General features: G+C 66.7%; 55 protein-coding genes and 1 rRNA gene. 24 read left to right on the top strand and 32 right to left on the bottom strand.

What is annotated here, in order from left to right; genetic code table 11:
- Positions 1-120 precede the first annotated feature (120 nt).
- A complete protein-coding gene (gene rpmG, locus FHW81_RS08270) occupies positions 121-276 on the bottom strand; it encodes a 50S ribosomal protein L33 (protein WP_003096555.1) in 156 nt (51 codons plus the stop codon).
- A gap of 11 nt (positions 277-287) precedes the next feature.
- A complete protein-coding gene (gene rpmB / locus FHW81_RS08265; protein ID WP_003096556.1) occupies positions 288-524 on the bottom strand; it encodes a 50S ribosomal protein L28 in 237 nt (78 codons plus the stop codon).
- Positions 525-878: 354 nt separating this feature from the next.
- On the opposite strand from rpmB, the gene FHW81_RS08260 reads away from it, so the two are divergent.
- Positions 879-2,459, top strand: coding sequence for an ABC transporter substrate-binding protein (locus FHW81_RS08260; RefSeq protein ID WP_003098288.1), 1,581 nt, complete (start codon positions 879-881; stop codon positions 2,457-2,459).
- A gap of 25 nt (positions 2,460-2,484) precedes the next feature.
- Positions 2,485-3,033, top strand: coding sequence for a hypothetical protein (locus FHW81_RS08255; protein WP_003098290.1), 549 nt, complete (start codon positions 2,485-2,487; stop codon positions 3,031-3,033).
- A 16-nt stretch (positions 3,034-3,049) separates the two neighbouring features.
- Here the strand turns inward: FHW81_RS08255 and radC are convergent, their stop codons facing one another.
- Positions 3,050-3,724, bottom strand: a complete 675-nt coding sequence (radC, locus tag FHW81_RS08250; RefSeq protein ID WP_003096559.1) for a RadC family protein — start codon at positions 3,722-3,724, stop codon at positions 3,050-3,052.
- Positions 3,725-3,863: 139 nt separating this feature from the next.
- Here radC and coaBC point away from each other — a divergent pair, with 139 nt between their 5' ends.
- From coaBC to argB, 4 genes are read left to right on the top strand one after another with little or no spacing between them, the layout of a single operon-like run.
- A complete protein-coding gene (coaBC, locus tag FHW81_RS08245; RefSeq protein ID WP_003114358.1) occupies positions 3,864-5,072 on the top strand; it encodes a bifunctional phosphopantothenoylcysteine decarboxylase/phosphopantothenate--cysteine ligase CoaBC in 1,209 nt (402 codons plus the stop codon).
- 7 nt (positions 5,073-5,079) lie between these two features.
- A complete protein-coding gene (dut, locus tag FHW81_RS08240; RefSeq protein WP_003098293.1) occupies positions 5,080-5,535 on the top strand; it encodes a dUTP diphosphatase in 456 nt (151 codons plus the stop codon).
- A 36-nt stretch (positions 5,536-5,571) separates the two neighbouring features.
- Positions 5,572-8,178 (top strand): phosphomannomutase/phosphoglucomutase, encoded by a 2,607-nt coding sequence (locus FHW81_RS08235; RefSeq protein ID WP_023122882.1) that lies wholly within the window; start codon positions 5,572-5,574, stop codon positions 8,176-8,178.
- A gap of 16 nt (positions 8,179-8,194) precedes the next feature.
- Positions 8,195-9,100, top strand: a complete 906-nt coding sequence (argB, locus tag FHW81_RS08230) for an acetylglutamate kinase (protein ID WP_003096572.1) — start codon at positions 8,195-8,197, stop codon at positions 9,098-9,100.
- A gap of 43 nt (positions 9,101-9,143) precedes the next feature.
- On the opposite strand, the gene sphR is transcribed toward argB, so the two are convergent.
- Positions 9,144-10,214 carry an AraC family transcriptional regulator SphR gene (gene sphR / locus FHW81_RS08225; RefSeq protein WP_003114360.1) on the bottom strand — a complete coding sequence of 357 codons (1,071 nt, stop codon included), beginning with the start codon at positions 10,212-10,214 and terminating at the stop codon, positions 9,144-9,146.
- Between the two features lie 224 nt (positions 10,215-10,438).
- Between sphR and FHW81_RS08220 the strand changes: the two genes are divergently transcribed.
- Positions 10,439-11,389 (top strand): SphA family protein, encoded by a 951-nt coding sequence (locus FHW81_RS08220; RefSeq protein WP_003114361.1) that lies wholly within the window; start codon positions 10,439-10,441, stop codon positions 11,387-11,389.
- Between the two features lie 70 nt (positions 11,390-11,459).
- Here FHW81_RS08220 and FHW81_RS08215 read toward each other — a convergent pair whose 3' ends face one another.
- The 3 genes from FHW81_RS08215 to FHW81_RS08205 all read right to left on the bottom strand — a co-directional run bounded on the left by FHW81_RS08215 (position 11,460) and on the right by FHW81_RS08205 (position 14,546).
- A complete protein-coding gene (locus FHW81_RS08215; RefSeq protein ID WP_171893951.1) occupies positions 11,460-12,668 on the bottom strand; it encodes a DSD1 family PLP-dependent enzyme in 1,209 nt (402 codons plus the stop codon).
- An 82-nt stretch (positions 12,669-12,750) separates the two neighbouring features.
- On the bottom strand, positions 12,751-14,079 hold the full coding sequence (locus FHW81_RS08210; protein WP_003114363.1) for a D-arabinono-1,4-lactone oxidase: 1,329 nt from the start codon (positions 14,077-14,079) through the stop codon (positions 12,751-12,753).
- Positions 14,080-14,156: 77 nt separating this feature from the next.
- The gene (locus FHW81_RS08205) at positions 14,157-14,546 is read right to left on the bottom strand and encodes a c-type cytochrome (RefSeq protein ID WP_003098306.1); all 390 of its coding nucleotides are present in this window, start codon (positions 14,544-14,546) and stop codon (positions 14,157-14,159) included.
- A gap of 173 nt (positions 14,547-14,719) precedes the next feature.
- On the opposite strand from FHW81_RS08205, the gene FHW81_RS08200 reads away from it, so the two are divergent.
- Positions 14,720-15,184: an acyl-CoA thioesterase gene (locus tag FHW81_RS08200; protein WP_003098308.1), complete on the top strand. Its 465-nt coding sequence runs from the start codon at positions 14,720-14,722 to the stop codon at positions 15,182-15,184.
- Here FHW81_RS08200 and FHW81_RS08195 read toward each other — a convergent pair.
- On the bottom strand, positions 15,164-15,781 hold the full coding sequence (locus FHW81_RS08195; protein ID WP_003161150.1) for a hypothetical protein: 618 nt from the start codon (positions 15,779-15,781) through the stop codon (positions 15,164-15,166). The genes FHW81_RS08200 and FHW81_RS08195 overlap by 21 nt on opposite strands.
- Before the next feature lie 20 nt (positions 15,782-15,801).
- The gene (gene pyrE, locus FHW81_RS08190; RefSeq protein WP_003096586.1) at positions 15,802-16,443 is read right to left on the bottom strand and encodes an orotate phosphoribosyltransferase; all 642 of its coding nucleotides are present in this window, start codon (positions 16,441-16,443) and stop codon (positions 15,802-15,804) included.
- A gap of 80 nt (positions 16,444-16,523) precedes the next feature.
- Here pyrE and FHW81_RS08185 point away from each other — a divergent pair, with 80 nt between their 5' ends.
- Positions 16,524-17,303, top strand: coding sequence for an exodeoxyribonuclease III (locus FHW81_RS08185; protein ID WP_003098313.1), 780 nt, complete (start codon positions 16,524-16,526; stop codon positions 17,301-17,303).
- A 58-nt stretch (positions 17,304-17,361) separates the two neighbouring features.
- Here the strand turns inward: FHW81_RS08185 and FHW81_RS08180 are convergent, their stop codons facing one another.
- Positions 17,362-17,733, bottom strand: a complete 372-nt coding sequence (locus tag FHW81_RS08180) for a DUF4870 domain-containing protein (protein ID WP_003096590.1) — start codon at positions 17,731-17,733, stop codon at positions 17,362-17,364.
- A gap of 46 nt (positions 17,734-17,779) precedes the next feature.
- A complete protein-coding gene (gene rph, locus FHW81_RS08175; protein ID WP_003096595.1) occupies positions 17,780-18,499 on the bottom strand; it encodes a ribonuclease PH in 720 nt (239 codons plus the stop codon).
- 180 nt (positions 18,500-18,679) lie between these two features.
- Here rph and FHW81_RS08170 point away from each other — a divergent pair, with 180 nt between their 5' ends.
- The 6 genes from FHW81_RS08170 (at position 18,680) to FHW81_RS08145 (ending at position 23,967) form a co-directional block, all read left to right on the top strand.
- Positions 18,680-19,543, top strand: coding sequence for a YicC/YloC family endoribonuclease (locus tag FHW81_RS08170; protein WP_003096599.1), 864 nt, complete (start codon positions 18,680-18,682; stop codon positions 19,541-19,543).
- A 58-nt stretch (positions 19,544-19,601) separates the two neighbouring features.
- Positions 19,602-20,213 (top strand): guanylate kinase, encoded by a 612-nt coding sequence (gmk, locus tag FHW81_RS08165; RefSeq protein WP_003098317.1) that lies wholly within the window; start codon positions 19,602-19,604, stop codon positions 20,211-20,213.
- A gap of 88 nt (positions 20,214-20,301) precedes the next feature.
- The gene (gene rpoZ, locus FHW81_RS08160; RefSeq protein ID WP_003096602.1) at positions 20,302-20,568 is read left to right on the top strand and encodes a DNA-directed RNA polymerase subunit omega; all 267 of its coding nucleotides are present in this window, start codon (positions 20,302-20,304) and stop codon (positions 20,566-20,568) included.
- 65 nt (positions 20,569-20,633) lie between these two features.
- The gene (spoT, locus tag FHW81_RS08155) at positions 20,634-22,739 is read left to right on the top strand and encodes a bifunctional GTP diphosphokinase/guanosine-3',5'-bis pyrophosphate 3'-pyrophosphohydrolase (RefSeq protein ID WP_003096603.1); all 2,106 of its coding nucleotides are present in this window, start codon (positions 20,634-20,636) and stop codon (positions 22,737-22,739) included.
- A 61-nt stretch (positions 22,740-22,800) separates the two neighbouring features.
- Positions 22,801-23,181, top strand: coding sequence for a RidA family protein (locus tag FHW81_RS08150; protein WP_003096609.1), 381 nt, complete (start codon positions 22,801-22,803; stop codon positions 23,179-23,181).
- A gap of 54 nt (positions 23,182-23,235) precedes the next feature.
- Complete coding sequence (locus FHW81_RS08145; protein WP_016852265.1) at positions 23,236-23,967, top strand: hypothetical protein; 732 nt, start codon at positions 23,236-23,238, stop codon at positions 23,965-23,967.
- A 6-nt stretch (positions 23,968-23,973) separates the two neighbouring features.
- Here FHW81_RS08145 and FHW81_RS08140 read toward each other — a convergent pair whose 3' ends face one another.
- The 3 genes from FHW81_RS08140 to FHW81_RS08130 all read right to left on the bottom strand — a co-directional run bounded on the left by FHW81_RS08140 (position 23,974) and on the right by FHW81_RS08130 (position 26,312).
- On the bottom strand, positions 23,974-24,594 hold the full coding sequence (locus FHW81_RS08140; RefSeq protein WP_003096613.1) for a LysE family translocator: 621 nt from the start codon (positions 24,592-24,594) through the stop codon (positions 23,974-23,976).
- 66 nt (positions 24,595-24,660) lie between these two features.
- A complete protein-coding gene (locus tag FHW81_RS08135) occupies positions 24,661-25,461 on the bottom strand; it encodes an AraC family transcriptional regulator (protein WP_003114367.1) in 801 nt (266 codons plus the stop codon).
- Positions 25,461-26,312 carry an SDR family oxidoreductase gene (locus FHW81_RS08130; protein ID WP_003121310.1) on the bottom strand — a complete coding sequence of 284 codons (852 nt, stop codon included), beginning with the start codon at positions 26,310-26,312 and terminating at the stop codon, positions 25,461-25,463. Before FHW81_RS08130 ends, FHW81_RS08135 begins: the two co-directional genes overlap by 1 nt.
- A 137-nt stretch (positions 26,313-26,449) precedes the next feature.
- On the opposite strand from FHW81_RS08130, the gene oxyR reads away from it, so the two are divergent.
- The 3 genes from oxyR to FHW81_RS08115 all read left to right on the top strand — a co-directional run bounded on the left by oxyR (position 26,450) and on the right by FHW81_RS08115 (position 30,953).
- The gene (gene oxyR, locus FHW81_RS08125; protein WP_003096622.1) at positions 26,450-27,382 is read left to right on the top strand and encodes an oxidative stress transcriptional regulator OxyR; all 933 of its coding nucleotides are present in this window, start codon (positions 26,450-26,452) and stop codon (positions 27,380-27,382) included.
- Entirely contained in the window at positions 27,379-29,454 is a 2,076-nt protein-coding gene (gene recG, locus FHW81_RS08120; RefSeq protein WP_003096624.1) for an ATP-dependent DNA helicase RecG, read from the top strand. The genes oxyR and recG overlap by 4 nt, the downstream gene beginning before the upstream one ends.
- 89 nt (positions 29,455-29,543) lie before the next feature.
- Entirely contained in the window at positions 29,544-30,953 is a 1,410-nt protein-coding gene (locus FHW81_RS08115; protein ID WP_033980847.1) for an HDOD domain-containing protein, read from the top strand.
- A gap of 71 nt (positions 30,954-31,024) precedes the next feature.
- Here FHW81_RS08115 and FHW81_RS08110 read toward each other — a convergent pair whose 3' ends face one another.
- The 9 genes from FHW81_RS08110 to glcD all read right to left on the bottom strand — a co-directional run bounded on the left by FHW81_RS08110 (position 31,025) and on the right by glcD (position 38,105).
- A complete protein-coding gene (locus FHW81_RS08110; protein WP_003096629.1) occupies positions 31,025-31,417 on the bottom strand; it encodes a hypothetical protein in 393 nt (130 codons plus the stop codon).
- Positions 31,418-31,552: 135 nt separating this feature from the next.
- On the bottom strand, positions 31,553-31,825 hold the full coding sequence (locus FHW81_RS08105; protein ID WP_003096630.1) for an HU family DNA-binding protein: 273 nt from the start codon (positions 31,823-31,825) through the stop codon (positions 31,553-31,555).
- Positions 31,826-32,026: 201 nt separating this feature from the next.
- Complete coding sequence (alkT, locus tag FHW81_RS08100) at positions 32,027-33,181, bottom strand: rubredoxin-NAD(+) reductase AlkT (RefSeq protein WP_003098326.1); 1,155 nt, start codon at positions 33,179-33,181, stop codon at positions 32,027-32,029.
- A 51-nt stretch (positions 33,182-33,232) separates the two neighbouring features.
- Positions 33,233-33,400 carry a rubredoxin gene (locus FHW81_RS08095; protein WP_003098329.1) on the bottom strand — a complete coding sequence of 56 codons (168 nt, stop codon included), beginning with the start codon at positions 33,398-33,400 and terminating at the stop codon, positions 33,233-33,235.
- 183 nt (positions 33,401-33,583) lie between these two features.
- Positions 33,584-33,751 (bottom strand): rubredoxin, encoded by a 168-nt coding sequence (locus FHW81_RS08090; RefSeq protein ID WP_003098330.1) that lies wholly within the window; start codon positions 33,749-33,751, stop codon positions 33,584-33,586.
- 133 nt (positions 33,752-33,884) lie between these two features.
- Positions 33,885-34,286 (bottom strand): heme-binding protein, encoded by a 402-nt coding sequence (locus tag FHW81_RS08085; protein WP_003098332.1) that lies wholly within the window; start codon positions 34,284-34,286, stop codon positions 33,885-33,887.
- A 4-nt stretch (positions 34,287-34,290) separates the two neighbouring features.
- Positions 34,291-35,517, bottom strand: a complete 1,227-nt coding sequence (gene glcF / locus FHW81_RS08080) for a glycolate oxidase subunit GlcF (protein WP_003136271.1) — start codon at positions 35,515-35,517, stop codon at positions 34,291-34,293.
- A gap of 9 nt (positions 35,518-35,526) precedes the next feature.
- Positions 35,527-36,606 carry a glycolate oxidase subunit GlcE gene (gene glcE, locus FHW81_RS08075; protein WP_003136272.1) on the bottom strand — a complete coding sequence of 360 codons (1,080 nt, stop codon included), beginning with the start codon at positions 36,604-36,606 and terminating at the stop codon, positions 35,527-35,529.
- On the bottom strand, positions 36,606-38,105 hold the full coding sequence (glcD, locus tag FHW81_RS08070) for a glycolate oxidase subunit GlcD (protein WP_023090974.1): 1,500 nt from the start codon (positions 38,103-38,105) through the stop codon (positions 36,606-36,608). Before glcD ends, glcE begins: the two co-directional genes overlap by 1 nt.
- 204 nt (positions 38,106-38,309) lie before the next feature.
- Between glcD and glcC the strand changes: the two genes are divergently transcribed.
- From glcC to ubiA, 3 genes are all read left to right on the top strand, one after another.
- Positions 38,310-39,065, top strand: coding sequence for a transcriptional regulator GlcC (gene glcC, locus FHW81_RS08065; RefSeq protein ID WP_003115387.1), 756 nt, complete (start codon positions 38,310-38,312; stop codon positions 39,063-39,065).
- Between the two features lie 79 nt (positions 39,066-39,144).
- Positions 39,145-39,681, top strand: a complete 537-nt coding sequence (locus tag FHW81_RS08060) for a chorismate lyase (protein ID WP_003114374.1) — start codon at positions 39,145-39,147, stop codon at positions 39,679-39,681.
- Between the two features lie 26 nt (positions 39,682-39,707).
- The gene (ubiA, locus tag FHW81_RS08055) at positions 39,708-40,598 is read left to right on the top strand and encodes a 4-hydroxybenzoate octaprenyltransferase (protein WP_003104612.1); all 891 of its coding nucleotides are present in this window, start codon (positions 39,708-39,710) and stop codon (positions 40,596-40,598) included.
- 23 nt (positions 40,599-40,621) lie between these two features.
- Here ubiA and FHW81_RS08050 read toward each other — a convergent pair whose 3' ends face one another.
- Entirely contained in the window at positions 40,622-41,005 is a 384-nt protein-coding gene (locus FHW81_RS08050; RefSeq protein WP_003096652.1) for a COG4315 family predicted lipoprotein, read from the bottom strand.
- A 176-nt stretch (positions 41,006-41,181) separates the two neighbouring features.
- On the opposite strand from FHW81_RS08050, the gene phoB reads away from it, so the two are divergent.
- The 3 genes from phoB (at position 41,182) to FHW81_RS08035 (ending at position 44,718) form a co-directional block, all read left to right on the top strand.
- Positions 41,182-41,871 (top strand): phosphate regulon transcriptional regulator PhoB, encoded by a 690-nt coding sequence (phoB, locus tag FHW81_RS08045; RefSeq protein WP_003096653.1) that lies wholly within the window; start codon positions 41,182-41,184, stop codon positions 41,869-41,871.
- Between the two features lie 72 nt (positions 41,872-41,943).
- On the top strand, positions 41,944-43,275 hold the full coding sequence (gene phoR / locus FHW81_RS08040) for a phosphate regulon sensor histidine kinase PhoR (RefSeq protein WP_017148679.1): 1,332 nt from the start codon (positions 41,944-41,946) through the stop codon (positions 43,273-43,275).
- A gap of 102 nt (positions 43,276-43,377) precedes the next feature.
- Positions 43,378-44,718, top strand: coding sequence for a hemolysin family protein (locus FHW81_RS08035; protein ID WP_003096655.1), 1,341 nt, complete (start codon positions 43,378-43,380; stop codon positions 44,716-44,718).
- A 34-nt stretch (positions 44,719-44,752) separates the two neighbouring features.
- Here FHW81_RS08035 and FHW81_RS08030 read toward each other — a convergent pair whose 3' ends face one another.
- From FHW81_RS08030 to rrf, 8 genes are all read right to left on the bottom strand, one after another.
- Complete coding sequence (locus FHW81_RS08030; RefSeq protein WP_003096656.1) at positions 44,753-45,652, bottom strand: peptidoglycan DD-metalloendopeptidase family protein; 900 nt, start codon at positions 45,650-45,652, stop codon at positions 44,753-44,755.
- A gap of 115 nt (positions 45,653-45,767) precedes the next feature.
- Positions 45,768-46,670: a response regulator gene (locus FHW81_RS08025; RefSeq protein WP_003096657.1), complete on the bottom strand. Its 903-nt coding sequence runs from the start codon at positions 46,668-46,670 to the stop codon at positions 45,768-45,770.
- 118 nt (positions 46,671-46,788) lie between these two features.
- Positions 46,789-47,517: a phosphate signaling complex protein PhoU gene (phoU, locus tag FHW81_RS08020; RefSeq protein WP_003096661.1), complete on the bottom strand. Its 729-nt coding sequence runs from the start codon at positions 47,515-47,517 to the stop codon at positions 46,789-46,791.
- A 95-nt stretch (positions 47,518-47,612) separates the two neighbouring features.
- A complete protein-coding gene (gene pstB, locus FHW81_RS08015) occupies positions 47,613-48,446 on the bottom strand; it encodes a phosphate ABC transporter ATP-binding protein PstB (RefSeq protein ID WP_003096663.1) in 834 nt (277 codons plus the stop codon).
- A gap of 15 nt (positions 48,447-48,461) precedes the next feature.
- Positions 48,462-50,138, bottom strand: coding sequence for a phosphate ABC transporter permease PstA (gene pstA, locus FHW81_RS08010; protein ID WP_003096667.1), 1,677 nt, complete (start codon positions 50,136-50,138; stop codon positions 48,462-48,464).
- A 19-nt stretch (positions 50,139-50,157) separates the two neighbouring features.
- Positions 50,158-52,191 carry an ABC transporter permease subunit gene (locus FHW81_RS08005; RefSeq protein ID WP_003121319.1) on the bottom strand — a complete coding sequence of 678 codons (2,034 nt, stop codon included), beginning with the start codon at positions 52,189-52,191 and terminating at the stop codon, positions 50,158-50,160.
- Positions 52,192-52,613: 422 nt separating this feature from the next.
- Positions 52,614-53,585 (bottom strand): phosphate ABC transporter substrate-binding protein PstS, encoded by a 972-nt coding sequence (gene pstS, locus FHW81_RS08000; protein ID WP_003096673.1) that lies wholly within the window; start codon positions 53,583-53,585, stop codon positions 52,614-52,616.
- Between the two features lie 403 nt (positions 53,586-53,988).
- Positions 53,989-54,078, bottom strand: a 5S ribosomal RNA gene (gene rrf, locus FHW81_RS07995); the annotation flags it as partial.

Raw genomic sequence — 54,078 nt, 5'->3', positions numbered from 1 at the left:
CCAGAATGCTTGTTACCCTTGCCCGCCACCTGGCGGGCTTTTTTGTGCGCGGCCCGGGGTTCGTACGCCGGAAATGAAAAAGCCCGCCAGGGGCGGGCTTTTCGCAAGGTGCCGGATCAATTACTTGATCTTGGCTTCCTTGTAGATCACGTGCTGACGAACAACCGGATCGTACTTCTTGATCTCGATCTTCTCAGGCTTGGTACGCTTGTTCTTGTCGGTGGTGTAGAAGTGGCCGGTACCGGCGCTGGACACCAGACGAATCAATTCACGCATGATTCAGCTCCTTAGAATTTTTCGCCGCGGGCACGCAGGTCAGCCAGGACGGCCTCGATGCCACGCTTGTCGATGATACGCATGCCCTTGGCGGAAACGCGCAGACGTACGAAGCGCTTCTCGGACTCGACCCAGAAACGGTGGTGCTGCAGGTTCGGCAGGAAACGGCGGCGGGTTTTGTTGTGTGCGTGGGAAATGTTATTCCCGGTAACCGGACCCTTACCGGTTACTTGACAGACTCTAGACATGCCTCAGCCCTCTATAACCTCATGCCCAACCCGGCATGGGTTGGCTGCTTTAACTCAAGTTCGATACTCAGTTTCACCGGGGTCTTACCCGCTGCATCCCGACGAAGGAGAGCGTGGCCCCAGAAAAGAGCGCAGCTTTATATCAGAAAGGCGCCCCGCGCCGCAAGGGTGAAGACCATGGCGCAGCCGCGGCCCGCCTCACTGCGGGCTTCGCACCGCGGCCGTTCGTCGCCTTGCCTCGTTGTCGCTGCCCGCCGCATGGTCTAGGGTAGCGATTCAAGGTCGCCAACGGCCTTGCATGACTGCGCCCAACCGCTGCGGATGGGCATGTTAACCGTTCGAATGGAGCCCGTCATGCGCCTCGCCGCTTTCTCCCTGTTCCTCGCCCCCCTGCTGCTCGCCCAGCCCGCCGCCGCTGCCGCCTTGAGCGTGTGCACCGAAGCCAGCCCCGAGGGCTTCGACGTGGTCCAGTACAACTCGCTGACCACCACCAACGCCTCGGCCGATGTGCTGATGAATCGCCTGGTCGAGTTCGACGCCGGCAAGGGGACGGTGGTGCCCTCGCTGGCCGAGCGCTGGTCGGTGTCCGACGACGGCCTGAGCTATCGCTTCGACCTGCGCCAGGGTGTGCACTTCCACAGCACCGCCTACTTCAAGCCGAGCCGTACGCTCGACGCCGACGACGTGGTGTTCAGCTTCCAGCGCATGCTCGATCCGGCCAATCCCTGGCACAAGGTGGCGCAGAACGGCTTCCCGCACGCCCAGTCGATGCAACTGCCGGAGCTGATCAAGCGGGTGGAGAAAAGCGGCGACCACCAGGTGCTGTTCGTTCTCGACCACCCCGACGCGACCTTCCTGCCGATGCTGAGCATGGGCTTCGCCTCCATCTATTCGGCGGAATACGCCGACCAGTTGATGAAGGCCGGAACCCCGGAAAAGCTCAACGCCGAGCCGATCGGCAGCGGCCCGTTCGTGTTCAAGCGCTTCCAGAAGGACGCGGTGGTGCGCTACGCCGCCAACCCCGAGTACTTCGCCGGCAAGCCGGCGGTCGACGCGCTGATCTTCGCCATCACCCCGGACGCCAACGTGCGCCTGCAGAAGTTGCGCCGCGGCGAATGCCAGATCGCCCTGTCGCCGAAGCCGCTGGACGTGGAGAGCGCGCGCAAGGACGCCAGCCTGAAGGTCGAGCAGACGCCGGCCTTCATGACCGCCTTCGTCGCCCTCAATACCCAGCATCCGCCGCTGGACGATCCCAAGGTGCGCCAGGCGATCAACCTGGCCTTCGACCGCACCAGCTACCTGCAGGCGGTATTCGAAGGCAGCGCCAGTGCCGCCACCGGCATCTATCCGCCGAACACCTGGAGCTATGCCAGGGATATTCCCGCCTACCCGCACGCCCCCGAACAGGCGCGCAAGCTGCTGGCCGGCAAGCAGCTTCCCGAGCTGAACATCTGGACCCGCCCGTCCGGCAGCCTGCTCAACCCCAACCCGAGCCTCGGCGCCCAACTGCTCCAGGCCGACCTGGCGGAGGCCGGGATCAAGGCCAACATCCGCGTCATCGAATGGGGCGAGTTGATCCGTCGCGCCAAGAACGGCGAACACGACCTGCTGTTCATGGGTTGGGCAGGCGACAACGGCGATCCGGACAACTTCCTCACTCCGCAATTCAGCTGCGCCAGCGTCAAGTCGGGGCTCAACTTCGCGCGCTATTGCGACCCCGGCCTGGACAAGCTGATTGCCGACGGCAAGGCCGCCAGCAGCCAGGAACAACGCACCGGCCTGTACCACCAGGCGCAGAAACTGATCCACGAACAGGCGCTCTGGCTGCCCCTGGCCCACCCGACCGCCTTCGCCCTTACCCGCCAGGAGGTGCAGGGCTACCAGGTCAATCCGTTCGGTCGCCAGGATTTCTCTCGGGTCGCCGTGAAACGCTGAAGGCCACGCCCGGGAGAACCCAGCGATGGATCTCGACCGTCTCTACCTGCCGCATTGGCAGTTCAGCGAACACCACCAGCGGCTGATCGACGCGCCGGCCGCAGCGGTACTCGACGCGGTGGAAGACCTGCTGCGCTTCGACGACCCGCTGGTGCGCGCCTTCCTCGTCCTGCGCGAAGCGCCGGGAAGGCTGGCCGGCCTGCTGGGCCGGCGCAACGACCTGGCCGGCCGCCCACGCTTCGGCCTGCATGAGTTCACCCGCCTGGAGCGCCGCGCCGACCAGGCCATCGCCTACGGCCTGGTCGGCCGCTTCTGGCGCGCCGACTTCGCCCTGGAACGCATCGCGGACGGCGAGCATTTCCGCTGCTACGACCAGCCCGGAGTGGCCAAGCTCGTGCTGTGTTTCCGTTGCACGCCCAGCGCCAGCGGTACCCTGCTGCACACGGAAACCCGGGTGTTCTGCCCCGATCGCGCCAGCCGCCTGCGCTTCACCCCCTACTGGTTGGCGATCCGCCCGGTCAGCGGGCTGATCCGCCGGCGCCTGCTGGCGGGCATCGAGCGGCGCCTGGGCTGAGCCCTTCGTCGAACGCTCACAGCCAACCGTATTCGGCCAGCGACAGCGGCTCGCCGTCGCCGATGATGAAGTGGTCGAGCACCCGCACGTCGATGAGCGCCAAGGCTTCCTTGAGGCGCGCAGTGAGCTGGCGGTCGGCGAGACTCGGACGGGCGTCGCCGGAGGGGTGGTTATGGGTCAGGATCAGCGCCGCCGCGTTGTGCGCCAGGGTGCGCTTGACCACCTGGCGCGGGTAGACGCTGGCGCCATCGATGCTGCCCTGGAACAGCACCTCGAACGCCAGGACCCGGTGCCTCGTGTCGAGGAACAGGCAGGCGAACACCTCGTGCTGCTCGTGGCGCAGGCGCGCCTTGAGATAGTCGCGCACCGCCTGCGGGCTCTCCAGTATCGAATCGCGACGCAGGCGCTCGGCCAGGTGGCGCCGGCCCATCTCCAGCACGGCCTGCAATTGCGCATACTTGGCCACGCCGAGCCCGAGATGGCCGCAGAACGAGGCGAGGTCCGCCTCGAGCAGGGCACGCAGCCCGCCGAACTCGCTCAACAGCCGCCGCGACAGCTCGACCGCACTGCAACCGGTCACTCCCGTACGCAGGAAGATCGCCAACAGCTCGGCATCGGAAAGGGCCGCCGCGCCCTGCTCCAGAAGCTTCTCCCGAGGCCGTTCGGCTTCGGGCCAATCGCGGATGCTCATTCGCTTTCCCCATCGAGCCCGCCCGCTGTTCCCGTGCGGACGCTGTGCTATCTTAGCCCATCCTTTTTGCGCGGCAGACGACCTGGGGAGGCGCGTTTGCCGAAGCGCATGTCATCCATTTCCTTATTAAGGCAAGCCTATGCAGCGGCTCTATCGGAAACGCATCGTCCTCGGCGTGGGCGGCGGCATTGCCGCCTACAAGAGCGCCGAACTGGTCCGCCGCCTGCGCGACCAGGGCGCTGAAGTCCGAGTGGTGATGACCCAGGGCGGCCGCGAGTTCATCACGCCCCTGACCCTCCAGGCGTTGTCCGGCCATCCGGTGCATACCGATCTGCTGGACCCGGCGGCGGAAGCCGCGATGGGCCACATCGAACTGGCCCGCTGGGCCGATCTGGTGCTGATCGCACCGGCTACCGCCGACCTCATGGCGCGCCTGGTCCAGGGCGTGGCCAACGACCTGCTGACCACCCTGGTGCTGGCCACCGACGCGCAAATCGCCCTGGCACCGGCGATGAACCAGGCCATGTGGCGCGACACCGCGACCCAGGCCAACGCCGAGCTGCTGCGCCAGCGCGGCTTCCACCTGTTCGGTCCGGCAGCGGGCAGCCAGGCCTGCGGCGACGTCGGCCTCGGGCGCATGCTCGAAGCCGAGGAACTGGCGCAGCGCGCCGCCGACTGCTTCCAGCGCCAGGCGCTGACCGGCGTGCATGTGCTGATTACCGCCGGCCCGACCCAGGAAAACATCGACCCGGTGCGCTACATCACCAACCACAGTTCCGGAAAGATGGGCTTCGCCCTCGCCGAGGCGGCGGTGGAAGCCGGCGCACGAGTGACCCTGGTCACCGGCCCGGTGCACCTGCCGACGCCCGACCGGGTGCAGCGCGTCGACGTGGTCAGCGCCCGCGACATGCTGGCCGCCTGCGAGGCGGCGATGCCCTGCGACCTGCTGATCGCCTCCGCGGCGGTCGCCGACTACCGCCCGGAAGTGGTCGCCGCGCACAAACTGAAGAAAGACCCTACCAGCGGCGAGGGCTTGCTCTTGCAGCTGGTGCGCAATCCCGACATTCTCGCCACCCTCGCACAGCGCGAGGATCGTCCCTTCAGCGTGGGCTTCGCCGCAGAAACCGAAAACCTGCTGGACTATGCTGCACGCAAGCTGAAGGACAAGAACCTCGACCTGATCGTCGCCAACGACGTGGCCAACCCCTCGATCGGCTTCAACAGCGACGAGAACGCGATCACGGTGATCGACCGCGACCTGCATCCGAGCACCTTCGCCCAGACCAGCAAGGGCAAGATCGCTCGCCAGCTGGTCGCCTTCATCGCCGACCGCCTCAACCAGCAATGAGTTACTGATGCACTCTCTCCAAGCCAAGATCCTCGACCCCCGCCTGGGCTCCGACTTCCCGCTCCCGCAGTACGCCACGCCGGGCTCGGCCGGCCTGGACCTGCGCGCCATGCTCAAGGAGGACAGCGTCCTCGGCCCGGGCCAGACCCTGCTGATTCCCACCGGCCTGTCCATCTACATCGCCGATCCCGGCCTCGCCGCCCTGGTCCTGCCGCGCTCCGGCCTGGGCCACAAGCACGGCATCGTGCTGGGCAACCTGGTCGGCCTGATCGACTCGGACTACCAGGGCGAGCTGATGGTGTCGTGCTGGAACCGCGGCGAGTCGCCGTTCACCATCGCCGTCGGCGAGCGCATCGCGCAGTTGGTACTGGTGCCGGTGGTGCAGGCGCATTTCGAGCTGGTCGAAGCGTTCGACGAAAGCCAGCGCGGCGCCGGCGGCTTCGGCCATTCCGGCAGCCACTGACCCCGAACACAGGACGAGACGCCGAGGAGACGCGGCATGAAGCTTTTCCAGCGCACCGCCAAGGATGGGAACGAGTTGGGCGACCTGCTCGAACCGGAAAAGAAGCCGCGCAAGGCAGCGTCCGAACGCGCTGACGGCAAGGACCTGCTGCCCGGCATAGGCGCCAGCCTACTGGGCGTGGCGGCCGCCGGCGCCCTGCTCTGGTTCGGCGTCTTCGGCGGCGCCGGTGAGGCGCAGCAGCGCCAGTTGGACGCGGCCTGGGCCGAAGGCCAGGCCGGCGCCTTGCGCCAGGCCTTGCAGCAACTCGCCGCCGACACCCGCGCCGCCGCGGCCAGCCCCCTCGCCCTCGAAGCCCTGCAAAGCGGCGACGCCACCCGCATCGAGGCCGCCCAGCGCAGCCTGCTGGCCTGGGACGGCGTGGTCGATGCCCACCTGAACGCGCCCGGCCAGGCCGCCCAGGACAACGACAGCCCCGGCCCGGTCAGCTTCGCCGCCCTGGATATCCTGCACCGGGTGGAAAGTGGCCAGAACGTCGCCGCCGAAGCCTACAAGGTCGGCCAGCGCTGGTTGCTGTACAGCGCCGCGCCGGTGCGCGGCGCCGACCAGAGCCTGCAAGGCACGCTGCTGCTGGCGGTCGACCTGCAACGGCTGCTGCGCGCCCTGCCGCCCTTGCCGGGCGATGCCGGCCAGGTACAACTGGTCCAGCAGTTCTCCGGCGCACCGGCCCAGGTGCTGCTGCAACGCGGTACGCCGGCGCCGGGCAAGGGTGCGCAAGCGCTGGACAGCGGCAATCCGAACTGGAAACTGAACTACACGCCCGGCAGCGTCGCTTCGACCCAGGCCTCGCCGCTGCTGCTGGCACTCGCGGCGCTGCTGGCGCTGCTCGGCGGCATCCTCGGCACCTACCTCACCCGTTCGTCGCTGTTGCGCCGCCTGCATCAGGATGTCCTGACCCTCGGTCAGTATCTTCAGGAACTCGGCGGGCAACGCACTGCCAAACCCCCTGTGCCTAGCCTGCCGGGCTTCGCCCCGCTGATCCAGGCATTGGCCCGCCAGCCGCGGCGCAAGCCGGAGCCGACCAGCGTGCCCAGCCCTGCCAAGGCAGCGCCGGTGGCGCCGGTGGCGGTGGCGAAAGCGCCTCCTCGCGAGGAGCCGGCATTGGCAGATCCGTTGTTCCAGAACACCGACATTCTGGATATCGACATTCTCGATGAAGACCAGGACCTCCTGGGATTGGAGCAAACCCCCATCATGAGCACTGTAAAAGCACCGACGCTGCCCGCCAGCATCTTCCGCGCCTACGACATCCGTGGCGTGGTAGGCGATACCCTCACCGCCGAGACCGCCTACTGGATCGGTCGCGCCATCGGCTCGGAAAGCCTCGCCCGCGGCGAACCGTGCGTCGCTGTCGGCCGCGATGGCCGCCTGTCCGGTCCCGAGCTGGTCAAGCAGCTGATCCAGGGCCTGGTGGACTGCGGTTGCCAGGTCAGCGACGTGGGCATGGTGCCTACCCCGGTGCTGTACTACGCGGCCAACGTGCTCGAGGGCAAGTCCGGGGTGATGCTGACCGGCAGCCACAATCCGCCGGACTACAACGGCTTCAAGATCGTGGTCGCCGGCGAGACCCTGGCCAACGAGCAGATCCAGGCCCTGCGCGAGCGCATCGAGAAAAACGACCTGGCATCCGGCGTCGGCAGCGTAGAGCAGGTCGACATCCTGCCGCGCTACTTCAAGCAGATCCGCGACGACATCGCCATGGCCAAGCCGATGAAGGTGGTGGTCGACTGCGGCAACGGCGTGGCCGGGGTGATCGCCCCGCAGTTGATCGAGGCCCTGGGCTGCAGCGTGATCCCGCTGTACTGCGAGGTCGACGGCAACTTCCCGAACCACCATCCGGACCCGGGCAAGCCGGAGAACCTGAAGGACCTGATCGCCAAGGTCAAGGCCGAGAACGCCGACCTGGGCCTGGCCTTCGACGGCGACGGCGATCGCGTCGGCGTGGTCACCAATACCGGTACCATCATCTATCCGGACCGTCTGCTGATGCTGTTCGCCAAGGACGTGGTCTCGCGCAACCCGGGGGCCGACATCATCTTCGACGTCAAGTGCACCCGCCGTCTGATCGCCCTGATCAGCGGCTACGGCGGCCGTCCGGTGATGTGGAAGACCGGCCACTCGCTGATCAAGAAGAAGATGAAGGAAACCGGCGCCCTGCTGGCTGGCGAGATGAGCGGCCACGTGTTCTTCAAGGAGCGCTGGTTCGGCTTCGACGATGGCATCTACAGCGCCGCCCGCCTGCTGGAAATCCTCAGCCAGGATCAGCGTGACAGCGAGCACGTGTTCTCGGCCTTCCCGAGCGACATTTCCACCCCGGAAATCAACATCACCGTCACCGAGGACAGCAAGTTCGCCATCATCGAGGCGCTGCAACGCGACGCCCAATGGGGCGAAGGCAACATCACCACCCTCGACGGCGTGCGGGTCGACTACCCCAAAGGCTGGGGCCTGGTACGCGCCTCCAACACCACTCCCGTGCTGGTCCTGCGCTTCGAAGCGGACACCGAGGAAGAGCTGGAGCGCATCAAGACCGTCTTCCGTAACCAACTGAAGGCAGTGGATTCCTCGCTGCCCGTGCCCTTCTGACATGTCGGAGCTCCCCATGACCCTGAGTCGCGATGACGCCGCCCAGGTTGCCAAGGTCCTTTCCGAGGCCCTGCCCTACATCCGCCGCTTCGTCGGCAAGACGCTGGTGATCAAGTACGGCGGCAACGCCATGGAGAGCGAGGAGCTGAAGGCCGGCTTCGCCCGCGACGTGGTGCTGATGAAAGCGGTCGGCATCAACCCGGTGGTGGTGCATGGCGGCGGCCCGCAGATCGGCGACCTGCTCAAGCGCCTGTCGATCGAGAGCCACTTCATCGACGGCATGCGCGTCACCGACGCGGCGACCATGGACGTGGTGGAGATGGTCCTCGGCGGCCAGGTGAACAAGGACATCGTCAACCTGATCAACCGCCACGGCGGCAGCGCCATCGGCCTGACCGGCAAGGACGCCGAGCTGATCCGCGCGAAGAAGCTCACCGTGACCCGCCAGACCCCGGAGATGACCAAGCCGGAGATCATCGACATCGGCCACGTGGGCGAAGTCACCGGGGTCAACGTCGGGCTGCTGAACATGCTGGTCAAGGGCGACTTCATTCCGGTGATCGCGCCGATCGGCGTGGGCAGCAACGGCGAGTCCTACAACATCAATGCCGACCTGGTGGCCGGCAAGGTGGCGGAAGCGCTGAAGGCCGAGAAACTGATGCTGCTGACCAACATCGCCGGCCTGATGGACAAGCAGGGCCAGGTGCTGACCGGGCTGTCCACCGAACAGGTCAACGAGCTGATCGCCGACGGCACCATCTACGGCGGCATGCTGCCGAAGATCCGCTGCGCCCTGGAAGCGGTGCAGGGCGGCGTGACCAGCGCGCACATCATCGATGGCCGGGTGCCGAATGCCGTGCTGCTGGAAATCTTCACCGACAGCGGCGTCGGCACCCTGATCAGCAACCGCAAGCGTCACTGATCGCCCGCCACGGCGCGCTCCGGCGCGCCATGCGGTTCCTCCATTAGCGTCGCGCGGCCAGCGTGAAGACCTGGTCCAACGGGCTCGTGCCCTCGCTACGGAAGGTCGCCGGGCTCACTCCCGTCCAGCGCTTGAACGCGCGCCTGAAACTGCGGATGTCACGGTATCCCACTTCCTCGGTGATGCGTTCGATGGACATCCCGGGGTTGCCCAGCAGGCTCATCGCCCGCCCTCGTCGCACCTGTTCCAGCAACGCCTCGAAGGTCAGCCCGTGTTCGGCCAGCCGGCGCCGCAGGGTGCGGCTGCTCATGTTCAGTTCGGCGGAAATCCTTTCGATCTGGCTGCCCAGGCTGAGGTCGCGGGCGATGGCCCGTTCCACCGCCTGGACCAGGTCGAGTTTCCGGTGCACCTGGGTGCTTTCCTGCTCCAGCAGGGCCAGCGCCTGGCGCAACGCCGGCAGGTTGTGGTTGGGCAGGCGCATGTCCAGCCAGTGGCTGGCGATCGCCATGCGGTTGTGCAGGCAGCCGAAGCGTACCTGGGGGCCCAGCAGGCGCAGGTACTCGCCCGCGTAGGGCGGAGCGGCATGGATGAGTTCGATGCCCAGCGGTTCGAACGCCGGGCTGACCAGGGCACGCCCATACACCAGCAGGCTGGCGAAGAACTCCTCGATGGCGAACACCTGCACCTCGCTGCTGGGCAGGTGGCATTCGACCTCGACGAAGAAGGTGTCGCCCTGCTGGTAGACGCTGGAGGTGACGATACCGCCCGAGCTGTGCTGGTAGCGCACGCCGATGTCGAACGCGTCGCGCAGGGTCCGGCACAGCGACAGCACATGGCCCAGCAGGCCAAGGGTGCCGAGCACGTTCTGGTGTCCGACCCACAGCCCCAGTCCCCGCTCCGGCAGGGCCTGGAGGGCACGCTGGATCATGCTCACGGCCTGGCGGTAGGAGATGCGCTGGGTAGGGTCCTGCAGGTCTTCGACGGTGAAGCCCAGGCCCCGGCACAGCCGCGCGGGATCGACACCATGGCCTTCGACCACCTCGGCCAGCGTCTGCAGCAGGAAGGTGGATACCTGGGCGAGTTCGTAGCGCGCATCGGCGGCATTGTTGTGCATGGGCGAAATCCTGAGCCGGTCTCGGCTTCGTTCTTGTTCTGGCGGTGGATCGCGACATGGGATGAGCGTCCCATCATATAGCGTTCCGCACAGATGTAACAAAGCATTGCGCAGTGTCCGCAAATCCCCCCCTCGCTGACCGTCAATGCCCTGCCTCGGCCTGCCGTTAGGGCTTATTCCTATGCCGTGCCCCGAGCCACGCCAACAATAATAAGAGCCCGCCCATGAACCCGATCCGCCCCCACAGGCCCCTGCGCCTGGCCGCCTGCGTCACCCTCGCCGTCAGCTGCTGCACCCACGCCAGCGAAGGCGGCGTGGACAACATTGGTCCAGGAACCGACGGTTTCTTCACCCTGCCACTGGACGTCGACAACCTCCCCGACCACATGTTCGCCTTCAACGTCTACTACAACCACTACGAAGCCAGGAAGCTGAACATCAGCTCCTTCGGCGGCAAGGTGTCCGACGTGAAGATCAGCTCGGATGCGATCATCCCTCGCCTGGACTACCTGAGCCCGCTGCGGATCTTCGGCGGGCGCCTGGGCGGCTACATCGCCCAGCCCTATCTCCGCCAACGGGTGGCCGCGTTCGGCCTGAGCGACGAACGGGAAAGCATGGGCGACACCACCTTCGCGCCGATCATCCTCTGGGACATGGGCAAGGACCTGACCCTGGCCGCCGCCGTGGAGGTCACCGTGCCCACCGGCAAGTACGATGCCGAGCGGCTGGCCAACACCAGCAACAACTTCTACACCTACAAGCCGCTGTTCTCCTTCACCTGGCTGCCCACCGAACGCACCGAGCTGTCGCTGAAGGCCACCTACAGCTTCAACATGGAAAACCACGACACCGACTATCGCTCGGGGCAGATCTTCCATTTCGACTATTCCGCCAGCTACCGGGTGACCGACAACCTGCGCCTCGGCCTGAACGGCTACTACCTCAAGCAGACCACCGACGACAAACAGAACGGCGAGACCGTACGGGTGTTCGGTTTCGGCGAGGAAGTCGACGACGGCGTACGCGGCCAGGTCTTCGCCATCGGCCCGGCCGTGCACCTGACCTTCCTCAAGTACGCCAGCGCGGAGATCCGCTGGGCCAAGGAATTCGACGTGGAGAACCGCCCCGAGGGCGACATGCTCTGGGCCAAGCTGACCATTCCGTTCGAACTCTGAGGCATCGGAACGAAGCGGCAGCCCGGTATCCGCGGGCTGCCGCCATCGACGAGGAAAAGCGCCAGGCGTCCTAGGCGTAAACCGGCCAGCGCTCGACGATCCGCCCGCCGCGCAGCGCCAGCAGGTCGCCGAATTGCAGCAGCACCGACTCGCTCTGGGTCGGCCGCAGGAAGACCTGGTCGTCCACCTCCAGGCCCACCGAAGGCGAGCCGTTGACCATTTCCTGGTTCGAGCTGCGCCCGTAGATGCCGTTGCTGCGCAGTCCCTCGGGCGAGGCGAAGTCGGCCATCCAGTTGCCGCCGTAGATGAAGAAGGTGCCGCGCTGGTTGGGGTCCCACCAGGAAAACAGCCGGGACTTGCCGTCCAGCGCCGGGATCTGCACCGTGCCGGTGCTCTTGAGTACCGGCGTGGCGATGTAGACGGCCGGCACATGCTCGGCCAGGGACGCCAGGTCGTAGTGGCTCGGCTTGAGCATGGCGGTGCCCACCGAGACCTCGCTGCTCAGCGTTTCCTTCTCGTGCATGCGATAGCTGGGGCTGCCGGCGGTATTCAGGGTCAGCTGTGGTGTCCACAGCGCGGCGAAGCGCTGGCGGGCGAAGTCGACATGTCCCTGGTAGAGCGCCATGACCTTGGCGAACAGCTCCTCGGGCGAACCGAGGATGCCCGGCACCCCCATTCCGACGAAGGGGTCGTAGCCCATGAAGCCAGCGAACTCCAGGTACTGCGGATGCGCCGCGATCAGCGCCAGCAATTCGCCCAGCGCGGCCTGGTCGGCCACTCCGCCGCGATGCAGGCCGACGTCCAGTTCGATGTTGACGCGCATCCGGGTACCCAGCCCCTGGGCCAGCGCCAGGTACTGACGCAAGCGCTGCGGCGTATCGATCAGCCATTGCAGCTGCCGCGCCGGGTCGAACGCACCCTTGTGCTCGCGGTAGAACAGTTCCGCCGAACGCACCGGCAACGGCTTGCCGAGGAGGATGTCGGCATCCGCAAAAGCGACCGCGTCGTGGTTGAGGAACGGTTGGTGGAAGGACATCAGCCGCCGGGTGCCGGCGCGCCTGGCGATGTACGCCAGCAGGCCGGGCGAAGGCAGCGATTTCTCCACCAGCCGCAGATGCTTGCCGCCGCGGCGGACCGAACGCATCACCACATCGATGTTGTGGTCCAGGCGATCGAGGTCGATGAGCAGCACCGGGCACATCGGGCCATTGGCCTTGAGTTCGCGGTTCAGCGCGCGGAAATAGTCGTCGTACGGCCCGCCACGGTCGGCGGGACGCATCCAGGCGGCAGTTCCCGCCAGCAGCGCGCCGGCCCCGAGGCCGGCGAACATGAACTTGCGTCGATTCACGGCGTCGCTCCTTTCAGGTCACGCCCAGGATGGAAGAGAGGTGCGCATTGAGGAACCGCCCGCGGGGATCCAGCGCCTGGCGCACCTCGGCGAATGCCTTCCAGCGCGGATAGAGCCCCTGCAACTGGTGCGCGTTGAGGCCATGCAGCTTGCCCCAGTGCGGCCGCCCGGCGTATTTCCAGAAGATCGGTTCCACCGCGGCGAAGAAGTTGTGGTGGTCCATGCTGTAGTGCTGATGCACGGAAATGGAACAACTGTCGCGGCCCTCGAACATGCTCAGGGGAATGTCGTCGGCCTTCACGTAGCGGTACTCGATGGGAAACCAGGTGCGCAGGTCCTTGTCGCGGATCAGCGCGAGGATCTCCCGCAGGCAGGCGGGGCCATGCTCGGCGGGGACCGAGTACTCCATCTCGTTGAAGCGCACGTTGCGCACGTTGGCGTAGACCGCATAGGAATCGTCGACCCGCTCGTCGAAGCGGGCGAAGTGGCGCAGGCTGTTGAGCAAGGTGCGGCGGGTCTCCGGGAAGTCGCTGAGGTACTTGTCGAGACCTTCGATCAGGCCGACGAACTCGTTGCCGCCTTCCTTCGCCGGGTCCAGGGGCGGGGTCTTCGGCTCGTCGGTCTCGTTGAGGGCGATCGACAGGGCGTAGTCGGAATGGGTCACCACCAGCATCTCCCAGTGCTGGTTCTCGCGCGTATTCTTCTCCACGTCTTCCAGCAATTCCTCGGTCCGGGCGATCCACTGCCGTTCACGCAGGCGGTAGGCCGCGCGGTTCTGCAGGCGCACCCGGGTCACGACGCCCAGCGCCCCCAGCGAGACCCGCGCGGCATCGAACACCTCCACGTTGCGCTTGGCGTCGCACTCGAGCACCTCGCCGCTCGCGGTGACCAGTTGCAGACCGCGAACCTGGGCGGAATAGGAACCGAAGCCGACCCCGGTGCCATGGGTGGAAGTAGCGATGGCGCCGGCCAGGGTCTGGTAATCGATATCGGCCATGTTCACCAGCGCCTGGCCGATCTCCTTGAGCGGAGCGCCCATCTGCGACATCGGCGTACCGCCGCCGAACTCGGCCTGGAGGGTCACGCTGTCGTGGCTGAGCAAGCCGCTGAAGTAGGCGAGCGAGAGCAGGGTGCCGTCGGTCGGGACCAACGCGCTGAACGAATGCCCGGAGCCCACCGGGCGGATCCTGCCGGACGCCTGGCGGATGATCCGGACCAGTTCGTCGAGGTCTTTCGGTGCCTCCCGCGCCAGGGGCAGGCAGCTTTGCGCGCCGGACCAGTTGCGCCAGGGAATCAGGCGCGGTGCGCGGAGCAACTCCGCCAGCGCGGGGTTTCCCACCATGGCGGCGAACGCACCGAGCGCTCCCGCCCGTTGCAGGAGCTGGCGTCGCGACAGATGACTTGGCATGCCGGTATCCCCTATCGGTCCTGCGCTGCGGACATGAAATCGATCAAAGCCCGGAACTGTTCTTCCGAGCACTGCATGCACATGCCCATGGGTGGCATGCCCTTGTAGCCGTTGATGCTGTGGTCCAGCAGGGTGTCGATGCCCTGCGCCAGGCGTGGCGCCCAGGCAGCGGCATCGCCGGTCAGCGGCGCGCCGGAGGCGGGATTGGCGTGACAGAGCTTGCAACTGGCGGAATACACCTGCGCCAACGCAGGGTCCGCAGGGACACGCTGGGAATCGGCGGCCCGCGCCGGCGGCTCCGTGGATTCTCCGCAGGCCACCAGCATCAGGCCCAGGGCAAGCAGCAACCCCGGGCGGCAAAGGCGCGAGTTGCCCGGTCCGGGGCGGAGCGTGGACGACATGGTGTTCCTCTCTCGTTGCGCACGGCGTGCGTTCTCGTCGAACAACACTAAGGCCGCGACGCCCCGAGGATGAGGGCAATGCGGGCCAGCGACGGGGGGTTCTGCGGCCAGCCCTTTCGCACCGCGCGATGGCGGTCTAGAGTCGATGTCTGCAGCAGCGTCGAGGAGCCGGCATGAGCAGCGCAGCACAGCGCCAGAACTACACCTTCTTCCATTCCCTGCGGGTTCGCTGGGCGGAGGTCGATCCGCAGGGCATCGTCTTCAACGGCAACTACCTGACCTATCTCGACGTCGCCACCACCGAGTACTACCGCCAGCTCGGCATGTCCTACCCGGCCGACCTGCTGCGCGGCGGAGGCGACCTGTTCGCGGTGAAGAGCACCCTGGAATACCGCGCCCCGGCGCATTTCGACGACTGGCTGGACATCGGCACCCGCGTGGCGCGGCTGGGGCGCAGCAGCCTGGTTTTCGAGCTGGGCATCTGGCGCGACGAGCAGTTGCTCACCGTCGGCGAGCTGGTCTACGTCTATGCGGATGCGAACGAGCGACAGAGCCAGCCCCTGCCGGACTGGCTGCGCGAGAAGATCAGGGCGTTCGAGCGACAGTCGCCAGTGGAATCAGGGACTCACGCCGAGTAGCTGGGAGAGCCGCGCGCGGTCGGCGGCATAGGTTCTTTCCGCGTCTTCGCGGGCCTTCTGGAAACGCCCGATCTCGCCCTGCAGGCGCTTTTCCTCCTGCTTGAGATCGTCCAACTGGTCCACCAGCGCCTGCGCCACCGGACGTCCGGCACGCTCCTGGTTGGCCGCCTGGCCTTGCAGGTTGGCCTGTTGCAGCTTGAGCGACTGCAGGTTGCCGCGCGCCACGCTGCTCAGCCCGTCCAGTTCCGCCAGGCGCCGTTCGCGAGCGCGGTCGACGTCCTCGAGGCTGGAATACAGGCGCAGCAGCTGCGCATCGGAGCTGGCCTGGGCTTGGGCCGCCTTGCGCTGCCGCAGTTCCTCGGCGGTCGGCGCCGGCGGTACGGTGCGGATAACCCGGCCCTGGTCGTTGAGGACCTGGTAGCCCTTGCCGATGTACTGCGGCGGCACACCCTGGCGGTCGAGCACCACCACGCCCTTGTCGTTGACGTAGCGGTACAGCTCCACCGCTCCGCCCGGCGCCGCCTGGGCGCCGAAGGAAAGCCCCTGGAGCACCAGCCCCAGGGCCATCAGGCAACGCATTACATCCTGTCCGACCATGCCAGTCCCTTGTGAAAGGTTCAGATACCGTATTGGGCGCGATAGGCCTCTACCGCCGGCAGATGCTTCTTCAGTTCAGCATCTTCGGCAAGATATTCCAGCACCTGCTCCAGGGAAACGATGCTCACCACCGGCATGCCGAAGTCGCGCTCGACCTCCTGGATCGCCGACAGCTCGCCCTTGCCACGCTCCTGGCGGTTCAGCGCGATCAGCACGCCCGCGGCCCTGGCGCCCTGGGCGTCGATGATCTGCATCACTTCGCGGATCGCGGTGCCGGCGGTGATCACGTCGTCGATGATCAGCACCCGGCCGCTCAGCGGCGCGCCGACCAGCGTGCCGCCTTCGCCGTGGTCCTTGGCTTCCTTGCGGTTGAAGCACCAGGGCAGGTCGCGTTGGTGCTGCTCGGCGAGGGCCACCGCGGTGGTGGCGGCCAGGGGAATGCCCTTGTAGGCCGGGCCGAACAGGACGTCGAAGTCGATTCCGCTGTCGATCACCGCCTCGGCGTAGAAGCGTCCCAGGCGGGCCAGCGCCAGGCCGCTGTCGAACAGGCCGGCATTGAAGAAATAGGGGCTGGTGCGCCCGGACTTGAGGGTGAACTCACCGAAGCGCAGAACCCCGCGCTCGATGGCGAAACGAATGAAATCGCGCTGATACGCCTGCATGAATGACACCAAGCCGCATGAATTTAGCTAAACCGTTTGAGCTCGGGTATCATACACGCACGTGATTTTGGGGGCCATTTATGCGGATCATCAGTGTGAACGTGAATGGTATTCAGGCTGCGGCCGAGCGCGGTTTGCTCAGTTGGCTGCAAGCACAGAATGCCGACGTGATCTGCTTGCAGGACACCCGAGCCTCCGCCTTCGATCTGGATGACCCGTCCTTCCAACTGGACGGCTACTTCCTTTATGCCTGCGATGCCGAGCTACCCGAACAGGGCGGTGTCGCACTCTACAGCCGTTTGCAGCCCAAAGCTGTGATCAGCGGCTTAGGTTTCGAAACGGCCGATCGTTACGGGCGCTACCTGCAAGCCGACTTCGACAAGGTGAGTATCGCCACCCTGCTGCTGCCTTCCGGGCAGAGCGGAGACGAGAGCTTGAACCAGAAATTCAAGTTCATGGACGACTTCACCCATTACTTGAGCAAGCAGCGTCGCAAGCGCCGCGAATACATCTACTGCGGCTCGCTGTACGTCGCCCATCAGAAGATGGATGTGAAGAACTGGCGCGAATGTCAGCAGATGCCGGGCTTCCTCGCGCCCGAACGGGCCTGGCTGGACGAAGTGTTCGGCAACCTCGGCTATGCCGACGCCCTGCGCGAAGTCAGCCGCGAAGGCGACCAGTTCAGCTGGTGGCCGGACAGCGAACAGGCCGAGATGCTCAACCTCGGCTGGCGCTTCGACTACCAGGTGCTGACCCCCGGCCTACGCCGCTTCGTGCGCAACGCCAAGCTGCCGCGCCAGCCGCGCTTCTCCCAGCATGCGCCGCTGATCGTCGACTACGACTGGCAGTTGAGCATCTGAGCCCTGTCAGACACGAAAAAGCCGGCGCATGCGCCGGCTTTTCTATTTCCCGTGCGGCCTACTTGATCAGCCGCAGGCAGAACGGATAGCGATAGGCCTTGCCTTCGTTGGCCTTGATGCCGGCGATGATGGTCAACACCAGCGCCGCCAGGCAGACCAGGCCGAGCAGGAAGAAGCCGATCACCACCAGCATCAGCAGGAAGCTGACGAACATCGCCAGCGCCACGGTGATCTGGAAATTCAGCGCTTCCTTGCCCTGGGCGTCGACGAACGGATCGCTCTCGCGCTTGAGTTGCCAGACGATCAGCGGCCCGAGCAGGCTGCCGAAGGGAAACACCAGGCCGATGAACGCCGCGAAATGGCAGAACATCGCCCATTGCCGGGCTTCCTGGCCGGGGGTCGCGGCGACCTCTTCGGATACATCGTTCATGTAGCGCTCCTTCTCCGGGGCCCGGCAGGCAGTGCCGGGCGTCTGCTCATTCGGCCAGCGCGGCGCGCTGAAGTTCGAACAGCTCCTGCATGCCCTGCTGGGCCAGTTCGAGCATGGCGTTCAGCTCGGCGGGACGGAACGGCGCGCCTTCGGCGGTTCCCTGCACCTCGATGAAGCCGCCGGCATCGGTCATCACTACGTTCAGGTCGGTTTCCGCGGCGGAATCCTCCAGGTAGTCCAGGTCGAGGACCGGCACGCCCTGGTAGATGCCCACGGAAACGGCGGCGACCATCTGCTTCAGCGGATTGCCCTTGAGCGCGCCACGCTTCTTCAGCACCGCCAGGGCGTCGATCAGCGCCACGGTGGCGCCGGTGATCGAGGCGGTGCGGGTGCCGCCGTCGGCCTGGATCACGTCGCAGTCGATGTACAGGGTGTTCTCGCCGAGCTTGCTGAGGTCCAGCGCCGCTCGCAGGGAACGGCCGATCAGGCGCTGGATCTCCAGGGTACGACCGCCCTGCTTGCCGCGGCTGGCCTCGCGCTGGTTACGCTCGCCGGTGGAGCGCGGCAGCATGCCGTACTCGGCGGTCAGCCAACCCTGGCCCTGGCCCTTGAGGAAGCGCGGCACCCCGGACTCGGCGCTGACGGTGCAGATCACCTTGGTATCGCCGAACTCGACCAGCACCGAACCTTCTGCGTGCTTGGTGTAATGGCGGGTGATGCGGATCGGGCGCAGCTGGTCGGCGGCACGGCCACTGGGACGATTCATCGTGGATATCCTGTACTGAGAAAGCGGAATTGGCCGCCATTATAGAGGCCAGCCCGGGCTCTCAACCACCGTCGGCGTGCGGGCCCCGCCGGACGTGGGTTACAATGCCCGGCTCGAATCACGGCAGCCGCGCGCGTCCGGCGCCGAACGCACTCCCCACACGACTATCGAGGTAGACCCATGGTGCACAGCATGACCGCCTTCGCCCGCGTCGAGCAGGCCGGTACCCACGGCACCCTGAGCTGGGAGCTGCGCTCGGTCAACCACCGTTACCTGGAGCCCCACCTGCGCCTGCCCGACGCCTTCCGCGACCTCGAAGGCGCGGTGCGCGAGGCGCTGCGCCAGGGCCTGTCGCGTGGCAAGGTGGAATGCACCCTGCGCTTCGCCGAGGAAACCGCCGGCAAGAGCCTGCAGGTCGACCAGGAGCGCGCCCGCCAACTGGTCGCCGCCGCCGAAGGCGTAGCCGCCCTGATCCGCCAGCCGGCGCCGCTCGATCCGCTCGCCGTGCTGGCCTGGCCCGGCGTACTGGTGGCCGACTCGGCCGATCCGCAGGCACTCAACGCCGCCGCCCTGGAAGCCTTCGGCCAGGCCCTGGAGCAACTCAAGGCCGGCCGCTCGCGCGAAGGCCAGGAGCTGGCGAAGCTGCTCAACGATCGGCTCGACGCGATGCTGGTGGAAGTCGGCAACCTGCGCGAACTGGTGCCGACCATGCTGGCCAACCAGCGGCAGAAGATCCTCGACCGCTTCGCCGAACTCAAGGCCGAACTCGATCCGCAGCGCCTGGAGCAGGAACTGGTCCTGCTGGCGCAGAAGAGCGATGTCGCCGAGGAACTGGACCGCCTCGCCACCCACGTCGGCGAGGTCCGCCGGGTCCTCAAGGCCGGCGGCGCCGCCGGTCGGCGCCTGGACTTCCTGATGCAGGAACTCAACCGGGAAGCCAACACTCTAGGCTCCAAGGCGTTCGACCCGCGCTCGACCCAGGCGGCGGTCAACCTCAAGGTCCTGATCGAGCAGATGCGCGAGCAGGTCCAGAACATCGAATGACCGGCGGGCGCCTCCGCCCGATCTCTTTCCAACCCGTACGAAGCACCAGGAACACCTCATGTCCGGCACCCTGTACATCGTTTCCGCTCCCTCCGGCGCCGGCAAGACCAGCCTGGTGAAGGCCCTGCTCGACGCCGCCCCCGAGGTCCGCGTGTCCGTCTCCCATACCACCCGCGGCATGCGTCCGGGCGAGGTGGACGGGGTCAACTACCACTTCACCAGCCGCGAGGAATTCCTCGCCATGCTCGAACGCAACGAGTTCCTCGAGCACGCCGAAGTCTTCGGCAACCTCTACGGCACCTCGCAGCGCTGGGTCGAGAAAACCCTCGCCGAAGGCCTCGACCTGATCCTCGAGATCGACTGGCAGGGCGCCCAGCAGGTGCGCCGGCTGATGCCCGAGGCCCAATCGATCTTCATCCTCCCGCCGAGCCAGGAAGCCCTGCGCCAGCGCCTGACCAACCGCGGCCAGGACAGCGACGAGGTGATCGAGCGGCGCATGCGCGAAGCCGTCAGCGAAATGAGCCACTACGTGGAGTACGATCACCTGGTGATCAACGACGATTTCGCCCACGCCCTGGACGACCTCAAGGCGATCTTCCGCGCCCGCCAGTTGCGCCAGGACGCCCAGCAGCAACGCCACGCCGAACTGCTCGGTCGTCTGCTCGCCTAAATCGGCTCTTCCATAAAGATTGGCGATTTTTTAGACTATTCAGTCCGCCCGGCAAACGTCGGGCTCACTTTTCGTTACGAGGAACACCATGGCCCGCGTCACCGTTGAAGACTGCCTGGACAACGTCGATAACCGTTTCGAGCTGGTCATGCTCGCCACCAAGCGCGCCCGTCAGCTGGCTACCGGCGGCAAGGAGCCGAAAGTGGCCTGGGAAAACGACAAGCCGACCGTCGTCGCCCTGCGCGAGATCGCTTCCGGCCTGGTCGATGAGAACGTCGTCCAGCAGGAAGACATCGTCGAGGACGAACCGCTGTTCGCAGCGTTCGACGACGAGGCCAACACCGAGGCCCTGTAAGCCATGGCCTCGGCTCGACGTCGCCTGCGAGCGCCGCAACCCGCCTACGGGCAGGGGGTGAACCCTTGCCGGGCATAGACGCCTTCGCCGACAGACTGTCGAGCTACCTCGGGCCGGACCAGGTCAACCTGGTCCGCCGCGCCTACTACTACGCCGAGCAGGCCCACGACGGGCAACGCCGCCGCAGCGGCGAACCGTACGTGACCCACCCGCTGGCGGTCTCCAACATCCTCGCCGACATGCACATGGACCATCAGAGCCTGATGGCCGCGATGCTGCACGACGTGATCGAGGACACCGGCATCGCCAAGGAAGCGCTCACCGCGCAGTTCGGCGAGACGGTTTCGGAACTGGTCGACGGGGTCAGCAAGCTGACCCAGATGAACTTCGAGACCAAGGCCGAGGCCCAGGCCGAGAACTTCCAGAAGATGGCCATGGCCATGGCCCGCGACATCCGCGTGATCCTGGTCAAGCTGGCCGACCGCCTGCACAACATGCGCACCCTCGAGGTGCTGTCCGGCGAAAAGCGCCGGCGCATCGCCAAGGAAACCCTGGAAATCTACGCGCCCATCGCCAACCGCCTGGGCATGCACACCATGCGCGTGGAGTTCGAGGACCTAGGTTTCAAGGCCATGCACCCGATGCGCGCCGAGCGCATCCGCCAGGCGGTGAAGAAGGCCCGCGGCAACCGCCGCGAGATCGTCGGCAAGATCCAGGAGTCGCTGGTCAACTGCCTCGCCCGGGAAGGCATGGAAGGCCAGGTGATAGGCCGCGAGAAGCACCTCTACAGCATCTACCAGAAGATGCGCGGCAAGCGTAAGGCGTTCAACGAGATCATGGACGTCTACGCCTTCCGCATCATCGTCGACAAGGTCGATACCTGCTATCGCGTGCTGGGCGCCGTGCACAGCCTGTACAAGCCGTTCCCCGGACGCTTCAAGGACTACATCGCGATTCCCAAGGCCAACGGCTACCAGTCGCTGCATACCACCCTGTTCGGCATGCACGGGGTGCCCATCGAGATCCAGATCCGTACCCGCGAGATGGAAGAGATGGCCAACCACGGGATCGCCGCGCACTGGCTGTACAAGTCCAACGACGAGACACCCAAGGGCACCCATGCCCGCGCCCGGCAATGGGTGAAGGGCGTGCTGGAACTGCAGCAGCGCGCCGGCAACTCGCTGGAATTCATCGAGAACGTGAAGATCGACCTGTTCCCGGACGAGGTCTACGTGTTCACGCCCAAGGGCCGCATCATGGAACTGCCCAAGGGTTCCACCGCGGTCGACTTCGCCTACGCGGTGCACACCGACGTCGGCAACAGTTGCATCGCCTGCCGCATCAACCGTCGCCTGGCGCCGCTCTCCGAGCCGTTGCAGAGCGGCCAGACGGTGGAAATCGTCACCGCCCCGGGCGCCCGGCCGAACCCGGCCTGGCTGAGCTTCGTGGTCACCGGCAAGGCGCGCACCCATATCCGCCATGCGCTCAAGCTGCAACGCCGCTCCGAGTCGATCAACCTCGGCGAGCGCCTGCTGAACAAGACCCTTACCGGCTTCGACAGCCACCTCGAGAAGATTCCCCAGGAACGCATCCAGGCCGTGCTCGCCGAGTACCGCATGGAAGTCTTCGAGGACCTGCTGGAAGAGATCGGCCTGGGCAACCGCATGGCCTACGTGGTCGCCCGCCGCCTGCTGTCCAGCGAGGGCGAGGAAGCGCCAAGCGCCGAGGGTCCGCTGGCGATCCGCGGCACCGAAGGCCTGGTCCTGAGCTACGCCAAGTGCTGCACGCCGATTCCCGGCGACCCGATCGTTGGCCACCTGTCCGCCGGCAAGGGCATGGTGGTGCACCTGGAAAGCTGCAAGAACATCAGCGAAGTACGCCACAACCCGGAAAAATGCATCCAGCTCAGCTGGGCCAAGGATGTCACCGGCGAATTCAATGTCGAACTACGCGTCGAGCTGGAGCACCAGCGTGGCCTGATCGCCCTGCTCGCCACCAGCGTCAACGCGGCCGACGGCAACATCGAGAAGATCAGCATGGACGAGCGCGACGGTCGCATCAGCGTGGTCCAGCTGGTCGTCAGCGTGCACGATCGCGTCCACCTGGCCCGCGTCATCAAGAAGCTGCGCGCCCTCAAGGGAGTGATCCGGATCACCCGCCTGCGTAGCTGACCCGCTTTTTCCTGTGTCATCCGGCGCCCCCGCGCCCACTCGATTTCAGCAAGGAGTTCCCATGACCAAGACCGTTATCCACACCGACAACGCCCCGGCCGCCATCGGCACCTACTCCCAGGCCATCAAGGCCGGCAATACCGTCTACGTGTCCGGGCAGATCCCGCTGGACCCGAAGACCATGGAACTGGTGGAAGGCTTCGAGGAGCAGACCGTCCAGGTGTTCGAGAACCTCAAGGCGGTGATCGAGGCTTCCGGCGGCTACCTGCACGACGTCGCCAAGCTGAACATCTTCCTCACCGACCTGTCGCACTTCGCCAAGGTCAACGAGATCATGGGCCGCTACTTCACCCAGCCCTACCCGGCGCGCGCCGCTATCGGCGTAGCCGCCCTGCCGAAGGGCGCACAGGTGGAAATGGACGCCATCGTCGTCCTCGAATAAGCCGGATGTTCGCGACGGGGCCCAAGGCCCCGTCGCTCTGCATGGAGTAGCACGATGCGCCGCGTGATTTTCCTCGCCGCAGCCGCCACCCTGCTGGCCGGCTGCGCCGGCACGGCCGATCCGTCCGGCACCTGGATCAACCAGGCCGCGATCGACGCCGCGAGCAAGGACGGCAAGCTGCGCGAGGCCCTGCTCGCCTATGGCCCGAACCTGGAATGGAAGCTCGACAGCAAGGCAGGCGAAGCCACCTTCAGCAACGGCTTCGAACTGGGCGAAGGGACCCTGAGCAAGAGCGATGACGAGCACTGGAAGGTTGCCTTCTATGGCGACGACAACCAGGAGAGTCTCGAACTGGACGGCAAGGATCTGATCCAGCAGGCCAGCGCCAACGGCCCGGAACAGCGTTTCCGCCGTCTCGACCCGCAACCCGCGGCCAACAGCCCTGCCGGCAGCGGTTTCGAGCGGGCCTTGTATGGCAGCTATCTGAAGGGCAGCTGGAAGATCCGCGAAGGCCAGGGCCAGGGCGGCAAGGTCGAGTTCCAGGCCAATGGCCTGGTCAGCGGTCTGCCCGGCGCCGAACGCTACGCGCTGTGCCTGGCCGGCGATTGCGCAGCGATGAGCGGCGACAACGACAGCATCTGGCTGCAACAAGGCAACCGCGGCCGCGAATTGCTGTTCAGCCTCGACGACGACGAGCTGCAACTGTTCGAAGCGGTCAATACCGCCGGCGCCAACGAGATGCCCAGCTACGTGCCCGGCAAGCGCGTCTGGCTGCTGGAGCGCTGACGCCTCTCAGAGGGCGGCCAGCACCAGCCAGCCGCCCAGCGCCAGCAGCAGGACGCCGCACAGCCGGTCCAGCGCACCTACCCGCCGTTGCAACCAGCCGCGCCAGCGCGGCCTGTCCAGCAGGCGCACCAGCGCCATGTCCCAGCACAGCACCGCCAGGCTCATCCACGCCAGGCACAGGGCCAGCGCCCAGCCCGGCAGGCTGAAGCGCGCCAGCACGCCGAACAGCCCCGCATAGAAGATCGGCAGCTTGGGATTCAGGCTGCTCGCCAGCAGGCCGTCGCGCAGCCCGCGCAGATAGCCGCCGCGGGACGGGACGTCGCGCTGCGCCGGCATTTCCAGTCGCCTCTGCGCAAGCAGCGCCTGGCCCGCCAGCCAGAGGAAGTACAGTCCACCGAGCGCCTGCAGCCAGCGCAAGGCGCTGTGCGCCGAGTCCGGCACGCTGGCCAACAGGCCGAGCACCAGCAGCATGCTCAGGAGGTTGGCCAGGGCGATGCCGGCGGCCACCCCGTCGGCCTGGCGCCGGCCGCGCAGCAGGGCGGCGCGCACCAACAGGAAGAAGTCCGGCCCCGGCGACAGCAGGGCGGCGAAATGGGTACTGGCGACAAGGACGAACGCAGCGAACATGAAGGCCCCTCGAAACGCGAAGGCCTCCAGTCTGTGCAGCGCGGCGGGCGCCGTATTGGAAAAAACTCAGGTCTTGGCGCTGCGCCGGAACTGCCCCGGAGTGACCCCGGTGAAACGCCGGAAGGTCGTGGAGAAGTGCGCCTGGTCGTAGAAGCCGAGGTGTTGGGCGAGTTCCGCCAGCGGCCGTTCTTCCAGCAACAGGCGCTTGGCCTGGCGCACCCGGCATTGCAGTTGGTAGGTATGCGGCGGCACGCCGTAGGCACGCCGGAAAGCCTCGATCAGGTGGCGCGGGTGGCGCTGCAGCAACTGCGCCAGCTGGTCCAGACCGAGCGCCTCGGTAGCATGCGCTTCCAGGTAATCGCGCAGGCGTGCGGTGGTTCCGCCGTCGCGGGGCGCCGCGGCCGCCGGGCGCAAGCCGCCGTGACGCACGAAGACCTGTTCGAGCAAGGCCAGCAGGCGGCTTTCCAACCCCAATGCGTCGCTGCGCTGGAAATCCTCGGCCAGCCACGCCAGGCCAGCCGCCACGCTGCCGTCGTCGGCCGGGTTCAGTTCGCCGAAGCCGCGCGGCAACTGTTTGCGGCCGAGCAGGCCGAGCAGGCGCGTTTCCTCGACATAGAGCATCCGGTAGACCAGCCGCTCGGATTCGGCGTGCCCGGTATGCGGCTCTTCCGGGTTCATCAGCGACAGGGTGCCGGCCGGCAGCGCATGGCGCCGCCCGCGGCACTGGTAGCCGCCGACGCCGTGGAGGATCGAGCCGATGGCGAAGGCCGAATGGCTGTGGCGGCCGAACGCCTGGCCGGAGAAGTCCGCATGGAACAGCTCCACGCCAGGCAGCCAGGGACGCGCCAACAACCGGTTGGCAGCCATCAGGCGTCCCCGAGTACCGCCGCGTAGCCCTCGCGGTAGCTGGGATAGCGCGGCACCCAGCCGAGCGCCCGGGCGCGGCGATTGCTGCAACGCTTGCTGCCGGCGCGGCGTACCGAATGTTCGTCGGCCCATTGGCTGACGCCCAGGCGCTGGCGCAGGTAGTCGACCACCTCGTGCATCGCCACGGGCGCGTCGTCGACACCGATGTAGCAGTCCTCCAACGCCTGGCCGCCGGCATCGGCGCGCAACAGGAAGGCCAGCAGCCCGGCCGCATCGTCGGCGTGGATCCGGTTGGCATACAGGGGCGGCTCGCTGACCACCCGGTACCCCTGGCGCACCTGGTTGAGCAGCCACTCCCGCCCCGGACCGTAGATGCCGGCCAGGCGCACGCGGGTAGCCGGTATCCCGCTGTCCAGCGCGACCTGCTCGGCGTCGAGCATGATCCGTCCGGAATAGGCCTGGGAAAGCGCCGGCGACTCCTCGTCGATCCAGCCGCCATCGGTCTGCGCGTAGACCCCGGTGCTGGAGACGAACAGCAGGCGCCTGGGCCGCTGGCCGCGGGCCTGCAACCAGCCCAGCACATGGCGCAGGCCGTCGACGTAGGCGGCACGGTAGCCAGCCTCGTCGTGCTGACTGGCGGCGGCGCTGTACACCAGGTAGTCGAGCGGCTCGCTCGGCCACTGCGCGGGACACTCCGGAGCCTGCAGATCGCCAGCCACCGGCAGGATCCCCTGCGGCAAGGCGTCCACCGAGCGACGCAGGCCATGGACCCGCCAGCCATCGGCCAGCAGCGCCTCGCCGAGGCGCCCGCCGACATCGCCGCAGCCGGCGATCATCACTGTTTGCGACATGAAGCCGTCTCCTTCCTACAACAAGGCGGGCAGTGTAGGCGTCGAATCGTCTGCAATGCACGCCCGATCATGCCCCCGGAGGTTGGTTCGCGGCGGTGCAGCCGCTATGCTTGGCCGATCTTAACGGATGAGCAGCCATGACCCTCACCGAACTGCGCTACATCGTCACCCTCGCCCAGGAACAACACTTCGGCCGCGCCGCCGAGCGTTGCCACGTCAGCCAACCGACCCTCTCGGTCGGCGTGAAGAAGCTCGAGGACGAGCTGGGGGTGCTGATCTTCGAGCGCAGCAAGAGCGCCGTGCGCCTGACGCCAGTGGGCGAAGGCATCGTCGCCCAGGCGCAGAAGGTCCTCGAACAGGCCCAGGGCATCCGCGAGCTGGCCCAAGCCGGCAAGAACCAGTTGGCCGCGCCGCTGAAGGTCGGCGCCATCTACACCATCGGTCCCTACCTGTTCCCGCACCTGATTCCCCAGCTGCACCGGGTCGCGCCGCAGATGCCGCTGTACATCGAGGAGAACTTCACCCATATCCTCCGCGACAAGCTGCGTACCGGCGAACTCGACGCGATCATCATCGCCCTGCCGTTCCAGGAAGCCGACGTCCTGACCAAGCCGCTGTTCGACGAGCCCTTCTATGTGCTGATGCCGGCCGACCATCCTTGGACCGCCAAGGCCAGCATCGATTCCGAGCTGCTCAACGACAAGAGCCTGCTCCTGCTCGGCGAAGGCCACTGCTTCCGCGACCAGGTGCTGGAAGCCTGCCCGACCGTGCGCAAGGGCGACGAGAACAAGCACACCACGGTGGAGTCCTCGTCGCTGGAGACCATCCGCCACATGGTCGCCTCCGGACTGGGCGTCTCGGTGCTGCCGTTCTCCGCGGTGGACAGCCACCACTACGCGCCGGGCGTCATCGAAGTGCGCCCGTTCAGCGCGCCGGTGCCGTTCCGTACCGTTGCCATCGCCTGGCGCGCCAGCTTCCCGCGTCCACGCGCCATCGAAGTGCTGGCCGACTCGATCCGCCTGTGCTCGGTGGCCCGTCCGCAAACCCAGGAACAACCGCAAATCGCATGACCGAGCTGTCCAGGGTCCCGGTCACCGCGCTAAAGGGCGTAGGCGCCGCGCTGGCGGAGAAGCTCGCTCGGGTAGGCCTGGAAACCCTGCAGGATATCCTGTTCCACCTGCCCCTGCGCTACCAGGACCGTACCCGCGTCACCGCCATCGGCGCCCTGCGGCCAGGGGCCGACGCGGTGGTCGAGGGCGTGGTGGCCGGCGCCGACGTGGTGATGGGGCGCCGCCGCAGCCTGCTGGTGCGCCTGCAGGACGGCAGCGGCACCCTGAGCCTGCGCTTCTACCATTTCAGCCAGGCGCAGAAGGACGGTCTCAAGCGCGGCACCCACCTGCGCTGCTACGGCGAAGTCCGGCCGGGTGCCTCGGGCCTGGAGATCTACCATCCGGAATACCGCGCGCTGAACGGCGACGAGCCGATTCCGGTGGAGCAGACCCTGACGCCGATCTACCCGACTACCGAGGGCCTCACCCAGCAGCGCCTGCGCCAGTTGAGCCAACAGGCCCTGGCCATGCTCGGCCCCAGCAGCCTGCCCGACTGGCTGCCGGCGGAACTGGCCCGCGACTACCAACTTGGCCCGCTCGACCAGGCGATCCGCTACCTGCACCGGCCGCCGCCGGATGCCGACATCGAGGAACTGGCCGAAGGCCGGCACTGGGCGCAGTTGCGCCTGGCCTTCGAAGAACTGCTGACCCACCAGTTATCCCTGCAGCGCCTGCGCGAAGCCGTGCGCTCGCAGGCAGCGCCGCGCTTGCCGGCGGCCAGCCGCTTGCCGAAACGCTTCCTTGCCAACCTCGGCTTCCAGCCGACCGGCGCGCAACGCCGGGTCGGCGCGGAGATCGCCTACGACCTGGCCCAGGACGAGCCGATGCTGCGCCTGGTGCAAGGCGACGTCGGTGCCGGCAAGACCGTGGTCGCCGCCCTCGCCGCCCTGCAAGCCATAGAGGCCGGCTACCAGGTGGCGCTGATGGCGCCGACCGAGATCCTCGCCGAGCAGCATTTCCTCAACTTCAGCAAGTGGCTCCAGCCGCTGGACATCGAAGTCGCCTGGCTGGCCGGCAAGCTCAAGGGCAAGGCCCGCGCGGCGGCACTGGAACGCATCGGCGACGGCGCGCCGATGGTGGTCGGCACCCACGCGCTGTTCCAGGATGAAGTGAAATTCAAGCGCCTTGCACTGGCGATCATCGACGAACAGCACCGCTTCGGCGTGCAGCAGCGCCTGGCCCTGCGCCAGAAGGGCGTGGACGGCAGGCTCTGCCCACACCAGTTGATCATGACCGCCACGCCGATCCCACGGACCCTGGCGATGAGCGCCTATGCCGACCTCGACACCTCGATCCTCGACGAGCTGCCGCCCGGGCGTACCCCGGTGAATACCGTGCTGGTGGCCGACAGCCGCCGTATCGAGGTGATCGAGCGAGTCCGCGCGGCTTGCCGCGAAGGGCGCCAGGCCTACTGGGTGTGTACCCTGATCGAAGAGTCCGAGGAGCTTACCTGCCAGGCCGCCGAGACCACCTACGAAGAGCTTTCCTCGGCGCTGGGCGAACTGCGTGTCGGCCTGATCCACGGGCGCATGAAGCCGGCGGACAAGGCCGTGGTGATGGAGGCCTTCAAGGAAGGCATGTTGCAACTGCTGGTGGCGACCACGGTGATCGAGGTCGGCGTCGACGTGCCCAACGCCAGCCTGATGATCATCGAGAACCCCGAGCGCCTTGGCCTGGCCCAACTGCACCAGTTGCGCGGCCGGGTTGGCCGGGGCAGCGCCGCCAGCCACTGCGTGCTGCTCTACCACCCACCGCTGTCGCAGATCGGCCGCGAGCGGCTGGGCATCATGCGCGAAACCAGCGACGGCTTCGTCATCGCCGAGAAGGACCTGGAATTGCGCGGCCCCGGCGAAATGCTCGGCACCCGCCAAACCGGCCTGCTGCAATTCAAGGTCGCCGACCTGATGCGCGACGCAGACCTGCTGCCGGCGGTCCGCGATGCCGCCCAATCCCTCCTGGCGCACTGGCCGCAGCATGTCAGCCCGCTGCTCGAACGGTGGTTGCGCCACGGCCAGCAATACGGTCAAGTGTGATCTATTTCGCTCTCGCTGACCGGCGTAGGTCTCAGTCTTGAAGCAGCTCTGGTTATACTGAGGGAAAATCCAGCTCGCATGGTCTCGTCATGACAGAAGCCGCCCTGGCCTCCGCCGATGCTCCGCACGCCCCCCAGGTCATCCTCCAGCTGCTCGCCAAGCTAGGCATCGCCTGCCGCGAGGTCAGCGACAGCGCGGAGCTGCCTGCCGCCCGCCGGGTCCAGGCGGTGCTGCTGGACGACGCCGTCGGCACCCTGCTGGTGCTGTTCCCGCAGAGCCAGTTGCTGGACCTCGCCCGGCTCACCGAACTGACCGGCCGCAAGCTGCTGGCGATCAAGCCCGAGCGCCTGGAACGAATGCTCGGCAAGCACGAGTTGCACCGCCTGCCGGCGTTGCCGCCCCTGACCAGTTCGCCCTGCCTGTACGACGAGCGCCTGTTGCAGGAACCGCGCCTGCTGATCGAGTCCGGCCAGCCCGGCATCCTCCTGGAGATCGCCAGCAACGACTTCCGCGGCCTGCTGGGCAAGGCCAGCGCCGCGCGCTTCGGCGAACCGCTGGAAAACATCAACCTGAACCTTGACCGCCCGGACGACGACCGCGCGGAAATCAGCCAGGCCGTGCAGGCCTTCACCGCCCGGCGCATCCAGCAGCGCCTGGAGCAGACCATCGAGATTCCACCGCTGCCGCAGACGGCGCAGAAGATCATCAAGCTGCGGGTCGACCCCAACGCCAGCGTCGACGACATCACCGGTCTGGTGGAAACCGATCCGGCGCTCGCCGCCCAGGTGGTCAGTTGGGCGGCCTCGCCCTACTACGCCGCTCCGGGCAAGATCCGCTCGGTGGAAGACGCGATCGTCCGCGTCCTCGGTTTCGACCTGGTGATCAACCTGGCCCTCGGCCTCGCCCTGGGCAAGAGCCTGAGCCTACCCAAGGACCAGCCACAGCAGGCCACGCCCTACTGGCAGCAAGCGATCTACACCGCCGCGGTGATCGAGGGCCTGACCCGCGCCATGCCGCGCGAGCTGCGCCCGGAGTCCGGCCTGAGCTACCTGGGCGGCCTGCTGCACAATTTCGGCTACCTGGTCCTGGCGCATGTCTTCCCGCCGCATTTCTCGCTGATCTGCCGGCACCTGGAGGTCAACCCGCACCTCGGCCATGCCTATATCGAACAGCACCTGCTGGGGATCACCCGCGAGCAGATCGGCGCCTGGCTGATGCGCGTCTGGGACATGCCTGACGACCTCTATTGCGCCCTGCGCTTCCAGCAGGACCCCAGCTACACCGGGCCGAACGCGGTCTACGCCAACCTGATCTGCCTGACCAACCGGTTGCTGCGCAACAGCGGCATCGGCGATGGCCCGCAGCAAGCGATTCCGGTGGCATTGTACGAGCGCCTGGGGATCACCCCGGAGAAGGCCGGGGACGCCGTGAAAAAGGTGCTGGAAGCGGAAGCGGCCCTGCGCGAACTGGCGGCCCAGTTCAATCGCTTGCCGGGGTGACCGGGTAGTCCGCTGCGAAACGCACTACCGAAAGGCTGCGGCCGCAGCCCGGATGAGATCGAAAGCCGCCCTCAGGCGGCTTTCTTCTCCGGAGCCTTCTTCTTCGGCTTGAGGTACTTCACCAGACCCTGGAACCAGATCACCAGCGCCGGATTGCCCTGTATCTGGATGTCCTTGTTCTGGATGCCCTGCATGAAGGCCAACTGCGGGTTCTTCGAAGTCATCGCGGCGAAACCGTAGGCTCCGTCCTTGAACCCCAGGGAAAAAGCCGGTTGCGGATGGGTACCGCGCTTGCTGCTGACGCGCAGGTCCCTGACCAGGTAGTGGCGCGCCACCTTGCCGTCGAGGGTATGCAACTGGAACACCAGGTCCTTGCCCTCGAGCTGCTTCTGGAAAGCGGGATTGTCGCGGCTGGCCTTGGCCATCAGGCGACCAAGCATCCACAGGAGAAGACGAAATTTCATGCACGCGCCTCGATATCCGGGGAGATGAGCGGCGCATTGTAGCTGTTCGCGAGGAGGACTACAGCTGTCCTTTCGATGAGCGCGGAAGCGTCTTCGACGAAGCCCGGAGCCGCTCTGACTCCGGGCTCTCGGCGGTCAGTTGACCGCGTCGCGCAGGGCCTTGCCCGGCTTGAAGGCGACGGTGTTGCTGGCCTTGATCTTCACCGGCTGGCCGGTCTGCGGGTTCTTCCCCGTGCGGGCTCCGCGATGGCGTTGCAGGAAGGTGCCGAAACCGACCAGGGTCACGCTGTCCTTGCGGTTCAGCGCGCCGGTGATTTCATCCAACAGGGCGTTGAGAACGCGATTGGCCTGTTCCTTGGTGAGATCGGCCTTTTCGGCGATAGCGGCGGCTAGTTCTGGTTTACGCATAGTTGCCTCTTTGACGGTTTGTTGTTTTTGTGTCCGTGCTGTCTTCCCAGCAGCGCTCAAAGGCACCGCAGTCCACCGGAACCATAGGCTCTAGACTGCGGTAGACGCGATGGAGGATGGCATGCTCCCGAGGACTGCGCCAGTATCGTCCGACAATTTTGCCGCAAGTCTCGACGGCATAACGGCCGGAACCAATGGCATTCAAGCCATGAGGCCGGGTAACTCTTTGTTCAGGGCCAATTTTTCGTTCACCGCCGCTCCGGTCAGGGCATAACCGATCACTCGACCAGCGGTATCCCGGCACAGGACCTTGAGGTCCGTTCCAGAGCCTTCCACTAGCCATTGGCCATCCATTCCGCGGGGCGGCGGCGACACCACCAGCGGGCAGGCCGGGGTCTTCACCGTCACCGGCATGGGACCGTAGGCCACCTGGCTGGGGTTGCCGGCGAGGGTCTGCGCCAGCGCGCGTGCGCAAGCCATCAGCGGCATCACATAGAGCAGGTTGAGGCCGTCCACTTCGGCGCAGTCGCCCAGCGCGTAGATGTTGGCGTGGGAGGTGCGCAGCGAGCGGTCGACGACGATCCCGCGGTTGACCGCCAGCCCGGCGGCGAAGGCCAGTTCGGTGCGCGGACGCAGGCCGACGGCGGAGACCACCAGGTCGCAGGGAATCACCTCGCCATCCGAAAGATGCGCTTCCAGCCCCTCGCCGGCCTTCTTCAGGCTGGCCAGCACCGGCCCCAGGTGGAAGCGCACGCCGAGGCCTTCCAGGCCTGCCTGCACGGCCTTCGCCGCGGCCGGGTGGAGCAGGCCCGGCATGACCTGCTCGCAAGGCGCCACCACGTCGAGCTGGTAGCCGCCGCTGGAGAGGTCGTTGGCGAATTCGCAACCGATCAGCCCCGCACCGAGCAGCAGTACCCGGCGCTTGCCGGCAGCCGCCTGGCGGAAGCGCGCGTAGTCTTCCAGGTCGTTGATCGGGTAGAGCGCGTCCTGGGCATCGCCCTCGACCGGCACCCGGATCGGCTCCGCGCCCCAGGCCAGGACTAGGTCGCGATAACGCACCTCTTCCTCGCCGATCCAGATCCGCTGATGGCCGGGATCGATACCGGTGACCCGGGTATGGGTCAGGATGCGTGCGTTCAGTTGCTCGGCCATGGCGCCCGGTTCGGCCATGGCCAGGCCGTCGGCGTCCTTGTTCTTCGAGAAGCCGGTGGAGAGCATCGGCTTGGAATAGGAACGGCCGTCGTCGGCGGTGATCATCAGCAGCGGCGTCTCGCTGTCCAGCTTGCGCCACTCGCGGGCCAGGTTGTAGCCCGCCAGGCCGGTTCCTATGATTACCAGGGGCGCACGCTCGCTCATTTCCGTTCCTCTGTGATTGCCGGCGCCGGGCGCCGCTTCTGTGGATTTCGCTCAGGCGATCTCGATCATCTCGAAATCGATCTTGCCGACACCGCAATCCGGGCAGACCCAGTCCGCCGGGATGTCTTCCCAACGGGTTCCCGCCGGAATGCCTTCTTCGGGCAGGCCCAGGGCTTCGTCGTAGATGAAGCCGCAGACCACGCATTGCCACTTGCGCATAGCCACCCTCCTCGTTCGTCGAACCTAGCTCAGCGTCGGTGGCCGGCCAACGGCAAGGCTGCCGGGCGTTCCCGGCAGGACAGTCAATGACCGGACCCAAGTTTCAAGGATAACTCCTGGACGGCCGCGGGCCAGGCATGAAAAAAGGCGGCCAGGGCCGCCTTCTTCGCCGGCGAGCGGGGCTCAGCCGATTTCGATCATCTCGAAGTCCAGCTTGCCGACGCCGCAGTCGGGGCACAGCCAGTCTTCAGGCACGTCTTCCCAGCGCGTTCCCGCCTCGATGCCTTCTTCCGGCCAGCCTTTGGCCTCGTCATAGATCAGTCCACACACCACGCATTGCCACTTCTTCATTGTTTACCTCGGGCGGGTTACCACGGTTCAGCGCCGGCAACCTATAACAAATCCACCCTGTCCGCCAACCTGCCCGAAAGGCAAGGTGGTGCCGAACGGGCCAACCAAAGATGGGTGGTGCCCACCGGTCGCCTCACAACCCCTCGGCTCCGATCCGCGCCACCCGGGCGTCCTCTTCGGCGCGTACGCCGGAAACCCCGACCGCGCCGACCACCTGTCCGTCCACCAGGATCGGCACACCGCCCTCCAGGGTGGCCTGCAGCAGCGGCACCGAGAGGAAGGCGCTGCGTCCGCCGTTGATCATGTCCTCGTAGCGCTTCGTTTCCCGGCGTCCCAGGGCGGCGCTGCGGGCCTTTTCCGTCGCGATGTAGGCACCGATCGGCGCGCAGCCGTCGAGGCGCTCCAGCGCCAGCGGGTGGCCGCCGTCGTCGACCACCGCGATGCTCACCGCCCAGCCTTGGCGCTGTGCCTCCTCGCGGGCCGCGCCAAGGACGCGGGCGACCTCCTCGCGGCCGAGTACCGGCTTGCTGTGCATGGTTTCACTCTCCTCCGGGCAAGGCCTGGTCGAGCAGCTCGATCCAGTGGCGTACCGGGGTCCGTCCGGCCCCGTCGAGATGGGCCTGGCAACCGACGTTGGCCGTGGCGATGACATCCGGCGCGCCGCTTTCCAGGGCGTCCAGGCGGTTGTCGCGCAGACGCCGGGACAGCGCCGGCTGGGTCAGCGAGTAGGTGCCGGCGGACCCGCAGCAGAGATGACCGTCGGCCACCTCGGTGAGATGGAAGCCCAGTCGCCGCAGCACCGCCTCCACGGCCCCGCCCAGTCGTTGCGCGTGCTGCAGTGTGCATGGGCAGTGGAACGCCAGGCGCTGGTCGCAGCGCAGGCCGAGGGACTCCAGCGGCTCGTCGCGAAGCACTTCCACCAGGTCGCGGGCAGCGGCGGCGACCTCGCGCGCCTTGTCCGCGTACCGTGGGTCGTCGCGCAGCAGGTAGGCGTAGTCCTTGACGAAGGCGCCGCAGCCGCTGGCGGTCTGCACGATGGCCTCGGCACCCTCGCGCAGCAACGGCCACCAGGCGTCGATATTGCGCCGCGCGCGCTGGCGGCCGCGCTCCTGCGCATCCAGGTGGAAATCCAGCGCGCCGCAGCAGCCGGCCGCGGCCGCCGGCGTCACGCTGATTCCCAGGCGGTCCAGAACCCGCGCGGCGGCGGCGTTGGTGTTCGGCGACAGCGCCGGCTGCACGCAACCTTCGAGCAGCAGCACGCGCCGCGCATGCCGGGGCTGCGGCCGCCTGCCCGGCGCCGCGACCCGACGTGGCAGCTTGCCCTGCATCGCCTCAGGCAGCAGAGGCCTCAGCCGCCCGGCAGCGCCGGCCAGCGCGCCGAACAACCCCGGGCGCGGGGCCAGCAGGCGCAGCCCGTCGCGCAGCAGGCGTTGCCGGAAGCCGCGCGGCAGGCGTTCGGCGAGGAGGTCGCGGCCGATATCCAGCAGCTTGTGGTACTCGACTCCGGACGGGCAGGTGGTTTCGCAGTTGCGGCAGCTCAGGCAGCGATCGAGGTGCAGGCGGGTGCGCTCGCTGGCCTCGTCGCGCTCGAGGAACTGCTTGATCAGGTAGATCCGTCCGCGCGGGCCGTCGAGTTCGTCGCCCAGCTCCTGGTAGGTCGGGCAGGTGGCGTTGCAGAAACCGCAGTGCACGCAGCTGCGCAGGATGCGCTCGGCTTCGGCGGCCTCGGCGCGTTGCCGGGCGGAATCGCAGAGGTTGGTTTGCATCGCGCCTCCTCAGAGTTCGGCGTACATCCGCCCGGGATTGAAGATGCCCTGCGGGTCGAGCTGGCGTTTGAGTGCCCGGTGCAGGCCGAGCAGTCCAGGCGGTAGCGGCTGGAACGGCGCATCGAGATGGCCGGCGCGGTAGCAGGTGGCGTGACCGCCATGGGCGGCGGCCCACGCACGGATGTCCGCGGCCGGCGCGTCGCTTTTCAGCCAGCGCAGCGCCCCGCCCCAGTCCAGCAACTGACGACCGGGCAACGGCGTCTCCGGCGCCAGCGCCGGCAGCGACAGGCGCCAGAGCGGTCGCGGGTCGTCGAAGAACGGCAGGCGCTGCTCGCGCAGGTCGGCCCAGAAGCCGTCCTCGAGCGCTTCGCCACCGAGGCGGTCGCGCGCCGAGCGTACCGAGCCCTCGCCGCCCTCCAGGCGCAGGCGCAGGGCTTCGCCGTCGTGGCAGGCCGCACTGATCGGCAATGGCTGGCCTCCCCACTCGGCCAGCTTGCGCAACGCCGTCGCCACCGGCAGGTCCAGGCTCAGGCCGGCCTGGCAGCGCGGCATGGGCAGCACCTTGAAGGACACTTCGGTGACCACCCCGAGGCAACCGAAGCTGCCCGCCAGCAACCGCGACAGGTCGTAGCCGGCGACGTTCTTCATCACCTCGCCGCCGAAGCGCAGGTGGGTGCCCAGGCCACTGATCAGCCGCGTCCCGAGGACGAAATCGCGTACCGCTCCCGCCCAGGGCCGGCGCGGTCCGGACAGGCCGCTGGCGAGCACCCCGCCGACCGTCGCCCGGCCGCCGAAACCCGGCGCCTCGCAGGCAAGCATCTGCCCGCCGCGCGCCAGCACGGCCTGTAGCTCGTCCAGCGGCGTACCGGCACGGGCGGTGATCACCAGTTCGCAGGGATCGTAGGCGACGATCCCACGGTGTTCGGCGAGCGCCAGCGGTTCGCCCGCAACCGGCCTGCCGAGGAACGCCTTGCTATCGCCGCCGACGATGCGCAGCGGCGCGCGCCGCGCCAGGGCGTCGCGGACCCGCTCGAGCAGCGCGCCGGCATGGTCGGCGCCAGCGTCCGGATCGAAATACGGCTGGCTCATCAGAAACGCTCCAGTTCGGGGAACGGCAGTCGACCGTGGTGGACGTGCATGGCGCCGAACTCGGCGCAGCGATGCAGGGTGGGCACGTTCTTGCCGGGATTTAGCAGCCCGGCCGGGTCGAATGCCGCCTTCACGGCGTGGAACAGGGTCAGCTCGTCGGCATTGAACTGAGCGCACATCTGGTTGATCTTCTCGCGGCCGACGCCATGTTCGCCGGTGATGCTGCCGCCTACCGCCACGCACAACTCGAGGATCCTGCCGCCCAGCGCTTCAGCGCGCTCCAGCTCGCCCGCCAGGTTGGCGTCGAAGAGGATCAGCGGGTGCATGTTGCCGTCGCCGGCGTGGAATACGTTGGCCACCCGCAGGCCGTATTCGCGCGAAAGCTCGGCGATGCCATGCAGCACCCGCGGCAGCTCGCGGCGCGGGATGCTGCCGTCCATGCAGTAGTAATCGGGGGAAATCCGCCCGACCGCCGGAAACGCATTCTTGCGCCCGGCCCAGAAGCGCTGGCGCTCGGCCTCGTCTTGGGCCTGTCGCACCGAGGTGGCGCCAGCCGCCTCGAACAGCTCGCGGACCCGCTCGCAATCCTCGTGCACGTCGGCTTCCACGCCATCCAGTTCGCAGAGCAGGATCGCCGCCGCGTCGACCGGGTAACCGGCGTGGATGAAATCCTCAGCGGCGCGGATCGACAGGTTGTCCATCATTTCCAGCCCGGCCGGGACGATGCCGGCACCGATCAGGTCGGCCACCGCCCGCCCGGCGCTTTCCACATCGTCGAAGCTGGCCAGCAGGACCTTCGCCACCGGCGGGCGCGGCAACAGCCTGACGGTGACCTCCACCACCACGCCGAGCAGCCCTTCGGAGCCGGTGAACAGCGCCAGCAGGTCGAAGCCGGCGCTGTCCAGGGCGCTGGACCCCAGGCTCAGGCGCTCGCCTTCCAGGGTCACGATGTCCACCTGCAACAGGTTGTGCACGGTCAGGCCGTACTTCAGGCAATGCACGCCGCCGGCGTTCTCCGCGACGTTGCCGCCGATGGAGCAGGCGATCTGCGAGGACGGGTCCGGTGCGTAGTACAGACCATGAGGGGCAGCGGCCTGGGAGATCGCCAGGTTGCGCACGCCAGGCTGGACCCGGGCGAAACGACCCAGCGGATCGATCTCGAGGATCCGCCGGAAACGCGCCATCACCAGCAGCACGCCGTTCTCCAGCGGCAGCGCGCCGCCGGACAGGCCGGTGCCGGCACCGCGCGCCACGACCGGCACCTTCAGCCGATGGCAGAGGGCGAGCAGGCCCTGAACCTGTTCGATGCGTTCCGGCAATGCAACCAGCAACGGCGTGCAGCGATACGCCGAGAGTCCGTCGCACTCGTAGGGACGCAGGTCTTCCGCGGCGTGCAGCAGTTCGAGGTCGGGCAGGCGGAGGCGCAACTCGGCCAGCAGGCCATCCTTGTCCACCTGCGGCAGCGGACCGTCCAGACCCTCGTCGTAGAGGATGTTCATGGCGGCTGTCCTTGTTGTGGTTGTCGGCGGGATCAGCAAGCGTCCACAGCCTGTACCGCGCGGACGCCGGGGTCCAGCAGGCGTCTAACTGGTCCTACCAGTATCACCAGGAGCCATGGGCATGAGGCGCATGCTAGAAAGTCCCTGAGCTTCTATAGTGAGTAACGACAGCCAACTGGTCCTACCAGTGCAACGGGAGCTTCCATGCAGAAACAGCGGGTGGCCGACCAGGTCGCAGAGCGTATCGAGCGGCTGATCGTCGACGGCGTGCTCAAGGTCGGCCAGGCTCTGCCGTCCGAGCGGCGCCTGGTGGCCAAGCTCGGCTGCTCGCGCTCGGCCCTGCGCGAGGGCCTGCGGGCGCTGCGCGGGCGCGGCATCATCGACACCGAGCATGGCCGTGGGTCGTTCGTCGCCGACCTCGACCGCAACGCCGACGTCAGCCCGCTGATGCACCTGTTCGGCTCCCAGCCGCGCACCCTCTACGACCTGCTCGAAGTCCGCGCCCTGCTGGAGGGCGAGGCGGCCCGCCTGGCAGCGCTACGCGGCACCGAGGCAGACTTCGTCCTGCTCGCCCGGCGCTACGAAGAGATGCTCGCCAGCCACGAGGAAACCCAGCCGATCGATCCCCGCGAGCACGCCCGCCGCGACCACGCGTTCCACCGGGCGATCAGCGAGGCATCGCACAATCCGGTGCTGGTGCATACCCTGCAATCGCTCAACGAACTGCTGCTGAGCACGGTGTTCGCCTCAGTGAACAACCTCTATCACCGGCCGCCGCAGAAACGCCAGATCGACCGCCAGCACGCGCGCCTCTACGCGGCCCTCCGCGAGCGCCAGCCGGACCAGGCGCAACGGGCGGCGCGCGAACATATCCACAGCATCCGCGACAACCTGCGGGAGATCGAGCAGGAAGAACAGCGCCTGGTCCGCGCCACCCTGCGCCTGAACGGCTGGGGGTGACGCGCCACCGCGTCGCAGACCGGCCGCCGGCCGAACGTGCTACCCTCGCCGCCTTCTGCCGCCGTCTCGTAGTCCCGTCATGCCCAGCAATGCGCTCTGGCTTCGCGCCGACCAACTGTCCAGCGTCTCCCCCGCCGTCCTCGACTGGCTGTTCGACGAGGGGTCGCTGACCCGGCGCCTGACCGCCCTGGCCGACGGCGCGTTCCGCGTCGAACCCCTGCTGGAAGGCTGGCAGACCCTGCGCGACGACGAATGCCAGGGGCTCGACGTCCCTACCGGCAGTAGCGGCTGGGTCCGCGAGGTCTACCTGCATGGCCACGACCGTCCCTGGGTGTTCGCCCGCAGCGTGGCGGCGCGCAGCGCCCTGGAAGGCTCGGGCTTCGACCTGGCGCTGCTCGGCACCCGCTCGCTGGGCGAGTTGCTGTTCAGCGACAGCGCCTTCGAGCGCGGGCCCATCGAAGTCTGCCGCTATCCGGCGGCCGGTCTGCCCGCCGAGGTCCGCGCCGAGGGTCTCTGGGGCCGTCGCTCACGGTTTTCCCGCGGCGCGCTCGGGGTGCTGGTGGCGGAGGTGTACCTACCGCGCCTGTGGGACCAGGCGGGAATCGCCGACGTATAATCCCCCGGTCGACTCCGGAGGTCCCCATGTTCGTCACCCTGATCAAGCCGCTGGCCCGCCTGCACCCCCGCGCCTGGGACTTCGTCCAACTGGTGCGGCTGGACCGGCCGATCGGCATCTACCTGCTGCTCTGGCCGACCCTCTGGTCGCTGTGGATCGCCGCGGACGGCGTGCCGGAACTGAAGAACCTGCTGATCTTCGTCCTCGGCGTCATCCTGATGCGCGCCGCCGGCTGCGTGATCAACGATTTCGCCGACCGCAATTTCGACGGCCATGTCGCACGCACCAAGGCGCGCCCGCTGGCCACCGGCAAGATCAGCGTGCGCGAGGCCTGGATCACCTTCGCCGTCCTGGTCGCGCTGAGCTTCGGCCTGGTCCTGCTGACCAATGCAACGACCGTCTGGCTGTCGTTCGGCGCGGTAGCCGTGGCCTCGCTCTACCCCTTCATGAAGCGCTACACCTACTATCCGCAGGTGGTGCTGGGCGCCGCCTATTCCTGGGGCATCCTGATGGCCTTCACCGCCGAGCGCGGCGAATTGCCGGCCAGCGCCTGGCTGCTGTTCCTGGCCAACGTGCTGTGGACGGTCGCCTATGACTCCTACTACGCGATGACCGACCGCGAGGACGACCTGAAGATCGGCATCAAGTCCACCGCAATCCTCTTCGGCGATGCCGACCGCCTGATCATCGGCAGCCTGCAGGGCCTGACCCTGCTCCTGCTAGTGCTGGCCGGCAACCGCTTCGAACTGGGCCTGTGCTTCTACCTCGGCCTGGCGGTGGCGGCGGCCTGCTTCGTCTGGGAAGCCTGGTCGACCCGCGACCGCGACCCGCAGGCCTGCTTCCGCGCCTTCCTGCACAACCACTGGGCTGGCCTGGCGATCTTCCTCGGCACGGTCGCCGACTACGCGCTGCGTTGAGCGGCGCGCAGGCCGGCGACCATCTAGTCCATGTCCGGCTGGGCGACGTGCCAGGCGCCCATCTTGCCGTCACCGTTCTTGTCGCCAGGCTTCTTGTCCTGGATGAAGGTATAAAGGGGCTTGCCGTAGTAGGCCCACTGCTGGGTGCCGTCCTCGCGAGCGACCAGGCTCCAGTCGCCGCTGGCCTGCGCTCCCTGGGCCGCTGCCAGCGGCGGCCAGTTCTTCGCGCACTGCCCGGAACAGGCGGATTGCCCTTCGCTGTCCTTGTCGTAGGTATAGAGCGTCATGCCCTTGCCATCGACCAGCACGCCGTCCTTCTCGGTGGCCGGCGCCACCGTTTCCTGGGCCAGCGCGGCGAACGCCGGCAGGGCCAGCGCCAGACCCAGCGCCAGGTGGATTCTGTTCATCGCGTCTCTCTCCTGTGTCTTCAGGTGGAGCGTTCGCCGCCCGCAGGGACGGCACCGGAACCTGTTGAGCATAGCCCCGCCGCGGGCAGTCGGCGGAAACTACGCCGTTGTGTCACATACCTGACACAATTTCGTTATCTAATGCGGCGCAAGACAGATCGACCCGAGGCAAGACCATGGTTGGCAAGACAATCCTCATCGTTGATGACGAAGCACCGATTCGCGAGATGATCGCCGTGGCCCTGGAGATGGCCGGCTACGAGTGCCTGGAGGCGGAAAATACCCAGCAGGCGCACGCGGTGATCGTCGACCGCAAGCCGGACCTGATCCTGCTCGACTGGATGCTCCCCGGCACTTCCGGCATCGAACTGGCGCGACGCCTGAAGCGTGACGAACTGACCGTCGATATCCCGATCATCATGCTCACCGCCAAGGGCGAGGAGGACAACAAGATCCAGGGCCTGGAGGTCGGCGCCGACGACTACATCACCAAGCCGTTCTCGCCCCGCGAGCTGGTCGCCCGCCTGAAGGCCGTGCTGCGCCGCACCGGGCCTGGCGACAGCGAGGCGCCGATCGAGGTCGGCGGCCTGCTGCTGGACCCGATCAGCCACCGCGTGACCATCGACGGCAAGCCGGCCGAGATGGGCCCCACCGAGTACCGCCTGCTGCAGTTCTTCATGACTCACCAGGAACGCGCCTATACCCGCGGCCAACTGCTGGACCAGGTCTGGGGCGGCAACGTCTATGTCGAGGAGCGCACCGTCGACGTGCATATCCGCCGCCTGCGCAAGGCGCTCGGCGAGGTCTACGAAAATCTGGTTCAGACTGTCCGCGGGACCGGCTATCGTTTCTCCACCAAGAGCTGACCCCGCTCCCGGCCGCCCAGCGGCCGGAGTCGTTTCCCCTGGACGGTCCGTGACGGACCGCCACTGGACAGGATGCAATCCGTCGTGAACCAAGACTGGCGTGGAGCGCTGATCCGCCACCTGCTTCTCGTGCTGGCCGCCAGCCTCGTGCTCGGCGTGGTCAGCGGCCATTACGGCTGGGCCCTGGCCCTCGGCCTGGCTCTCTACCTCGGCTGGACCCTCTGGCAGCTACTGCGCCTGCACCAGTGGCTGCGCAACCACCAGCCAGACGAGCCACCGCCGGACAGCTACGGCCTCTGGGGCGAAGTCTTCGACAATATCTACCACCTGCAACGCCGCAACCAGCGCGCCCGTGGCCGCCTGCAGGCGGTGATCGACCGGATCCAGGAGTCCACCGCGGCCCTGCGTGACGCGGTGATCATGCTCGACAGCGACGGCAACCTGGAATGGTGGAACCTCGCCGCGGAAAACCTGCTCGGCCTGAAGACCCCGCAGGACGGTGGCCAGCCGGTGAGCAACCTGATCCGCCATCCGCGCTTCAAGGAATACTTCGACCAGGAGGATTACCGCGAGCCGCTGGAAATCCCCTCGCCGATCAACGAGCGCCTGCGCCTGCAATTCCACATCACCCTCTACGGCAACCGCGAGCACCTGATGCTGGTCCGCGACGTCACCCGCGTCCACCAGCTGGAGCAGATGCGCAAGGACTTCGTGGCCAACGTCTCCCACGAGCTGCGCACGCCGCTGACGGTGATCGCCGGCTACCTGGAGACCCTCCTCGACAACGTCGAGGATGTGAACCCGCGCTGGCTGCGCGCCCTGCAGCAGATGCAGCAGCAGGCCGGACGCATGCAGAACCTGCTCAACGACCTGCTCCTGCTGGCCAAGCTGGAGGCCACCGACTACCCCGGCGACAACAAGCCGGTGGCGGTGGACGCTCTCCTCGTCAGCATCCGTAACGACGCCCAGGCCCTGTCCGCCGGGCGCAACCACCGCATCAGCCTGGACGCCGCACCCGCTGTGCAGCTCAAGGGCAGCGAGGCGGAACTGCGCAGCGCCTTCTCCAACCTGGTATTCAACGCGGTGAAGTACACCCCCGACGAAGGCGAGATCCGCATCCGCTGGTGGGCCGACGAACAGGGCGCGCACCTGTCGGTGCAGGACACCGGTATCGGCGTCGATCCCAAGCACCTGCCGCGCCTGACCGAGCGCTTCTACCGGGTGGACTCCAGCCGCGCCTCCAACACCGGCGGCACCGGCCTCGGCCTGGCCATCGTCAAGCACGTGCTGATCCGCCACCGCGCGCGCCTGGAAATCAGCAGCGTGCCCGGCAAGGGCAGCACCTTCACCTGCCATTTCGCCCCGGCGCAGGTCGCCGAGGCCGAGCGCAAGGCGCCGAAGTGAGCCTCGTCGCGGTGCCGCGCCGCCGGCGTCGGCACGGCCAAGGCTTGCAAGCGACGACACAGCCCCTCATTCTTAAGGGCCTTTTGGCTACCGCACACCCCCATGGACCCTTCTCCTAGTACCAGCATCGCCACCTATTTCGCCGATGCCGGCCTGATCCTCTTCGCGCTTTTCCTCGTCCTGCTCAATGGCTTCTTCGTCGCCGCCGAGTTCGCCATGGTCAAGCTCCGCGCCACCCGCGTGGAAACCATCGCCAAGCAGCACGGCTGGCGCGGCGCCATCCTGCGCAAGGTTCACAACCAGCTGGACGCCTACCTGTCCGCCTGCCAGCTGGGCATAACCCTGGCCTCCCTGGGCCTGGGCTGGGTCGGCGAGCCGGCCTTCGCCGAACTCCTGGAACCGCTGCTGGCGATGATCGGCGTGCATTCCGACGAACTGATCCGCGGTATCTCCTTCTTCACCGCGTTCTTCATCATTTCCTACCTGCACATCGTGGTCGGCGAGCTGGCGCCCAAGTCCTGGGCGATCCGCAAGCCGGAACTGCTGTCGCTGTGGACGGCGGTGCCGCTGTACCTCTTCTACTGGCTGATGTACCCGGCGATCTGGCTGCTCAACGCCAGCGCCAACGCCATCCTCAAGATCGCCGGCCAGGGCGAGCCCGGCCCGCACCACGAGCATCACTACAGCCGCGACGAACTGAAGCTGATCCTCCACTCCAGCCGCGCCCAGGACCCCAGCGACCAGGGCATGCGCGTGCTGGCCTCGGCGGTGGAGCTGGGCGAACTGGAGGTGGTCGACTGGGCCAACTCCCGCGAAGACCTGGTCTACCTCGAGCACGACGCGCCGCTGGCGGACATCCTCGCGGTGATCCGCCGCCATAAGTACAGCCGCTACCCGGTCTGGGACAGCCACAAGGGCGAGTTCATCGGCCTGCTGCACATCAAGGACCTGCTGCTGGCGCTGTCCGCCCTGGACAGCCTGCCGGAGACCTTCGACCTCGACGAACTGGTGCGCCCGCTGGAGATCGTCACCAAGCACACCCCGCTGTCGCGCCTGCTGGAGCAGTTCCGCAAGGGCGGCGCGCACTTCGCCGTGGTGGAAGAGGCCGATCACAAGGTGGTCGGCTTCCTGACCATGGAGGACGTGCTGGAAGTGCTGGTCGGCGACATCCAGGACGAACACCGCAAGACCGAGCGCGGCATCCTCGCCTACCAGCCGGGCAAGCTGCTGGTGCGCGGCGACACACCGCTGTTCAAGCTCGAGCGCCTGCTCGGCATCGACCTCGATCATGTCGAGGCGGACACTCTCGCCGGGCTGGTCTACGACACCCTGAAGCGGGTGCCGGAGGAAGAGGAAGTCCTCGACACCGAGGGCCTGCGGATCATCGTGAAGAAGATGCGCGGTCCGAAGATCGTCCTGGCCAAGGTGGTCAAGCTCGACTGAGACGAGCCGGCGCCGCCACGGCGCCGGCGACTTTTCAAGGCTCGCGGACGATGGCGAAGTTCGGCAGGCTGTCGACCGGCTGGGCGAAGTCGTAGGGAATCGACTCCAGCGCCAGGCCGACGTTGCGCTGGATCACGAAGTGCAGGTGCGGCCCGCTGCTGTTGCCGGTGTTGCCGGAGCGCGCCAGCGGCGTGCCGACCTGGACCCGCTGGCCCTCGGCGACCAGTACCGAATGGCGCATCAGGTGCAGGTAGACGCCCATGGTGCCGTCGTCGTGCAGGATGCGGACGAAGTTGCCCGAGGGATTGTTGCCGCGCCCGCTCTGGTTGTTCTCGATCTTCACCACGGTGCCGCCGCGGGCAGCGATGATCGGCGTGCCCTCGGGCATGGCGATGTCCATCGCGTAGCGGCCCTTGGGGGTGAAGTGGCTGTACTTGCCATTGGCGCCCTGGGACAGGCGGAACGGCCCGCCGCGCCAGGGCAGCGGATAGCGATAGAGCAGCGGCTGCTGGCGCGGGTCGCCGAGCGCGTAACGCAGCTTCGGGGTGTAGCTCATCGGCTTGCCGGCCTTGCGCGGCGCCAGGGTCGCCAGGCGCACCTGGCTGCGCGCCGGGACCACCCAGCGAATCGGCCCGTCGGGCACCCCAACGGCATTGCGCGGGTTGCGGATCCGCAACTCGACCTCGACCGGCGCGTAGAGGTCGTTGCGCACCTGCAGGGTCTCGCCACCCGCGTGCTTCTTCGTCTCCAGCTTCACTTCCCGTTCCAGGTGCTCGACCATCCGGTCGCGGAAGACGAACACCTGCGCCCCGGCCACGGCGCGGTCGGAGTAGGTCACCACGCCATTGGCGTCGGTGTACTTGTAGATGGTCAGGGCCGCAGCCGGAGCTGCCGCGGCGAACAGGCCACAGAGAAGGAGAAGGCGCCCTAGCATGACTGCACGGATCGTGTCGTTCTGGTTATCCCGAATCGGCAAGACTAGCAGCGCTTTATTGCCAGGGCGAGACGACAGCGAGCGGGCTGTGAACGGATCGTCGGGAAAAAACCGCTCAGGCGCCGGGAACGTAGTGCTTCTGGGTACTTCCGCGGGCGATCAGGCGCGACAGGTAGTCGAGCTTCTGCGGGTCGCGGTCGACGAAACGCAGGGTCAACAGCAGCCAATCGCTATCCGGCTTCGGCTCCAGCGCGGCGATGGCGTGCAGGTAGCCGTTCAGGCGCGCCACGTCGCTGTTTTCCTCGAGGTCCAGCACCGCGCTTTCCAGCACCTGCGGCAACGGGTCGGCGCGCTTCACCACCAGTTGCGCTTCCTTCAGACTGACCGCCTTGATCACGCAGGGCATGCTGCTCTGCGGCAGGCGCAATTGCGCCTGCCCCAGCGGGTTGCCGCTGCCGGCGGGACGCGCGCTGGCCTGGGGAGCCGAAGCCGGCTTCGGCGCGGGGGCCGGTTTTGCCGGACTGGCGGCAGGCTTGATCACCTCGGCGCGACCACCGGTCAGGGCGGCCAGCGAATCGTTGGCCATGCCGCTGGCGATCTCCCGGCGCGGCGCGTGGGCCGCCAGGGCTTCCAGCTTGCCGCTGCGGCTCAGGGCCTTCTTGATCTTGGCCACCAGTTGGTCATTGGAGAATGGCTTGCCGATGTAGTCCGACACCCCGGCCTGGATCGCCTGGACCACGTTCTCCTTGTCGCCGCGACTGGTGACCATGATGAACGGGGTAGTCTTGAGGTTTTCCTGGGCACGGCACCAGGTCAGCAGTTCGAGGCCGGACATCTCCGGCATCTCCCAATCGCAGAGGATCAGGTCGACGTTCTGCCGACTGAGCAGTTGCTGGGCCTTGCGGCCGTTCACGGCCTCCTCGATATGAAGGCCGGGGAAGTTGTCGCGCAACCCTTTCTTCATCAGATCTCGGATGAAGGGGGCGTCATCCACCACTAGCGCGCTGACTTTGCTCATCGACTTCTCCTGGACAGGTCCGCCTAGGATAGCCTCCCCTGCTGGCAGGATGCCAAGCCTTGCTGCAGTCGCGCGAAGAAACAAGGCTCCAGGTCAAGGGAGCCTTGCCTGCGGAAGATCACTCGCCGCGGTTGTTCTCGACCTCTTCCTTCATGCGGGTCAGGCCGATGTGGCGAACGTCGGTGCCGCGAACCAGGTAGATCACCAGCTCGGCGATGTTGCGCGCATGGTCGCCGATGCGCTCCAGCGAGCGCAGGGCCCAGATGATGTTGAGCACGCGGGATATCGCCCGCGGGTCTTCCATCATGTAGGTGACCAGCTCGCGCAGGGCGGTCTTGTATTCGCGATCGACGGTCTTGTCGTACTGCGCCACGGACAGCGCCAGGTCGGCATCGAAGCGGGCGAAGGCGTCCAGTGCCTCCTGCACCATCTTCTGTACCTGGCTGCCGATGTGCCGAACCTCGACGTAGCCGCGCGGCGACTCGCCTTCCTCGCACAGCTGGATGGCGCGGCGGGCGACCTTGGAGGCCTCGTCGCCGATCCGCTCGAGGTCGATCACCGACTTCGAGATGCTGATGATCAGGCGCAGGTCGGAGGCCGCCGGCTGACGCCGGGCGAGGATACGCACGCACTCCTCGTCGATGTTGCGCTCCATCTGGTTGATCTGGTCGTCGATCTCGCGGACCTGCTGGGCGAGGCCGGAGTCGGCGTCGATCAGCGCGTTGACCGCGTCGTTGACCTGCTTTTCCACCAGCCCGCCCATGGCCAGGAGGTGGCTGCGCACATCCTCCAGCTCGGCGTTGAACTGCTGGGAGATGTGATGGGTGAGACTGTCTTTGTTGATCATGTGGGGAATCCTTCTGGAGCCGCTGCGACCGGTGACATCAACGAGCTACGGAGAGCGCCGGAGGCAGCGGTATCGCCGCGCCTCCGGACGCGCCGCTAGCCGTAGCGGCCGGTGATGTAGTCTTCGGTCTGCTTCTTCGCCGGGTTGGTGAACAGCGTATCGGTGTCGCCGAACTCGATCAGCTTGCCCATGTACATGAACGCCGTATAGTCGGAAACCCGCGCGGCCTGCTGCATGTTGTGGGTAACGATGACGATGGTGAACTTCGACTTCAACTCGTAGATCAGCTCTTCGATCTTCAGCGTGGAGATCGGGTCCAGCGCCGAGCACGGCTCGTCGAGCAGCAGCACTTCCGGTTCCACCGCGATGGTCCGGGCGATCACCAGGCGCTGCTGCTGGCCGCCGGACAGGCCGAGGGCGGACTCGTGCAGGCGATCCTTCACCTCCTCCCACAGCGCAGCCCCCTTCAGCGCCCACTCGACGGCCTCGTCAAGTACGCGCTTCTTGTTGATGCCCTGGATACGCAGGCCGTAGACCACGTTCTCGTAGATGCTCTTGGGGAACGGGTTGGGCTTCTGGAACACCATGCCGACGCGACGGCGCAGCTCGGCGACGTCGACGCCCTTGGCGAAGATGTTGTGGCCATCGAGGCGAATCTCGCCTTCGACGCGGCAGCCATCCACCAGGTCGTTCATCCGGTTGAAGCAGCGCAGCAGGGTCGACTTGCCGCAGCCGGACGGGCCGATGAAGGCGGTCACGCGCTGCTTCGGAATGTTCATCCGGACGTCGAAAAGGGCCTGCTTGGCGCCGTAGAACAGGTTCAGCCCGGGCACTTCCAGTTCGACACTTTCGGAAGCCAGGTCGAGGCTCTGGCGGTCGCGGCCGAGCGCATCGAAGTTGATGCCGTGGCTGGCGGTCTCGTTTTGCATGGGAAGCTCCCTCAATCAGTTTTCCAGGGCCTTGTACTTCTCGCGCAGGCGATTGCGGATCGCGATGGCGGAGAAGTTCAGCAGGGCGATCACCACGACCAGCAGCAACGCCGTAGCGTATACCAGCGGCCGTGCGGCCTCGACGTTGGGGCTCTGGAAACCGACGTCGTAGATATGGAAACCGAGGTGCATGATCTTCTGGTCGAGATGCACGTACGGATAGTTACCGTCGACCGGCAGCGACGGTGCCAGTTTCACCACGCCGACCAGCATCAGCGGCGCCACTTCGCCGGCGGCACGGGCCACGGCGAGGATCAGGCCGGTCATCATCGCCGGGCTGGCCATCGGCAGGACGATCTTCCACAGCGTTTCCGCCTTGGTCGCGCCGAGCGCCAGGGAGCCTTCGCGGACCGCGCGCGGAATCCGCGCCAGGCCTTCCTCGGTGGCGACGATCACCACCGGCACGGCGAGGATCGCCAGGGTCAGCGAGGCCCAGAATAGCCCGGGGGTACCGAAGGTCGGCGCCGGCAGGGCCTCGGGGAAGAACAGCCGGTCGATGGAACCGCCCAGCACGTAGACGAAGAAACCCAGGCCGAACACGCCGTAGACGATCGCCGGTACGCCGGCGAGGTTGTTCACGGCGATGCGGATCACCCGGGTCAGCGGCCCCTGCTTGGCGTACTCGCGCAGGTAGACCGCAGCGATCACGCCGAACGGGGTGACGATCAGCGCCATCACCAGGGTCATCATCACGGTGCCGAAGATCGCCGGGAAGATACCGCCCTCGGTATTGGCCTCGCGCGGATCGTCGCTGAGGAACTCCCAGAGCTTCTTGAAGTACACCGTCATCTTGGTGCCCAGGCCCATGGCGTTGGGCTGGTAGGCATGCACCAGCTTGCCAAGGGTGATTTCGCTCTCGCGGCCGCTGGCGTCGCGCATTACCACGCTGTCGCGGTTGAACTCCTGATGCAGGCCGTTGAGCTGCTCTTCCAGGACCTTGTAGCGCGCCTGCAACTCGCTGCGCTCGGCGGCCAGGTCGGCCTGGGCGGCGGCGTCCAGCTTGCCGTCCAACTGCAACTTGCGCTCTTTCAGGCGCAGGCGCTCGAGACCGTGGTTGATCCCGCCGATGTCGCCCTTCTCCAGCTTGTAGAGCTTGGCGTAGAGGTCATCCACCCGCTGCATGCGCTTCTGCAGTTCGCCTACCGCGGCGTCGCCTTCGGCGACCACCTGGCCGTTCTCCTTGACGCTCAGCAGGTAGCCGTAGAAGTTGCCCCACTCGCGGCGTTCGAGAACCATCAGCGCTTCGGGACGCTTGATGTCCTGCAGCCACTCGCCGACGACCCAGGAGAAATCGCTGCCGTAAAGCTCGCGGTTGCCCAGCTTGAGCAGCTCGCGGGTCATGAATTCGGGGCCGGCCTCCGGGACCGGCATGCCGGCGCTGCGCAGGCGCGCGCGCGGCACTTCCTCGGCCTGGACCACCTCGCCGATCACGGTCTTGGCGGCTTCGCCAGGGATCTGGTAAGTCGCCTCGATGACGTTCGCCGGCCAGAAGTGGCCGAGGCCGCGTACCGCGATCACCGCCAGCAGGCCGATGGTCATGATCACCGCGATCGACACCGCGCCGGCGTTCATCCACACCCAGGGCGAGCCGCTGCCGAACCAGGCTTTGACGGTTTCCTGTTTCTGTTTCACAGAGCTATACCTCCGCCGCTTACAACGACGCGTATTTCTTGCGCAGACGCTGACGGATCAGCTCTGCCAGGGTGTTCATCACGAAGGTGAACGTCAGCAGTACCAGCGCCGAGAGGAACAGCACGCGGTAGTGGCTGCCGCCGACCTCCGACTCGGGCATCTCCACCGCGACGTTGGCCGCCAGGGTGCGCATCCCCTCGAAGATATTCACTTCCATCACCGGGGTATTGCCGGTCGCCATCAGCACGATCATGGTCTCGCCGACGGCGCGGCCCATGCCGATCATCAGCGCCGAGAAGATGCCTGGACTGGCGGTCAGGATCACCACGCGGGTCAGCGTCTGCCAGGGCGTGGCGCCCAGGGCCAGGGAGCCGTAGGTGAGGCTGCGCGGCACGCTGAAGATGGCGTCCTCGGCGATCGAGAAGATATTCGGGATCACCGCGAAGCCCATTGCCAGCCCGACGATCAGGGCATTGCGCTGGTCGTAGGTGATGCCCAGGTCGTGGCTCAGCCAGAGGCGCATGTCGCCGCCGAAGAAGGTGGTCTCCAGGTGCGGGCTCAGCCACAGGGCGAAGGCGCCGACGGCAAGCACCACCGGGATCAGCAGCGCGGCTTCCCAGCCGGCCGGCAGGCTCAGACGGATACGCTCGGGCAGGCGGCTCCAGAGCAGGCCGGCAAGAAGGATGCCCAGCGGCGTCAGCAACAGCAGGCTGAACACACCCGGCAGGTGGCCTTCGACGTAGGGCGCCAGGAACAGGCCGGCGAAGAAGCCGAGGATCACCGTCGGCAGCGCCTCCATCAGCTCGATCACCGGCTTGACCTTGCGGCGCATCGCCGGAGCCATGAAATAGGCGGTGTAGACGGCGGCCGCGATGGCCAGCGGAGCTGCCAGGATCATCGCGTAGAAGGCGGCCTTGAGCGTGCCGAAGGTCAGCGGCGAGAGGCTCAGCTTCGGTTCGAAGTCGGTGGTCGCGGCGGTGGACTGCCAGACGTAGGCCGGCTTGTCGTAGCTCTCGTACCAGACCTTGCCCCAGAGCGCGCTCCAGGAGATTTCCGGGTGCGGGTTGCTCAGGGCGAAGCGGTGGATCTTGCCACCCTGCTCCAGCAGCAGGCGGTTGGCCCGCGGCGACAGGGTGATGACCCCGGAAGAGTCGGCGACCGGCTGGACCAGCAGGGTACGGTGCGCGGTGCTGTGGAAGACGCCGAGGTTGCCCTTCTCGTCCAGGGCGATGAAGCCCTTGCGCCGTTGTTCCGGAGCGATGGCGCTGATCGGCGCGCCATCCAGATTGAAGTCGCGAACGTGCGACAGGCGCGGTTCGCCGTCGGTATCGCGAGCCATGAACCACTGGGCGATGCCACCCTTGGAGTCGCCCACCAGCAGCGAGATGCCGCCCAGCAGTTGGGTGCTCGCGGTGACCTCGGCGTTGGGGTCTTCCAGCAGCTTGTAGCGACCGTTCAACTGGCGGCTGTGCAGGTCGAACACATCGGCGGTGGCACGTCCGTTGATCACGTACAGCCACTGCTTGCGCGGGTCGAGGTAGATGGCTTTCACCGGTTCGGCGATCTGCGGGAGTTCGATGCGCTCCTCGTCCAGCGTGCTTTCGCCGGTCAGCATGTTCTCTTCCCGAGTCATGCTCAACAGCAGCAGTTGCTTGTCGACGGAGCCAGCCAGCAGCAGGCTGTCGTCGCCGGCATTGATGCTCACATGCTCCAGCGGGCGGCCCTGCGGATCGAGACCGATCGGGGTCTCGCCGTAGGGGAAGGCGATCTCCGGGGTGATGGTCTTCTTGTTGTCCGGGTAGGTGACCTTGTAGGTGTGCTGGAACACCAGCACCTGTCCGTTGGACAGGCCCAGGGCGACCGTCGGGCTGCCCGGCTGGTCCTGGGCGATCGAGCGGATCTCGCTGCCCGCCGGAAGCGGCAGAGCGACACGCTTCAGTTCGACACCGGTCTTGGCGTTGAAGAAGAGAATCTCGCCCTGGCCGCCGACGCGCATGGCCACCTGGTTCTGCTCCTCGATGCTGAGCAGCAGGGGCACCTGCGCCTGCTGCATCCAGGCCGGAGTCAGCGCTTCGCGGGTCTCCAGGTCGGCGCCGCGGAACAGGGGGAGCACGACGTAGGCCAGGTAGAAGAAGATCAGGGTGATTGCCGCCAGCACGGCCAGGCCGCCGACCAGCACGTACCAGCGGGTCAGGCGGTCCTTGAGGGCACGGATGCGGCGCTTGCGTTGCAGGGCTGGCGTATTGAAGTCAATCCGCTCGGGAGCAAGGGAGGAGTTCATCGGGGAGTTGGCCATGTCGTTCATGGGGTGACACCCTAAAGGCTCTGTATGACAGACAGATGACAGCAACATGACGCAACAAAGCCCGCCAGCAGAGCCTCGCTGGCGGGAAAGGCCGGCGGATCCTAGCGCCCGCCGGCAGAGCCTTCATGCCTGGACGGCCCATCGCTGGGCCATCCGCTCAAGTCACTGGATTACAGGCCCAGTTCCTTGATCGCCTTCTCGGCCACCTTGGCCGGCAGCGGGATGTAGCCGTCCTTGACCACGACCTGCTGGCCGGTCTTGGACAGAACCAGCTTGAGGAACTGAGCCTCCAGCGGGTCCAGCGGCTTGTTCGGCGCCTTGTTCACGTAGACGTAGAGGAAGCGCGACAGCGGATAGGTGCCGTTCAGGGCGTTCTGCTCGTTGTCCTCGACGAAGGCAGCGCCTTCCTTCTTGGCCAGGGCCACGGTCTTCACGCTGGCGGTCTTGTAGCCGATACCGGAGTAGCCGATGCCGTTCAGCGACTGGCTGACCGACTGCACCACGGAAGCCGAACCCGGCTGCTCGTTGACGTTCGGACGGAAGTCGCCTTTGCACAGGGCTTCTTCCTTGAAGTAGCCGTAGGTGCCGGAAACCGAGTTGCGGCCGAACAGTTGCACCGGCTTCTTCGCCCAGTCACCGGTCAGGCCCAGGTCGCCCCAGGTCTTCACGTCCTGCTTGCTGCCGCACAGGCGGGTAGCGGAGAAGATCGCATCGACCTGCTGCATGGTCAGGCCTTTGATCGGGTTGTCCTTGTGCACGAAGATCGCCAGGGCGTCGACAGCGACCGGGACGGCGGTCGGCTTATAGCCGTACTTCTGCTCGAAAGCCTGCAGCTCGACGTCCTTCATCTTGCGGCTCATCGGGCCCAGGTTGGCGGTGCCTTCGGTCAGGGCCGGCGGCGCGGTGGAAGAACCGGCAGCCTGGATCTGGATGTTCACGTTCGGATAGAGGCGCTTGTACTCCTCGGCCCACATGGTCATCAGGTTGGCCAGAGTGTCGGAGCCGACGCTCGACAGGTTGCCCGACACACCGCTGGCTTTCTGATATTCCGGCAGCGCCGGGTCGATCGCGGCTACCGCGGAAGCGGCGCCTACGCCTGCGGCGACGAACGTCAGGGCCGCCATCAAACGCTTGAGTTTCATGCCTTGCTCCTTGGACAGGATGGGGTTGGATGGAACGGGGGCCAGTATCGTCAGGCCGCATGAAGACTCTATGAAAGGAATGTGACAGTTGGATGAAATGCCATCAGCCTTCCGACATTTTTCCGCAAGCCTTGGGAGAAGCCCTGCCACACCCCTAAAAGCCTGGAAACACAAGGGCTCCAGCCTTTCACGGAGGGGCCGGGGAGGCCCTCTGGAGCGCGTTTTCGATCCGCCTGGGGGAGGTAGCCGTCCATCCGTTTCATGCAGGATGGGTAGTTTCCAGGGCAATTGTGACAGTCGCCGCCGGCATTCGCAGTCGAGAAAAGAAGCGAGGAAGCACGCCTTTTTCCGCGCGCAAAAGCAAAACCCCCGGTCATCGCTGACCAGGGGTTTTGGGATAGGAGCTTGACGATGACCTACTCTCACATGGGGAGACCCCACACTACCATCGGCGATGCGTCGTTTCACTTCTGAGTTCGGGAAGGGATCAGGT

The sequence above is a fragment of the Pseudomonas sp. RC10-4-2 genome (assembly GCF_050433085.1).
GTDB classification, from domain to species: Bacteria; Pseudomonadota; Gammaproteobacteria; order Pseudomonadales; family Pseudomonadaceae; genus Pseudomonas; species Pseudomonas aeruginosa.
The sequence above is the reverse complement of the archived record's forward strand: the minus strand, read 5'-3'. Positions and strand labels throughout refer to the sequence as shown.

Excerpts from the sequence above, each read along its gene's own strand:
- phoB (WP_003096653.1), top strand. The coding sequence starts at position 41,182 with ATGGTTGGCAAGACAATCCTCATCGTTGATGACGAAGCACCGATTCGC.
- alkT (WP_003098326.1), bottom strand. The coding sequence starts at position 33,181 with ATGAGCGAGCGTGCGCCCCTGGTAATCATAGGAACCGGCCTGGCGGGC.
- rpmG (WP_003096555.1), bottom strand. The coding sequence starts at position 276 with ATGCGTGAATTGATTCGTCTGGTGTCCAGCGCCGGTACCGGCCACTTC.
- FHW81_RS08115 (WP_033980847.1), top strand. The coding sequence starts at position 29,544 with ATGACAGAAGCCGCCCTGGCCTCCGCCGATGCTCCGCACGCCCCCCAG.
- FHW81_RS08135 (WP_003114367.1), bottom strand. The coding sequence starts at position 25,461 with ATGGCTGCCAACCGGTTGTTGGCGCGTCCCTGGCTGCCTGGCGTGGAG.
- coaBC (WP_003114358.1), top strand. The coding sequence starts at position 3,864 with ATGCAGCGGCTCTATCGGAAACGCATCGTCCTCGGCGTGGGCGGCGGC.
- FHW81_RS08185 (WP_003098313.1), top strand. The coding sequence starts at position 16,524 with ATGCGGATCATCAGTGTGAACGTGAATGGTATTCAGGCTGCGGCCGAG.
- FHW81_RS08255 (WP_003098290.1), top strand. The coding sequence starts at position 2,485 with ATGGATCTCGACCGTCTCTACCTGCCGCATTGGCAGTTCAGCGAACAC.
- FHW81_RS08235 (WP_023122882.1), top strand. The coding sequence starts at position 5,572 with ATGAAGCTTTTCCAGCGCACCGCCAAGGATGGGAACGAGTTGGGCGAC.
- dut (WP_003098293.1), top strand. The coding sequence starts at position 5,080 with ATGCACTCTCTCCAAGCCAAGATCCTCGACCCCCGCCTGGGCTCCGAC.
- FHW81_RS08005 (WP_003121319.1), bottom strand. The coding sequence starts at position 52,191 with ATGCAGCAGGCGCAGGTGCCCCTGCTGCTCAGCATCGAGGAGCAGAAC.
- pyrE (WP_003096586.1), bottom strand. The coding sequence starts at position 16,443 with ATGCAGGCGTATCAGCGCGATTTCATTCGTTTCGCCATCGAGCGCGGG.
- FHW81_RS08205 (WP_003098306.1), bottom strand. The coding sequence starts at position 14,546 with ATGTCGTCCACGCTCCGCCCCGGACCGGGCAACTCGCGCCTTTGCCGC.
- FHW81_RS08025 (WP_003096657.1), bottom strand. The coding sequence starts at position 46,670 with ATGAGCAAAGTCAGCGCGCTAGTGGTGGATGACGCCCCCTTCATCCGA.
- FHW81_RS08050 (WP_003096652.1), bottom strand. The coding sequence starts at position 41,005 with ATGAACAGAATCCACCTGGCGCTGGGTCTGGCGCTGGCCCTGCCGGCG.
- FHW81_RS08035 (WP_003096655.1), top strand. The coding sequence starts at position 43,378 with ATGGACCCTTCTCCTAGTACCAGCATCGCCACCTATTTCGCCGATGCC.
- rph (WP_003096595.1), bottom strand. The coding sequence starts at position 18,499 with ATGAATCGTCCCAGTGGCCGTGCCGCCGACCAGCTGCGCCCGATCCGC.
- rpmB (WP_003096556.1), bottom strand. The coding sequence starts at position 524 with ATGTCTAGAGTCTGTCAAGTAACCGGTAAGGGTCCGGTTACCGGGAAT.
- radC (WP_003096559.1), bottom strand. The coding sequence starts at position 3,724 with ATGAGCATCCGCGATTGGCCCGAAGCCGAACGGCCTCGGGAGAAGCTT.
- FHW81_RS08260 (WP_003098288.1), top strand. The coding sequence starts at position 879 with ATGCGCCTCGCCGCTTTCTCCCTGTTCCTCGCCCCCCTGCTGCTCGCC.
- FHW81_RS08110 (WP_003096629.1), bottom strand. The coding sequence starts at position 31,417 with ATGAAATTTCGTCTTCTCCTGTGGATGCTTGGTCGCCTGATGGCCAAG.
- phoU (WP_003096661.1), bottom strand. The coding sequence starts at position 47,517 with ATGATCAACAAAGACAGTCTCACCCATCACATCTCCCAGCAGTTCAAC.
- FHW81_RS08085 (WP_003098332.1), bottom strand. The coding sequence starts at position 34,286 with ATGCACAGCAAGCCGGTACTCGGCCGCGAGGAGGTCGCCCGCGTCCTT.
- FHW81_RS08030 (WP_003096656.1), bottom strand. The coding sequence starts at position 45,652 with ATGCTAGGGCGCCTTCTCCTTCTCTGTGGCCTGTTCGCCGCGGCAGCT.
- rpoZ (WP_003096602.1), top strand. The coding sequence starts at position 20,302 with ATGGCCCGCGTCACCGTTGAAGACTGCCTGGACAACGTCGATAACCGT.
- FHW81_RS08090 (WP_003098330.1), bottom strand. The coding sequence starts at position 33,751 with ATGAAGAAGTGGCAATGCGTGGTGTGTGGACTGATCTATGACGAGGCC.
- FHW81_RS08220 (WP_003114361.1), top strand. The coding sequence starts at position 10,439 with ATGAACCCGATCCGCCCCCACAGGCCCCTGCGCCTGGCCGCCTGCGTC.
- FHW81_RS08145 (WP_016852265.1), top strand. The coding sequence starts at position 23,236 with ATGCGCCGCGTGATTTTCCTCGCCGCAGCCGCCACCCTGCTGGCCGGC.
- FHW81_RS08140 (WP_003096613.1), bottom strand. The coding sequence starts at position 24,594 with ATGTTCGCTGCGTTCGTCCTTGTCGCCAGTACCCATTTCGCCGCCCTG.
- FHW81_RS08150 (WP_003096609.1), top strand. The coding sequence starts at position 22,801 with ATGACCAAGACCGTTATCCACACCGACAACGCCCCGGCCGCCATCGGC.
- oxyR (WP_003096622.1), top strand. The coding sequence starts at position 26,450 with ATGACCCTCACCGAACTGCGCTACATCGTCACCCTCGCCCAGGAACAA.
- FHW81_RS08095 (WP_003098329.1), bottom strand. The coding sequence starts at position 33,400 with ATGCGCAAGTGGCAATGCGTGGTCTGCGGCTTCATCTACGACGAAGCC.
- ubiA (WP_003104612.1), top strand. The coding sequence starts at position 39,708 with ATGTTCGTCACCCTGATCAAGCCGCTGGCCCGCCTGCACCCCCGCGCC.
- pstS (WP_003096673.1), bottom strand. The coding sequence starts at position 53,585 with ATGAAACTCAAGCGTTTGATGGCGGCCCTGACGTTCGTCGCCGCAGGC.
- recG (WP_003096624.1), top strand. The coding sequence starts at position 27,379 with ATGACCGAGCTGTCCAGGGTCCCGGTCACCGCGCTAAAGGGCGTAGGC.
- FHW81_RS08130 (WP_003121310.1), bottom strand. The coding sequence starts at position 26,312 with ATGTCGCAAACAGTGATGATCGCCGGCTGCGGCGATGTCGGCGGGCGC.
- FHW81_RS08105 (WP_003096630.1), bottom strand. The coding sequence starts at position 31,825 with ATGCGTAAACCAGAACTAGCCGCCGCTATCGCCGAAAAGGCCGATCTC.
- FHW81_RS08060 (WP_003114374.1), top strand. The coding sequence starts at position 39,145 with ATGCCCAGCAATGCGCTCTGGCTTCGCGCCGACCAACTGTCCAGCGTC.
- glcC (WP_003115387.1), top strand. The coding sequence starts at position 38,310 with ATGCAGAAACAGCGGGTGGCCGACCAGGTCGCAGAGCGTATCGAGCGG.
- glcD (WP_023090974.1), bottom strand. The coding sequence starts at position 38,105 with ATGAACATCCTCTACGACGAGGGTCTGGACGGTCCGCTGCCGCAGGTG.
- FHW81_RS08210 (WP_003114363.1), bottom strand. The coding sequence starts at position 14,079 with ATGGTGGGAAACCCCGCGCTGGCGGAGTTGCTCCGCGCACCGCGCCTG.
- glcF (WP_003136271.1), bottom strand. The coding sequence starts at position 35,517 with ATGCAAACCAACCTCTGCGATTCCGCCCGGCAACGCGCCGAGGCCGCC.
- argB (WP_003096572.1), top strand. The coding sequence starts at position 8,195 with ATGACCCTGAGTCGCGATGACGCCGCCCAGGTTGCCAAGGTCCTTTCC.
- FHW81_RS08215 (WP_171893951.1), bottom strand. The coding sequence starts at position 12,668 with ATGCGTCCCGCCGACCGTGGCGGGCCGTACGACGACTATTTCCGCGCG.
- glcE (WP_003136272.1), bottom strand. The coding sequence starts at position 36,606 with ATGAGCCAGCCGTATTTCGATCCGGACGCTGGCGCCGACCATGCCGGC.
- FHW81_RS08170 (WP_003096599.1), top strand. The coding sequence starts at position 18,680 with ATGGTGCACAGCATGACCGCCTTCGCCCGCGTCGAGCAGGCCGGTACC.
- FHW81_RS08195 (WP_003161150.1), bottom strand. The coding sequence starts at position 15,781 with ATGGTCGGACAGGATGTAATGCGTTGCCTGATGGCCCTGGGGCTGGTG.
- phoR (WP_017148679.1), top strand. The coding sequence starts at position 41,944 with ATGCAATCCGTCGTGAACCAAGACTGGCGTGGAGCGCTGATCCGCCAC.
- sphR (WP_003114360.1), bottom strand. The coding sequence starts at position 10,214 with ATGCACAACAATGCCGCCGATGCGCGCTACGAACTCGCCCAGGTATCC.
- pstB (WP_003096663.1), bottom strand. The coding sequence starts at position 48,446 with ATGCAAAACGAGACCGCCAGCCACGGCATCAACTTCGATGCGCTCGGC.
- FHW81_RS08180 (WP_003096590.1), bottom strand. The coding sequence starts at position 17,733 with ATGAACGATGTATCCGAAGAGGTCGCCGCGACCCCCGGCCAGGAAGCC.
- gmk (WP_003098317.1), top strand. The coding sequence starts at position 19,602 with ATGTCCGGCACCCTGTACATCGTTTCCGCTCCCTCCGGCGCCGGCAAG.
- FHW81_RS08200 (WP_003098308.1), top strand. The coding sequence starts at position 14,720 with ATGAGCAGCGCAGCACAGCGCCAGAACTACACCTTCTTCCATTCCCTG.